We start from the raw sequence: 57,671 nt of genomic DNA, 5'->3' as shown, positions 1-57,671 counted from the left end.
TGAGAAAGGCTTTTATGAATAGACAATAGAATCCTGACTCGTCATGTGATACGAATAATGATAGTTGAAATAATAATGTTATTCTGAATTGAATTTTTCATATTGCTATAAACAAAAAAACCTCCCGTAAAAGGGAGGTTTTTCTAAATTGTATATTTTACTTATTTATATAACACCCCTTCACTACTATCGAATGATAATTGTGATAATAATTGAAGCGATGTTAATGCTGTTTTTCATTTGCTTGATTTGATGCAACAAATATAAAGCAATTTTTTAATCTATAAATATTAATTTTTAAGGTATTAAAACAGCTCTACCTTTTATTTTTCCTTGTCTCATTCTATCATAAACTTCATTGGCTTCATCAAGTTTATGTTTTTCAATTTCGATATGAATTTTCTTTTGTCTTGCCAAACCAACTACTTCCATCAGTTCTGTTCTTGATCCCCAATACGGATTGGTCATGCTTACCCCAAAAGGCAATCCGTTCATACTATATTGGTAATGTCCTCCGCCAAGACCAACGATGGTAAGATCTCCATCGAGGCTTACTACTTTAGTTCCTAAATCTATTGTAGAAGTTGCTCCAACAAAATCTAGAACCACTTTTGCTTTTTTGATTCCGGTAATTTTCTGAATTTGCTCTGCAGCATCAGCGTCTTTAGAATTAATTGTATATGCAGCCCCTAATTCTTTTGCAAAAGCCAATTTATCTTCTGTAACATCGCAGGCAATAATTTCAGCTCCGCTTATTTCTCTTAATATCTGTAATGCAACATGGCCTAATCCTCCAACGCCAATTACTACCACATATTCGTCAGCCATTAATTTTGGAAGCGATCGTTTTATCGCAGAATACGGTGTAAGTGCAGCATCTGTCAATGGAGCTGCAATAACAGGATCTAAATCATATATAGGCACTAAAAGTCTAGAAGATGGCACAAGCATATAGTCGGCCATACCGCCGTCTAAACCTAAACCGCCACCATAAGCTTGTTCAGATTGATGATCGCAATAATTTTCTTTGGACTGCTGGCAAGGTTTGCAATGTCCGCAACCCCAAGGACCGTATACGAGAACTGCGTCTCCTTTTTTATATCCTTCTACATTCTCGCCAATTTCTTCAATCCATCCAGCATTTTCATGTCCCAACGTAAAAACGGTTCCCACCACTGTTCCTTCATCTATAATATGCAGGTCAGAGTGGCAAACACCTGCTCCGCCAATTTTTAACAAAACTTCATCACCTTTAGGAACAGGTCTTTCAATATCATTAACAACGCGGACATCTTTGTGTCCAAAAAAACGTACTGCTTTCATAAAATAAACTTTTAGATTACTACTCTACTAATTTACAACTTGTATTTTTTATAAGGTTTGTCACACAAGTTAAGTTTATCCTAATTTATTGCCAATGACAAGCTTTTTCATAGAATAATGACTGCAATTTGAACATAAAAAAGAGAGCCTAAGCTCTCTTTTACATTTATTTATATTTTGGTCATATTATTTTAATAATATACAGACAATAAAATTTTAGAATTTGTACTTTCTATATATTTTGAAAGTCTACCCAAAAATTCTTGGCTAACCATTGGGCAACCGTGGCTGTTGATGATATAGTATTCTTTTTCGTCAGTTGGAACTTCTTTGTAAGAATGCAATACAATGGCACGTTTCATGGCATTATTATTGGTTTCGTCTAGTCCAGCCAATCTGAAAGCTTTTCCAAATATACCTTTATATGGTTTCTCTACTGAATATCTTCCTAGTGCAGTGCAGTTAGATTCTGGGGCATTACTAAATTGTAAAATGTCGCCTTTTATTCCAGTTTCAGATCCTTTTCCATGTGCAACCAAACCTTGATCAAGGATTTGATTGTTTTCTAGATCGTAAACAAAAAAACGATTTCTTCCTGATTTAATTTTCATATCTACAAGAAAAGCAATTTTGTTACTATACTTGTGATTTGTCGCCGTAAAAGCCTTAATCTCATTTACATGCTCTGTGAGTCTTGCAAATTCGACTTCGTCTAAAATTTCATCCTCATCCCTCATACTTAGTGAGGCAAACGAACTTAAGGAAAAAAGCAGTGCCAATAAAAATACTCTCATATCCGGCAAAATGTTAAGTTAATAGTTATGACTTGGGGTCATTGATAAATTTTCTGTTGCAAAATTATACACAAATCTTATACAATTCCCATATCATAAGTTAAAGATATTATAAATATCTGAAAACAACAACATTATATGTTAATATTCGATTAAAATACCTGATTTAATGTTGAAATGCTACATCTACTGTTAATATTATCCGTTTTTAGCTACGGGCATTTTTTACTTCATCAATAACGCAAAAAAATAATTTCTGCCAAGTGAAATTTCACTTGACAAAAATTATTAGAAACATAAACGCAATTAGTAGTGTAATATTTTATCCGTTGCTTTTTTTTAATTAAGCCATTTTTTTAATGTATCCATAATTAATTTCTGGTCTTCTGCAGAAAAATGTTTGACCCTGGTTGAATGGCTTCCTTTAGGAAGTACCATTTTTAGGGCATCAACATCTGGCTTAGGTGTTGGAGAACAAGAGAACCAAGTATCATAGCCTCCATAAATATAAAGTATTTTATCGCCTTTGTTTTCAACGTATTTGCGCACTTTCTTAATGTATTTTGGATTGTATTTAATCACAACATCTTTTGGAGCAAATCGTTCATTAGAACTGCTTTTTACAATAGTCAGCAAATCAGCAACCGGTTCAAGATCAAAACCGTAATAACCTAATTCGCTTAAATGCTGATAATAAGAAGGCAAATACACAAACGACATTTTATCATTGTAAGTTCCTACTCCAACAATTTTATTCAAATAATCAAAAAGCTCTTTCGCAGAGGCATTTACTGGCGGAATTTCATCGCATTTTCCTCCCCATTGCCAAAACGAAAAAGGAAATTCTAAAACAGCATATTCCAACGCTTCCGCGAAAGGAACTTCTGTAAATTGCATCTTTTTCTCAGTTGAAAAGTCTTTAAAAACCGCTAACACAGCTTCTCTATTTTGTAAAACAGCTCTTTGAAAAGCTGTTATTTTGGCTCTGCATTCTTCCGTTCCCACTGTTCTGGTGTGAGTTATTGTTCTAGGATCTTCGCAGGTATTAATTAGCGGCGCAACATAAGGCATTGCCACATCAACATCATTTGGATATATTGATTTATAAATTAGGGATGTTTCACCTCCTTTGCTTATTCCTGTCGAAATCCATTTTCCTGAATATATTTTTTTCAGTTTAGTAACAATGTTATGATAATCTTCAATCGCCTGATCATTGGTTAAATATTCCCATTGAATAGGATTTGGTCTTGATTTTCCGTAAAAACGATATTCAACAGCAACCTGATTGGCTTGCAATAAACTACTCACTTCGCTCTTAATGTTTTCAGTATTATAACCATGAGTTTCAATTACAGTTGGTCTATCATAACCTAAATGCGACAGATAAATATAATGCTGAAAAGTTCCTTTTTCTGGGTGTTTGTGATCCAGAGGTTCGTCTAAAATTAGTTGATACGATTCCGTGTAATTTTCTAAATTATCAATTCGAGTTATGATGGCTTTTGGGAATAATTCGGTTAGTTTTTGCTGAAGATTTACTGAAGATTCCTGCGCAGAAACGGCAAAAAAGTTCAGGAAAAGAAAGAACAGCGCAATAATAAAGGATTTTCGATTCATTTTTAATCTTGTTATTTTGAGTTTTTAAAAGTAAGTGCAATACAAAGCAAAAACTGATACTATATTACCCTTAAAATGTAATATTTTATCTAGTTTACATTAACATAGGACAAAATAAAAATAATCCTTTAATTTTATTGAAAAATTGAACTTTACTTCAGTTTTACAATTTACACTATATTAAATACTAACTTAAAAAATAAAAAAATGGCAATTGGAGTTGGCGGATCAACTATAGACATCGAATTAGAAAAAATACAAAACATGACACTTGATGTCGTGCCAATCGCACTTCTAGAGTATAAACAGCGTATCAAAAAAGCAGTTTCTTTAATGAAAGAACAAAATTGCAAAGCGCTATATGTAAATGCGGGGACTAATCTGTATTATTTTACAGGAACAAAATGGAATCCGTCTGAGCGTATGGTTGGCGCCATAATTCTTGAAGACGAAACGGTTGAATATATTGTTCCAAAATTTGAAGAAGGAACTTTTAAAACTTTCATGAAAATTGAAGGAAATCTAAATTTCTGGGAAGAACATGAGAGTCCTTCTGAATTATTTGGCAACATTCTAAAAAGTAAAAACATCACTGATGGCAATATTGCGCTAGATGAATCGGCAGCTTTTTTTCTAATTGATGCCATCTCAAAAGCAAATACAAATTTCAGTTTTGTAAACGCTCAACCTATAACTGCGGGTTGTAGAATGCATAAATCGGCTAATGAAATTGCTATTATTCAAAGAGCAAAAGATATTACAATGACGGTTCAAAAAGCTGCCGCAAGTATTTTATATCCAGGCATTTCTGTAAGTACAGTTGTCGATTTTATCCATAGAGCGCACATTAAGGCTGGTATTGCATCCGGTTCTTATTTCTGTATTGTTCTTTTCGGAGAAGATTCACAATATCCGCACGGAGTTACTGCTCCTCAAAATTTAGTTGATAATGATGTCGTTTTAATTGATACCGGATGCCGTTTAGAAGGTTATTTGTCTGATATTACAAGAACTTACGTATACGGAACTCCAAGCGATGAGCACAGAAAAATATGGAACCTTGAAAAAGCAACTCAAAAAGCAGCTTTCGATGCCGCACAAATTGGAGCAACATGCGGTTCTGTAGATGATGCTGCTCGTAAAGTTTTAGCAGAAGCGGGTTTAAGTGGAGATTACGAAATTCCAGGATTGCCACACCGAGTGGGTCATGGAACAGGTTTAGATATTCATGAATATCCTTATTTAGTAAGAGGCAATCAAACCATTTTAAAAGAAGGAATGGTAGTTAGTAATGAGCCTATGATTTGTATGCCAGGACAATTTGGAATTCGTCATGAAGACCATTTTTATATGACGGCTGAAGGTCCTAAATGGTTTACTGAACCAATGCAGAGTATTGATAATCCGTTTGGATTATAGATTAAAAACATTTTTTATTTAATAAGTACAAAGAGCTGTCTATTAAGATGGCTCTTTCTTTTGTTAGATATATGTCGCTCCGCTGGAGCTTTTTGACCTTTAATGCTATTTTTTTCTATAAATATTATGCTTCTCCGAAGCTATTGAACATCTGGTGATTCTCTTTGTGTTCCAATGGTTGAAACCATTGGCTATACTTTTCTTCCAACATTTCGTTAAGTATCGCGTCCCTGTGAAAATTTTTAAAGTAAGCTAAGTGATTCGCAGAAGCAAAATATTTATAGAAATGAAAAGCTCCAGCGGAACGACATATTTATAGAAATAAATTTTATAAATCCAGAGAAAGCTCCGTAGGAGTGAAATATTTTACCCCAAAGAATTATAAAAAATAAGGCTGTCCATTTTCGTAGACAGCCCTTTTCATTTTAACTAAATTAACTTATTACTCAACCAATAATTTTTTCTTTTCTACAAACTTTCCATCTGTAGCGACAACAATATAAACTCCTTTATTTAAATGTTTAAGAGAATAAACCGTTGTATTATGTGTCGTATCTACCAAGTGGCCCGTACTATTGTAAATTGACACTTTAACTTTATTGATATCAATGTTTTCAAAAGTAAAGTTTACAACATCTGAAGCTGGGTTCGGATACATTGTGAATGCTTTTGCTGTATTTGTATTTATGCCTGGCAATCCTGCACTTCCAGATTGCAAATCAATTGTATGAGAAGCGCTCCAATCGCTGAAAGCTGTTCCATTTATTGCTCGTACTCTAAATTCATATACAGTTTGAGTTCCTTGCTTCGGAATCCATAAATAATATGTTGTAGAAGTTCCAGCCGATGTCCATCCTGATGAAGTATTTAATTGCACTTCATAAGATGCCGCATCTGTTGATGTTGCCCAAGAAGCATAAAATCCTGATGAGTACACACCTGCATTTCCAAGATTAGCCGGAATTGTCAAAGTTGCTGGATTTGGTGGTACAGAAGTTCCTGCTTGAACAGTGTAATCTTCTATTTCACCATCTCCTAGATTTCCACAAGTTGAAGACGGATTGGCATTATACTTCATCACAACTCTCATTTTAGTAGTTCCTGTAAATGTTGCAGGTGTAAAACTTGTAGTTACAGCAGCGTTTGATGAAATATTATTAATTACTCTTTCAGATGCTTCAAACTGATTGTTTTTATTGTAATCAATCCAAACTCCCCAATATTCTGTATATGCAGAACCACTAAAACCCGGAGTTAAAGTAACGCTTGTATTTGCATTCGGATTCAAAGTAATTACTTTTGAAGTATAATCTGCATAACCGTTTGTTTCTTTTCCAGATGCATTTACAAAACTTCCTACTGCTACAGAACTTATGTATTCGTAACCGTTTGTTCCTTGCGCGCTGCATAATGGAGCTGCAGGAATTGTCACAGTAGCCACATTCGAATAAGCAGAATAATCAGTACCTGATTTTGCTCTAGCTCTATATTTATAAGTAGTATCGGCAGTTAAACCTGTATTGGTATATGTGGCAGCAGTATTAGCTAGTGTAGCAATTTCTGCATAAACATCATCTGAACCTGCTCTTTCGATAATTACATTTGTTGCATTAGTCGCATTATTAGTCCAGTTAAGCACAGCTTGTAAATTAGTCACAGTCGCTGTTAAATTTGTTGGAGCTAATACCGTATTTGTCGTTTGTACTCCTGCTAGAATTGGTTCATTTGGCTTGGTATTATAAGCATAATCTAAAACGGTATACCCTACTCCGCCAGCCTCTACTTTTACATGCATCCATCCGTAGCAAACACGCCCTCTGCTTGTATATTCAAAACCAACATATCCTGTTTTATTATCCCAAGTCGTATAAGTAGCTGTTCTTAAATCCAATTGATTTGGATATGCCCCTGGTGCTGCAAAATTACTAGAAGCTCCGATAGAAGTACCTTGTGTTAAGAATGAAATATTTCTTGTTCCCGCTTCAGAAACCAATCTTTTTCCATACGTTTCCATTTTTAAAGCGGCTGCAGCATATTGCCATGCTCCATACTCCGTATTGTCTCCAATACCCAAATCAAAATACTGCCAAGTCGATGCTGCATTGGCCGTATAATCCGGATTGTTTACATAAAATACTCCATAAGGCGCATCAAATTTCAAATTGATTGTTTTTGTAGCGGTATCCAAAGTCGCTATTCCGTCTGTAATTGCTGCATCTTTAAGCGTAATAGTAACAACAGCATCGTTTGTTGTGTTGTGTGCCGTTGCTTTTCCTGTAAAAGAAAGTACCGTTTTAGAATTGCTTTCAAGAGTTAGAACTGCAGTTAAACCAGCTGGCACACCTGTAATTGTATAGTCGGTTCCTGCTGTAAAAGTACCACTGCTTTTTGTAAATGTGCCATTATTGGTACTCAAAGCAATTGTCGCTGTTGAAGTTATGCTTCCATCATTTACTTCAGCTTCATATAATGTTTCTGGCGATAAAGTTGTAGCCGTTTTATCGGTCATTCCTGTATAGATCGGAGTGTTTGGTTTTGTATTGTATGCATATTCCAAAATTGTATAGCCATCTCCATCAGCGTTTACTTTTACTTTAAACCATCCATAACATGTAAGACCATCCATTAAATAATCAAATCCTACATAACCAGTTTTTCCATCCCAAGCTGTATAACTCGCTGTTCTTAAATCCAACTGATTTGGATATGCACCCGGAGCAGTCATATTACTAGCTGGACCAACGGCTGTGTTTGAATTCAATAAAGAGATATTTCTTGTGCCTGTTTCGCAAACTAGTCTTTTTGCATACGTTTCAATTTTTAAAGCATTAGCAGCATAACGCCAACCTCCAAATGCACGATCGTCTCCTTTTGCAATTTCAAAATATTTCCATGTCAATGCTGACGAAACCGTAACATCTGGCATGTCTACAAAGAAGATTCCGTATGGATCTGAAAATTTAAAATTGAAGTATAAAGAAGTGCAAGATAAATCAGCTGTTCCGCCAGTAAAAGCTGCTGGTAAAAAACTAATTCCACCAGAAGTATTATTGCTTAATGCATGATTTGTTGCTTTTCCCGTTAATGTAACTGTAATTTGATTATTAGAATTTACAGTAAGCACAGGTGTAATTCCAGCTGGGAAAGTATGAGTGAAATGAGTTCCTGCTGTCAATGTTCCAGAAGAAACCGCAAAAGTTTTAGTTCCGTTTATTTTGATTATGGATGAAGTATCAAAAGAACCGTCATTAACAATCGCTTCTTTAAAAGCTACAGCCGAAGCAGTAAGTGTGCTGCCAGTAGCATTGACACCTGTATCGATTAAGTTTTGTGCCTGCCACAGCGATTTTCTTGCAGGGTGTTCTAAGGCAGCAAGCATTCTATCAATCTGACCTTGTGTATACATTTTATAACAGCCTTGTGCTCCATTGTATCCCATGTAATTTTCAAAATTCACTTTATCGCCACTGCAATTGGTTCCTGGAGTACAGCCTAAAGTATGTTTTCCGTCTTCCGCAGGAGTATCAGCAACTTCATCAGTTCCTGTACAACCTCCTTCAAAAGTATGAATCAGATTAAGAAAATGTCCGAATTCGTGAGTAAGCGTTGCTGAGAATTCTTTACTATATGAGTTGTCATACAAATAAGCTCCGTTGAAAACAACACGAGCTGTATTGTTTGCTGTCATGTCTGAACTTGGATACCAAGCCACACCTGAATTATTCGTAGCACCGTCATTATACAAATCATTCTGTATATAAACATTCATATATTTAGTATTGTCCCAAGCGTCGGCAGCAATCTGGTCATCGTAGCCTCCACCGTTTCCGTAACCGTTTTTAGTTGGATGAAATACAACACCTGTCGTACAGCCACCGTTCGGGTCTTTTTTAGCCAGTTTAAATTCTATATTCAGCGTTCCACGGCGTGCTTGAAAAAACGGTTCAACTGTCTGAAAATCGGCATTACGTCCATTAAAATCATCATTAAGCTGAGCCAAGTGGTTGACAATTTTTTCGTAGGTAACCGTTTTTCCACCTTGTACATCACCATAAATATGAAATACTACTGGAATTGTGTAAGTAGTAGCAGCTGTTTTTGCTGTTGAAGATTTGCGCTGGGCCGCAAAATTTTTACTAAAAACATCAAAGTTCTTTTTCTCTTGAAGTGCATGTGGATTATTCCGGTACACTTTTTCGTTTTCTTCGCTTGTCCGACAAGGCAAACCTTGTGCACTAACTTTCAATGAACTGAAAATCAGAAAGCAGATTAGTAATTTTAATTTCATTTGTTTAGGTTTTTTAATTAGTAACAATCAAAATTACCGCACAAGATTCAATCTTTTTGATAGTATTTTACTCAGAAATAATACATAATTATCATATTTTTAACCTTAAAAAAACACATAATGAAAAAATAATCACAATAAAATATAAAAAACAAACCTTACAAAACAAATCATAAACATCAGTCTACCCTTGCAAATACTAGGAAAATAAAAAACCAGCACTTAGAAAGTGCTGGTCTCAAAAAACAAATTAAACTAACTCAAAATTAAAATTTGTCCCAAAAAATCTTCGTTGTCATTAAATCTCCTCCTATTGCTGTTGAAGCTGCTTCATAATTAGCTGCATTCAGCGTTTTGTCAGATGTAGAATAAATGTTTCTAACTGGAACTTTGCCTTCAGCTTCTTGCACCGCTGTTGGAGGTGCTACCAGAATTGGATAATCTAATCTGCGGTATTCTGTCCACGCTTCAAAACCACGATTGTAGTATGCGATCCAAAGCTGGTAAGCAATTTTTTGTTTATCTGTTCCTGTTGCTGTTGCAAAAGCCACATCAGGACGAGCTAAGTAAGTTTGGATATTAGCATCAGAAACTCCCCAAAATTTCATGCTTGCTTCTATCCCTTTAGTATAATAAGTTGCAGCATCAGCTCCGACACTAAAACCTCGGCTTGCCGCCTCTGCCAATAAAAAACAAGTTTCAGTATAATCGAATATTACTCCAGGATTTGTTTTCTGTCTTAATCTTGCACCGGTATTTGAATAGTCGGCATAATTAACCTGTTTTGCATAAGGAGCTCCTTTATATTGGCCATTTACCTTTGAATTTGGATTGAAGAAAAAATCGCGTCTCGGATCTTCTTTTCCATTTAATTCATTTACAAAAAATTCAGCAATATTAATCTGGCTTTCGTTTACCAAACTGTCATACAACGGATTCATGTCTGTTATTGAAGAAAAATACTGAAACAGTGCTGTATCAGCCTCTTTACTCATAACACCTGAATTAAAAGCACTTTCTACCATTGCTTTTGCCTTTAAAGCATCAACATCAGCAAGATGTAATCCCATTTTTAGTTTTACACTATTGGCTAATGTTTTCCATTTTGCCACATTTCCGTGAAAAATCAAATCGGCATTTCCAAAACTTCCATTTTCATCATTCAGAGCCGCAATGGCAGCATCCAAACGAAAAGCCAAATCAAAATAGATTGTTTTTGCATCGTCATATTTTGGAAGCGGAAATTTTTTAATATCTAATGCTTCAGAATACGCAACATTTCCAAATAAATCGACTAGAGTTTGATAAGCCATTACAATCTGCACCTCTAAAATAGCAAGCTGATTTTTCTTAATGCCTTCTTCAATTGGCCCTAATACTTTTGTATTTTGAATTTGTTTTTGTGCATTTACTAAATCTTGAAGCACGTCACGATATAACAGTACAGCATGCGAGCTCCCTAAATTTCTTTTCGCCTGATTATAATTTGCTTCATCCGTATAGGTAGATGTAGACCAATGCTGCGCATAGGCTCTAAAATTATTTGAATTTACCGAAGCATTAGTTAAAAAGTAGGCATAATTTACCTGTGCACTAGTCATCAATGCACTTGGCAGAGCAGTTTCATAAGCCTTTTCATTTTTGTTCATGTCATCTAAATTATCACATGAAGCTACTGCACATAAAACGGCTCCTGCAAAAAATATTGTTTTTATAATTCTCATGTCTTTATTTTTTAGAATTGAACTTTCATAGTAAAACTGTACTCTTTTGTTGTTGGCAATACTCCAGTTTGAAAGCCCTGTAAATTACCCGAAGACGCTCCTGCTTCAGGATCTGCATAAGGCAGGTTTTTATGAATGATCCATAAATTGCTTCCGTTTACAGCAAAAACCATATTGCTGATAAAGGTGTTTTCTATAAATCTTTTTGGCAGTTTATAGCTCAAACCTATTTCGCGAAGTTTTACATAAGATGCATCATATACATATTGCTGCTGTGGCATAGAATTGTAAAAATTGTATCCGTTTGTGCCAGTTACACTAGCTGTAACATCATTTGGCGTTCCATCTTGTTTTACACCGTCCAATAATACACCACCGCCTTGAGCAACTGGTTCACGCTGAGGAACTCCATTATGGTTTTTACTTACCGTACTTTCGTAAATTCCTGTCGTATGTCCGTATTGCTGATCTAGAGAATATACATCTCCACCTTTTTTCACATCAATTAAAAAGTTGAAAGAAAGGTTTTTGTACGTTAAAACGTTATTGAAACCGCCAATCCAATCTGGCGCAACATTTCCGATCACAACTCCTGCACTTTGAAGATATCTTCCATTAGAACGAATTACTTTTTCTCCATTTAAATAAGTAAAACCAGAACCAACCAACTGCCCTACTGGCTTCCCTACTTCTGCAACATAATTTACTCCTTGAAATGATCCTAACGAAATCTGACTTGCTCCTCCTAAAGAGATTACTTCATTTTTATTGGTTGACCAGTTCACTGTAGCCTGCCATGAAAAATCTTTAGTTTTTATAGGAGTAGCATTTACTGTTACCTCAAATCCTTTATTCTGAACATCTCCGCCATTTATCCAAGCTCTTGTATATCCTGTTTGTGTAGGCGTTTCAATAGATAGAATCTGGTTCGTTGTGTTTGTTTTATAATATGAAAAATCAACCCCTAACCTATTTTTGAAAAACTTAAGTTCAAGACCTGCTTCAACTCCTTTGGTTAACTCACTTTTTAAATCAGAATTGCTTCTGCTGTTATCTGTAGAAAAACGGATTCCACCTGGCCCAAAATTGGTGTTTTTAGGATAAAGCGTAGAAGTTACTGCAAACGGAGCATCGTTTCCTGTTTCAGCATAATTCAAACGTAGTTTACCAAATGAAAGCCAATCTGCTTTTATATGATTACTAAAAATATAAGTGGCTGTAATTGATGGGTAAGAATAAGTATTATTATCTTTTGGTAATGTAGATGACTGATCTACTCTATAAGTTCCTTCAAGAAAATATGTATCTAAGAAATTAAAACTTGCCATACCATAAACACTATTAGTTCCAAGTGTTTGCTGCATCTCGTCAGGACTGTTAATCGGGTCAATTGAGTTAGTTAAGGCATAAATTCCCGGTACAACCAATCCGCCATTTGTTACTGCGTAGATAGAATTATTAACAGAACGTCTGGTGTTTCCTCCTAACATACCAGTAAAATTGATACCATCAGTGATAGCCGTTTTGAAATTCAATACTAAATCTAAATTGATTTCGCGGAAATTTTTATCATATCTTGAATATTGACCAAGAGCATTTGGTGTTCTTTTAGAACCTACAGCAATACGCTCTTCCTGCAATTGATGGTAAAAATCTACTGCACCGCGCCCCATAATATCAAACCAATTGTTAACTTCTGTTTTTACCACAACATTACCGAAGAAGCGATCTCTTTTTAACGAGTTGTAGTTGTTATAACGTTGAAAGTATGGGTTATCATGAAACTGAACTGCTAAATTATCTGGCGAACCAACATTCCAAGTCGTATTTTTCCCTGTCAATTCGTAAGCCTCTTTTAAATCTCGAAAATCAGCATTAGTCGTGTACCATTGTCTTACACTGCTTAAATAGTTATTTCCTCCATCTCCATATCCCGTTTCATTCATTCCAACAGCATCAGATGTCAAATAATTAGCTGAAGTTGAAATTCTTGTTTTAGGTGCAACTTTATAACTTCCAGAAAAATTAAAATTGTCTTTTCTGTTGTTGCTATTAGGAAGAATTCCCTGTTGTTGATTGTAATTCGTATAACCAAATCTAAAGTCTCCCTGATCATTTGCTGCCGAGAAAGCGATACTATTGATATATGTTAAACTGTTCTGATAAAAACTATTTGGATTGTTTTTTACGGCTACATAAGGCGTTGCTTTTCCATAAGTTGGCAATTCTGGATAAAACGAATTCCAGTTGTAAACCAGCAATGAAGGATCAAATTTTGGTCCCCATGCCGCATCATCGGTAGCTGTGTAAGGATGAACTCCACTGCCTAAATCAACTGTCCCATAAAAATCGCCATAACCTCCTCCGTATTGGTTTTGATATTCTGGCAAAGTTTTCTTGTCTACAACACCAACGTTAACTCCCGAACTAAAATCGAATCCTAATCCGCCTTTTGTTTTGCTTCCTTTTTTAAGTGTTACAATGATAACACCGTTTGATGCTCTAGAACCATATAATGCGGTTGCTGCAGCACCTTTTAAAACGTTCATCGTTTCTATATCATCAGGGTTAATGTCAGAAGCAGCATTTCCGTAATCGTAACCACCTACATTTCCTCCCGATTTTTGATCTGCCGAATTAGTATTATCATTATTTAATACAATTCCATCAACAACCCATAAAGCCTGATTGTTTCCAGTTAAAGAAGTTGTACCACGAATTACAACATTGGTAGAACCGCCAATATTATTATTTCTTCTGATTTCGACTCCGGCAATTTTTCCGGAAATATTATTAGAAACGTTACCTGTATTTATTTTAGTTAGCTGATCTCCATTTATTTCTTGTGTGGCATAACCAAGAGATTTTTTCTCTCTTTTAAGTCCTAATGCCGTAACTACGATTTCTTGCAATTGTGTAGATCCTGCGCTCATTTTTACGTTTACGCTATTACCACGTGCTGGAACTTCTTTAGTTTGCATTCCAATAAAGCTAAACACAAGTACCGCATTTGCATCAGCTTTTATTGAATATTTCCCATCAAAATCAGTCTGAGAACCTGTTTGAGTTCCTTTTACCAGTACTCCAACACCTGGCAATGGAACCCCATTCTCATCTGAAACAATTCCTGACACCACCCGATCTTGGGCAAAGGTCAGTTTAGTCAACAGTACAAAAAAGAGTACTGCAATTTTTCTAACATTAATCTTGAATTTCATAAAATGGTTTTATAATTAATGTGGCAAATATTTTGCTTTTTAGATAATTTTTCTGATAATATATTACCGAAAAACCTGCTTATATTACCCTATAAATATCAATTTCGCAATTACACATTTACTATATTACCTTTTTGGAAAGATTTCAAAATCAAACATTTAAATCATTTCAAAACTAAACAAGTCAAAAAAAAAGGAGAATTTCATCAAGTTGAAATTCTCCTTTCTTTTTATATTATATTACTTTTTTTATTTTGCTCCTGGCGGGCAATTTTTTTCTGTATATCTCACAAATGTATCCATTAAATGTTGTGAGGTTCCTTCACCTTCATCAATGCTATGCGAACGGTTTGGATAAATCATTAAATCGAACATTTTATCGTACTTCACCAATTCATTGATTAGAACTTCTGCATTTTTATAGTGCACGTTATCATCGCCAGTACCATGAATATAAAGCAAATTTCCTTTTAAGTTCTTAGCATGAGTTACTGGAGAAGCCTTAATATAGGTTGCTTCATTTTCATCTGGCAATCCCATATAACGTTCTGTGTAGATATTGTCATAAAAATGCTGATCTGTCACGGCTGCAATTGCAATTCCCGTTTTATAGATTTCTGGGTATTGAAACATTAAATTTAAAGTTACAGCACCTCCGCCGCTCCAACCGTGAATTGCTACGCGATCGGCATCAATAAAATTCCATTTTAGAACTTCTTTAGCCGCCATTGCCTGATCGTGCGTGTTGATAATTCCGATATTTTTATAAATTGATTTTCTCCACTGTGTTCCTTTCATTGCAGGAGTTCCTCTGTTATCCATAGCAATTCCGATGTATCCTTTTGGGATTAGAGCAGCGATAAATTCATTAAAATAAGGTCTGTCATTGGCAACCGTAGCCATTGGTTCTCCATACACATAAAAGAAAACCGGATATTTTTTTGAAGCATCAAAATCTAATGGTTTTGCCATGATTCCGTCAATGTCAATACCATCAACTGTTTTAACTTTAAATTTTTCTAACGAATAATCTCTATGAGGGGCTGCAAAAACATCTGCTTCTTTTGGATAAATCTTTTGATGTCCCGACAAAGCGATCAATCTCTGATTATAATCTCTCGAAATGCTGGCGTTGGTATGTTGTGCGTAAGCTGCATCTGTAGAAAAGATATATCGGTTTGAACCTTCAAAAATAGCAGGCGTTACTCTTTTTGTCTTTTTAGAACCTAAATTGGTTTCATACAAATAACGCTGTGTTGCATCTTCTGGACTTGCAGTAAAATATATTGTTTTTGTTTTTTCGTTATATGCTTTATAATAAGCGTCAAAATTAGTTTTGGTTATTAATTCTTTTGATTTTCCATCCAAACTTATTTTATAGATATGCATCCATCCGTCGGCATCAGAACTCCATAAAAAGGATTTTCCATTATCCACAAATTGACAAGGAAAAGTATCATATAGTCCCGATGAAATGTCAAAAACATCTATCCAAGAATTTGACTCTTCTTTATAAATAACCCTAGCAGAACCCGATTTTGCATTGCAATCGTACATAGTTACCTGATTCTGGTTCCGGTTTAACTGAATCACCATAACAGACTCGTTACTAATCCATTTCATTCGAACCAAATAATTATTATCTGGCTCTCCCGGAATGTTTAGCCAATTGGTTTGCAAAGAATCAATATTTACAATTCCGATTTTAACCGAAGATGGTTTTTCTCCTGCTTTTGGATATTCTACAGGAATAATTGTCGGATACAACGAATCGGTATTATTAATCATATAATGAAATTTGGTAGACGTTGCATCTACTCTCCAAAAAGCAATGCTTTTTCCATCAGGGCTCCATCTGAATCCATCACGCGCAGCTAGTTCTTCTTCATAAACCCAATCAAAAGTCCCGTTGATGATTTTATCTGTACCATCTGTTGTTACTGGTGTAATTTTTCCAGAATTAAGATTTTCAACATAAATATTGTGTTTTGAAACATAGGCAACATTTTCATTATCGCTAGAAAATTTAGCAAACATTAAGGATGAAGCATCCAAGTTTTTGCCTAATTGTTTTCCTTTTCCTGTAGCTAAATCAAAATACCAATAATCGCCTCTGGTATTGTCTCTCCATACTTTTTTAGAATTTGTATAGACTAATACTTTTGTTTTTGAATCGTTCCAAACCAATTGTTCAATTTCTCCACTAAATCCAGATGCCGCTAATTGTGCTTTTGATAAAATAGTATTTTGTTTATCTAGCTTATCGACATCATAAATGACTACATTATTGTCTTGATTCACCCAAAAAGAATGAGAATTTGGCAACCAGTTTAGATTGTTAATATCAATCTTCTGTGCAAAAACAGAGGTGCATATAAACAGAAGAAACAACAAATACTTTTTCATCTTACTTTTTATTTTTAATTAAATTTTCAATTTCGGCAATTTCAATAGGCATGGCCTCACTTAGATTGATATTTCCGTCTTCTGTTATCAAATAATCATTCTCCAAGCGACATCCTATTCCTTCTTCTCTAATATAAATTCCAGGTTCGCACGTAAGCACCATTCCTTTTTCAAAAGGTCTTGAATACAAACCAACATCGTGAACATCTAATCCTAAATGATGCGCAGTTCCATGCATGAAATATTTCTTGTAAACAGGTTTTTCTGGATCTTGATATTTAATCTGTTCCTCTGTAATAAGCCCTAACTTTACTAATTCAGCTTCAATTAATTTAGCCATTTGAAGTTCATAATCTTTCGATAAAACTCCAGGTTTTAGCAATTTAGAACCTTCTTTCAAACAATACAAAACAGATTCGTAAACCTCTTTTTGTCTCGGACTAAAAGTTCCGTTAACCGGAATACATCTTGTTGTATCAGAGTTATAATTGGCATAGCAGCTTCCAAAATCAAGAAGAACCATTTCATTTTCTTCACAAATATCATCGTTGGTATTATAATGAAGTGAACAAGCGTTTCCGCCAGATGCTACAATTGACCTAAAGGCTTGTCTTGTTCCTCCGTTTTTTACGGTGGTGTAAAGTAATTCAGCTTCTAATTCGTATTCTTTTATATTCGGACGAATTGCGTGTAAAACTCTATGAAAACCTTCAACACTTATTGCAGTTGCTTTTTTAATTAAATCAACTTCCTCGTTCGATTTAATTGGACGTAATTCGCGCGTTATTTTTGCAACACGCTCGTATTGATGCAATGGATATTTTTCTTTGCACCATTTTATCATTCGGTCTTGTCTAGTTTCAATTTCGGCAGTTACTCTTTTAATATGTTCATTGTGACCTAAATAGATACTATCAGCTTCAAAAGCAAAAAGCTGTAAAGTCTTTTCAAATTCGTGAAGCCATTTGATATTCTGGATCCCGGAAATAGCAGTTGCTTGTTCTTTAGTCAAAAAATTACCATCCCAAAGAAGTGTATGTTCATTTGCTTCTTTTACAAAAAGTATCGCTCTATTTTCTTCTTTAAAAGCATCTGGATAAAGCACCAAAATGGTTTCATCCTGATCAATTCCAGATAAATAAAACAAATCATTGTTTTGCGCAAATCCCATAACATCATCTGCATTATTTGGCATTACGTCGTTTGAAGTCAGAATAGCCAAACTATTCGACTGCATTTTTTGGGCAAATCTTTTTCGGTTTTCTGCAAACAAAGAAACCGGAATCTGGTTGTATCTCATATTTTATATTTGGAATCTGTCAATAGCTACAGAAGTCGGTTTACCAGAAATAATCTCTGTTATAATTTTTCCTGTTGCCGGTGCGAGACTTAATCCCATCATGGCATGTCCTGTTGCTAAGGTCAAATTTACAACTTTTTTGTCTCTGGCAATAATAGGCATTCCTGATGGCGTGCATGGTCTAAACCCAAACCAAGTATCTTCAGTTTTTGGCATTTCTACTTCCATATCAGGATAGAAATCATTAATGCTGTTTATAATTCCCTGAAGCCTGTTTGCATTTATTTTATTGTCTTTGGCGTGTGTTATTTCCATAGTTCCTCCAAATCTAATATCATTTGCCATTGGAGTTACGGCCACTTTTCCTTCACATAAAATAGATGGAATGCTTGGTTTTTCTGATTTATCTTTTAATGTAAAACTATATCCTTTTCCTGGCAAAATAGAAATTGAGATATTTAATTTTTTAGCCAAAAAAGGACTCCAAGATCCTGATGCCAAAACCACTTCGTCAGTTCTAAAAAGCCCTTTATCGGTAACAATTTTTTCAATTTTATTTCCTTCTAGAACAAAATCTTTAACGCTGGTTTGCGAATGAATTTCGACTTTTAAACGAGATAATTCTTCTTTAATAAAAGCCATAAATTTTTGCGGATACAAATGGGCATCGCTTTTATAATGAACTCCTCCAATTACATTTGTATTGGTTCCTTTTTCTAAAAGTGCCACTTCAGATTTTGACAGATAATCTACTTCAAGTCCTAGACGTTCTGCTTCTTTTCCTTCGTGATGCATTTCTTCTCCTACTTTATCACTTTTATAAAGCATTAAAAGTCCTTTTTCTTCATAAAAGAAAGAATTATTTTCTTTGGCAAAATCCTGATATAATTCTTTACTTAATAAAGAAAGATCTCGTAAAGCAGGCATTGCATTTTCTACATGACGTAAATTGGCATGTTTGTAAAACTGCATTCCCCAGTTTATTAAATCTTTACTTAAACGCGGTTTTACATAAAACGGACTACGGCTGTCAAACATCCATTTTATTCCTTGGGCAATCATACCAGGCTGTGCCAGCGGAATTATGTGCGATGGTACAATCATACCTGCATTTCCGTACGAACAGCCATTGTTCATATCAGATTCATCAAATACGCTCACCTCGTAACCTTCCTTTGCAAGATAATAGGCAGAACATAAACCAATAATTCCACCGCCAATAACAGCAACTTTTTTCATAAATTTTATTTCGTTAAGAGTTCTTTGAACTACTAATTATATTTTAAATCTGTTGAATTAGATTATATGTTTCATTACGTTAAAAATCAATTGACTTGGTCTTTACTTAGCAATTGTTTTTTTCTATTTTTAAACATAGCCCGTGGTTTCAACCACGGGTACGTTGTCAAAAAACAATCTATATGAACCCATGGTTGAAACCACAGGCTATATCTGAATATTATTATTTAATTCTCAGCTCCAATCTGAATGCAAAAATCTCTTGATTTAACGACGGTGATAATTAAAATTGTAAAAGATGGTTTTAGCTTCAACAACAACCACGTTAATTTGGCTAAAGCCCATCCTATTTACAATTTCTAAATCCCTTAGTTAAAACTAGGGACTATTCAAAAAAACAATAATTTAATTTAACCAACAGCTTAATTATATTATAAACTGATTTTTAAATAACCTGAAATCCAAATGCATATGGATCGTCGCTTTCATCAATTATAATATTATTATATCCGTATACTTTTGCCCACCCTTGAATACTTGGAACAATCGCTGGAATATCTCCAATAGAAGTTTCTTCTACCACTTTTCCAATAAACTTACTTCCAATATAACTTTCGTGAATGAACTCTTCTCCTTTTTTTAATTTTCCTTTAGCGTGCAATTGCGCCATTCTAGCAGATGTTCCTGTTCCGCATGGTGAACGGTCAATTGCTTTGTCGCCATAAAAAACAGCATTTCTGCCTGATGATGTTGGATCAATAGGCGCTCCTGTCCATAACATATGTGATACATCTCGAATTGTATCATTCTCTGGATGGATGAAATAATTTGGATATTTTTCATTAATCTTTTTGCGCACTTCCTGACTATACTGAACAATTTTGCTTGCTGTAAAATCTTGCACGCCAGAAAAATTCTTTTGCGGATCTACAATGGCATAGTAATTTCCTCCGTAAGCCACATCAAAAACAATTTCGCCCAATTCTGGACAATCAATAGTAAGCCCTTCTGCTGCTAGATATGATTTTACGTTGGTCAGACGTACCCAATCTACCTTTTTGCCAGTTTGCTGATATTCGATATGCACTAAACCTGCAGGAGCTTCCATTTTGATAATTCCAGGAACTTTTGGAGTAACCAAACCTTCTTCGACAGCAATTGTAATAGTTCCAATTGTACCGTGTCCGCACATTGGCAGACAGCCAGAAGTTTCTATAAACAGAATACCAAAATCATTATCAGGATTAGTTGGCGGATACAAAATGCTTCCGCTCATCATATCATGCCCTCTTGGTTCAAACATTAATCCTTTACGAATCCAGTCATATTCTTTTAAGAAATGCTGCCGTTTTTCACTCATCGAATTGCCTTGTAGATTTGGTCCGCCACCGGCAACAACCCTAACTGGATTCCCGCACGTATGAGCATCTACGCAAAAAAAAGTTTTCTTTACCATTTTATATTTGAGATAGTGTTAGTTTATTATTTACGGTACGAACAATTTGCAGCGGATTCTCGTTTTGTAATTCAGCTGGCAGCAAATGATCTGGCCAATTCTGAAAACTTACTGGGCGTACCCATCTATACACTGCATCTATACCAACTGCTGTGTAACGCGAATCTGAAGATGCAGGATAAGGTCCGCCGTGAAGCATTGAAGCGCAAACTTCTACTCCTGTTGGAACACCATTATAGATCAAACGGCCTACTCGATTCTGCAAAGCATCAATTATTCCTTTATGGGTATCAATTTCGTTTTCTTCACTTATAATTGTTCCTGTTAGCTGTCCTTCCAACTTAGAAATTACTTCTATTAATTCAGATTCATTTTCACATTCAATTAAAATTGAAAAAGGTCCAAAAACTTCATTATGTAATACTGTATTTTTAAAAAATTCTTTTCCATCAACTTTTAAGACTGTTGAAGCACCGTGATTTGGTATTGACTCGCCTTTAAATTGAGCTATTCTTGAAACTCCATTCTGCTCTTCTATTTTTGCAATTCCGTTATTAAAATCAGCATAAATAGAAGGATGAAGCATACAGCCTGGCTGAATTTTTTCGATTGCCTGATCTAGGTTTTCTGCAAATTCATTTAATTCTTCTCCTTTTAAAGCCAGCAATAAACCTGGATTAGTACAAAATTGTCCTGCTCCCAAAGTGATAGAACTTGCATAAGTTGTTGCCCATTTTTGGCTATTTTTTTTCAAAGCATTAGGCAATAATACTACTGGATTAATGCTTCCCATTTCGGCAAATACTGGAATTGGTTCTGGACGCTGTGCTGCTAAATCGCACAAAGCACGTCCGCCTTTAATGCTTCCTGTAAAACCTACTCCTTTTACTAATGGATGTTTTACCAAACTTGTCCCAAGTGTTCTTCCATCACCAATAAGATTAGAAAAAACACCTTCTGGCATATTGGTTTTCTGAGCTGCTTTTATAATCGCAGAAGCAACCATCTCACCCGTTCCAATATGCATAGAATGGCTTTTTACAATAACTGGACAACCTGCAGCCAAAGCTGAAGCTGTATCTCCTCCGCTTGTAGAGAATGCAAAAGGAAAATTACTTGATCCAAAAACCACAATTGGCCCTAAAGGTGTTAACATTTTGCGTAAGTCTTCTTTTGGTGCAGGCTGTCTATCAGTTATTGCAGTATCTATTGTTGCTTGTATCCAGCTTCCTTCTGTAAGCATATCGGCAAAAGCTTTTAACTGGCCGATTGTTCTTCCGCGTTCTCCTTCTGCCCTTCCTCTCGGATAACCCGATTCGGTACAATATTGAACTAAAAGATCATCTCCTAATGCTAAAATTTCATCAGCTATAGCGTTCAAAAATTTAGCTTTTTCTACACCTGAATAGTTTTTATAACTCGCAAATGCTTGATTGGCTAGCGCAACCGCTTCTTCAATTTCATCTTGAGTTGCCTCTGTAAAAACCCATGGATTTTCTATGTTTAATATTGGATTAAACGTTTTTAGTATTTTTGAACCGCCTGCTTTTAGCTGGCTTCCTATATAATTTTTTCCTGTAATCATGTTTTTATCTTATAAATGAATTAAGTGCCATTTTAGTTTTCAGGCGCGGTTTTAGTCTCAAGTTTCAGTCGCAGCCCCAGTAAACACAGTATCCGAAAACCCTGACTGTAAATGGAAACTGAAAAACTGAGACTGCGACTGAAAGCTGAGAAACGAGACTGAAAACTAAAAAAGCAAAGCCAATCTTTTAAATATGCTGTTATAAATTTTTATAGTCTGGCAAAGTTGGTCTTGTACGTAATCCTTCAGCAATAATTGCTAATACTCTTTCTCTTTCTGCTCCTTGCAATGGCAATCTCGGCGCACGAACATATTCTGAACCAATTCCTGTTGCAACCTCTGCTAGTTTAATATTCTGAACTAAAAATGCATTAATATCCAATTCTAATAAAGGCAAGAACCATCTGTAGATCTTCAAAGCTTCATCAAATCTTCCTGCTTTTGCTAATTTGTAAATTGCCACTGTTTCTTCAGGGAAAGCGCAAACTAATCCAGAAACCCATCCATCAGAGCCCATAAATAAACTTTCTAATGCTAATGTGTCAACTCCAGATAATATTTTTAAACGATCTCCAAAACGGTTGATCATTCTAGTAACGTTAGAGATATCTCTAGTAGATTCTTTTACTGCTTGAATGTTATCATATTTTAATAATTCTTCAAACATGTCTAGCGTAACTTCAATTTTATAGTCAACTGGATTGTTGTATACCATAATAGGAAGAGAAGTGTTTTTTGCCACTTCACTATAGAAAGTTACTGTTTCAAAATCAGATGCTTTATAACGCATTGGAGGAAGCATCATTAATCCTTTTGCTCCATCTTGTTCAGCTTTATTGGCAGCTAAAATTGCATTTTTTGTAGACTGCTCTGCAATATTCATAATTACAGGCACTTTATTTTCTGTTAGCGAAACTGTATGTTTTACTAATTCTCTTTTTTCTTCTTCTAAAAGTGTGCTGGCTTCACCTAAAGTGCCTCCTAAAATAATTCCTGAAACTCCAGCATTTAATTGTGCCTTCATATTAACTTCAAACATATTGAAGTCTAATTTGTCATCTGCAGTAAATTTTGTAGTTACCGCTGGCATAACGCCATTCCATTGAATACTCATATTTTTAATTTTTTATTAAGGCCAAAATTATCTAGAAACAATAGAGCGCACCCTTTAAAAATTACCACAAAATGATACTATATTACCCTCTATAGTGGTAAATTTTAAAAAACTGAACATTATAGCATCATTTTTTTATTCAAATGCAATATATTTGATTATAACTAACTAACCACTATATGAAAGTTTTCCCATTTAAAATTCCAAAATCTGGAGAAGATCCCCTTATATATCAAGAAGATATCGAAGTATCATTCTATGATAAACTGCATCAGCATGAAGAAATACAAATTAGTTTTATAGAAAAAGGAGAAGGAGCCGTTTTTGCTGGAGACACTATTTCGCAATATCGTGAGGGTGATATACTGGTAATTGGAAGCAATCTACCGCATGTTTTTAGAAGCGATGTTCAGGAAAATGTAATTTCTGTAATGCGCACTTTATTCTTTACTTTCAACTCGTTCGGAAAAGACTTTTTCGAATTGCCTACTTTTAGAAACATTCATCCAATTCTAGAAAGCAGTAAAAACGGATTCATAATTCATAACGCGCCAAAAAAAGTAGTCAAATATTTTAAGAAACTAAAAAAAGCCGACAGTTATACGCGTTTTATATTATTTCTGGATATTTTAAAATGGCTTTCTACATCAGAAACTACTCCGCTTTCTAATTATTTATATCAAAAGAAAATAACGGATAACGAAGGAAAAAGAATGCAGATTGTGTTTGAATATGTCATGACCAATTTCCATAAAAATATTACGCTTGATGAAATTGCTTCGATTGCTAGTATGACAAAAAATGCTTTCTGCCGGTATTTTAAAGTTCGGACCAACAAGTCTTTTTTTCAATTTTTAATTGAAGTGCGAATTGAGAGAGCGGCAAAGTTATTATCTAATAATGAAGAACTCTCTGTTTTGGAAATTGCCGAATTATGCGGCTTTAATAATATTTCCAATTTTAATCGAAAGTTTAAGGAATTAAAACAGCTTTCGCCTTTGCAATATAGAAAACTGAATTTGTAATTCATGAGCACAAATGTTTTAAGCTCCCGATAGCTATCGGGATTAAAACATAAAAAAATCTCCAAAATCTGCTAAATCTGCTAGAGAAAAATGCTCACAAAGACGCAAAGTCGCCATTTTTTTTAGCCACAGATTATTAAGATTAAAAGGATTTTAAAATCTGTGAAAGAAGAAAACATTCGTAGAGACGCACTAGCATTGCGTATAATTTATTGTGGATATGCGGTGCGTCTCTACAGATATACATTGGGTTAAAAACAAATCAGCTGTTTGATCTCATTATTTTAAACGCGATCAAACAGCTGATTTATTTCAGAAAAAATGTTTTCTAATTCTTCTATAATGCTGTTATTTCCAGCACAACACTCGATTCTACTTTCGAAGAAGAAACTCTTAAACCTACATTCATTAAATAATCTCCTGTAAAAGATTCGCCAGATTCTTCAAGCGTTTTCTTTGCTTCAGGCATTAAATTGATTTCTTCAACTTTATACTTTTTATTGGCGTCCAAACCTTGAAAACGAACCAAATTATATTGCGGATCATAAAGCGGATGAAGTGTATAAGAAAATAAAACAGCTTTATTTTTTGATTCGTCAACATACATTAATACAGCTCGGCTGTCTTCGTAAGGAGAAACAATTCTGTATATATCGCCATGCCAGATTACAGAACTTAATCTTTTATAGTTAGCTACTGCATCCTGAGTATATTTTAATTCTTTTTCTTTCAGTTCTTTTATATTAATATCAAAACCTAATTTACCCATCATGGCAACGTCTGTTTTGAATTTAATAGACTGATTTCCCCATGATGTTACGTGATTGCAAATCGAAAAAGCTGGAAAAAACTGCGAGAATCCCCACTGAATAAATACTCTATTGTAAGGATCTGTATTGTCACTTGCCCAAAATTCTGTGAAATATTTTAAGAAAGCATAATCTGTTCTTCCTCCGCCGCCAGCGCAAAGCATCATTGGCAAATGCGGATATTTTGTTTTAATTCTTTCTAAAACTTTATATAAACCTCTGGTATATTCAATAAACAAATGCGATTGCTGATTTTTTAAATAAGTAGAATATGCGTTGGTCATCATACGATTACAGTCCCATTTAAAAAAGGCTACGCCTCCATTTGTCTGCATAATATCATCAACTGTTTTAAAGACAAAATCCTGCACTTTAGGATTCGATAAATCCAAAACCAGTTGCGTGCGATAGTAGCTTTCTGCTCTATTTGGCAATTTTAAAACCCAATCTGGATGTTTTTCATACAATTCACTTTTCGGATTTACCATTTCTGGCTCAATCCAGATTCCGAATTTAACTCCTGTTTTTTCTGCTTGCTGCATTAGAAAACCTAAACCATTTGGCAGTTTTGTTTTCGTTGCTTCCCAATCTCCTAAACCAGATTTGTCTCCGCTTCTCGGATATTTATTTCCAAACCATCCGTCGTCTAATAAAAACATATCAACACCCAATGTTTTAGAGTCTTCAAACATATCGGTCAATTTCTTTTCGTCGAAATTAAAAAAAGTAGTTTCCCAATTATTCAATAAAGTTAAACGAGGTTTATCACCATCTTTTACGCCATAGTTTTTTGCCCAAGAATGCAAATTTCTGCTCGCTTGTCCTTTTCCTTTGTTCGAAAAAGTATAAATAAAAGATGGCGTTGTAAATACTTCTCCTGGCTGAAGACTATACTCTGAAGCAAACGGATTAATTCCAGAACTGATTCTCAGTGATTTTTTATTGTCAAGTTCAAAAGTAAACTTAAAATTTCCCGACCAGGCAATAGTTCCTGCTACAAGCTCTCCAGTGTTCTCTTTTGCTTTGTCATTCAATGCCAAAAAGAAGACTGGCGTCTGGTACATATTGGTTCTTACACCTAATTTAGAATCGATTACTTTGGCACCGCTTGTCAATTCGCTTTCTTGCATTCTAACTTCTTTTGCCCAATCGCCATGAAATTGAGTCAGCCAATATTTATCCGCATCAAAATGCAGCATAGACGAAGCATAGTTGTACAACGTTATTGGTTTCTTTTCGCCATGCACAATCTCTGTCCATTGTTCAATTACATTTTCTTTGTAAAAAGATTTATAATGAAGTGTAACTTCTACTGGATAAACTGGATCCTTCATTTTTATGGCAGTTTCAGTTGTGTTACCATCTATTTTTGTTGTTTGATGGCTTACGTACACTAGCTCCAAAGCAGGATTTCCATCATTATGAGTCATTCTGATAGCCGATTCAAACAAATTATCTGTCCCGTAAGTTGGATAAGCCTGATGTCTTAAATTAAGCAATGGATTTCCGTCGTTTATAACAAATGTTCTTTCTGTTTCTTTAGAAAGCGTATTGTAAGCCGCAGCTTCGAGTTTTGTCCCTAAATACGATTGATAAAGCAATCCGTTTTTTGCCACTTTTAAGATTAGTGCCGTATTCTGGGTTTCAATCGCAATGGGATCATTTTGTGCATTAGCCTTCCAAAAGAAAGAAGTCAGAACTAATAGGAATAGTACTTTTTTCATAAAATTTTAATTAACAATAGTGAATGTTCTTTTATTGAAGATTCTAAAAGAAGTCAAAACAAATCATTTTCAGATCGTATTGTAGTTCTTTTTTTGAAACTTCTTGCCTCACATTTATTAATAAAATCACGAGAAAAAATTCATTTAATTACACCAATAGTGGAACGTAACTGGTGTAATTCATAAGAAAAATGGCTTTGAGCTCTAATTAAGACCATTTTTTATTATGAAGAAATGAAGTCCAAAAATAGCAAAAAATAATTAAATCCAATTTTTTGCCTTATTATTTTCTTTTTTTCACGACGAAGAGATTCCTTTCAAAAATAGACTTTTGACAAAAATTTTATCATTTTTTATTGATTCTGATATTTTATTACCTAAAAATCTTCCTGAATAATAAAATTCGAATAAACATAAACAAGTTTACTCTTACATATTAGCTCAAAAATACTGACTGGTATGGTTAATGAAAGAAAAGCATTCAAAAAATCAAAAATTATTCAGCAAAAAAAATTCTGATACTATATTATCCACTTTTAAAAATCAAAATGCATGGTTTTGAAATTTGAACTTCTAATATATTTCAAAAAAAAGGGCTTTTGGAATAAAATTTAAATGTAAGAGGCTTCAAAAAACAAGAAAAACCCTATATAATATCTCAAATCTTCCAAATTTGAGTTTTATGCATATATTATCCAGTTTATTTTAGATATTCTTTTAAATGAAACTCATTTTTTAAACATATCATAAAAAACTGGTAGGTACTGGTATGTGTTGGTTTAGAAACATTTATACATTTGGATTTCACATTTATCTCTTTTTTCATAAACAATGTGCAGGAGCTCAAGGCATTTTGTTTCTCCAAATGAAAAAGAAAAAACGGACCACGAGAGAATAAATTACTAACTAACAAAAACCATTAAGAAACATGACCAAACAAAAACCAACAAAAGATTGGCTTTCTTCTGAGACATGGAAGATCACCAAACTAACATCGGGAGCATTACTGGCACTTACTTTACAAACTTCTTTTGCCGCTGAGTCAAAAGAAGCAAGATTCTCTACTAAAGTGAGTAATGATCTAACTTTAACAAAAGCTGAAAACGCATCATTATTTGTAGAAAAACTGGTAAAAGGAAAAGTAACTGGCTCACAAGGAGAACCGCTTCCTGGTGTAAATATTCTTGTAAAAGGAACAAAAATTACAGCTACAACTGACTTTGACGGTAATTTTACTATCGAAGTTCCAGATTCTAACAGCATTCTTGTGTTTTCTTACACTGGATTTTTAACCAAAGAAGTTCCTGCAGATCAAGCAACAAGCATTCAGCTTGAAGAGCAGAATCAAACTCTAAACGAAGTTGTTGTCGTTGGGTACGGAACGCAGAAAAAAGCTTCTACAACGGGAGCAATTGCATCGATTAAAGGAGGCGTTCTGACTCAAAATGCATCTGCAAACGTTTCTAACGGAATCGCTGGACGTATGTCTGGAGTAATTGCTAATAACCGTTCGGGAAGGCCTGGTGATGACAGTTCAAGTCTTTTAATTAGAGGATTCAACTCTTTTGGAGGAGGAACAAGTCCGCTTGTAGTTGTGGATGGTATTCCAGACCGTGACCTGAACAGGATTAATCCTGACGATATTGAATCTGTAACGGTTTTGAAAGATGCTTCGGCTGCTATTTACGGAGTTCGTTCTGCAAATGGAGTTATTCTGGTAACGACTAAAAGAGGAAAAGTAGGTGCACCAACTATCAAAGTTGACGGATCTTACGGTGTTCAGCAGTTAACTAGAATGAGCGAAAGAGTTAATTCGTGGGAATACATGACGTATTACAACGAACTTAATGCTCATAAAGGAACAACACTTCCGTATACTCAGGCTGAAATTGACAAATACAAAGCAGGAACCGATCCAAATTATACCAGCACAGACTGGATGAAGCAGGTTTACAGAAAAGATGCTCCACAGGCCAACCTTTCGCTTTCTGTAAATGGTGGTAATGAGCAAGTAAAATATTTCTTTTCTGGACAATATTTAAATCAGGAAAGTAACCTTAGATACAGTGACGAGAGATACAGACAGTTCAATTTGAGATCAAATATTGATGTTAATATCACTTCGAACTTTAAAGTAAACTTAGATATTGCTACTCGTAAAGAAGACAGAAACTACCCAGCAGTAAGTATTGGAAGTATCATGCACGAAACGGTTAGTATGTATCCTTTTATTCCTGCATATTGGAAAAACGGATCTCCATCATCGGGTATCACAAATGGTAGAAATCCAATTTTAATGTCTTCTCCATCGGCAGGTTACGATCATGTGATAAACTTAATTGTAAATCCTAAAATCGGTTTTGAGTTAAAATTACCAAGAATAACTGAAGGATTATCTCTTAGCGGATATGCAGCATTTGATTATAATGTGCGTAGTGAAAAGAAATTCACAAAACCTTGGGATGCTTATTCTTATGACAAAACAAACGATAGTTATAACAACGTAAAAAACAGCACTAGCATAACAAGCGTAATGCAAGAAGAGCGAATTGCGAATCAAAATACGTATTTCGCAAAACTTGCCTACGATCGTAAATTCGACAAACACTCTGTAAATGCTTTTGTTGGATACGAGCAAACTACAATGGACAAAACTCAAACGTATGCTTATAGAAGAGATTTATTGAGTGATCAATTGGATCAGATTTTTACTGGAAGTACTAAAGGACAAAATGCTACGGGTGGCGCATATCAAGACGGACGCGAGAGTTTCCTTGGAAGAGCAGCTTACAATTATGATGATAAATATTTTGCAGAAGTTACTGCTCGTTATAACGGATCATTCAATTTCCCTTCTTCAACTCGTTGGGGTATGTTCCCTTCGATAAGCGCAGGTTGGAAAATATCTGAAGAGCCTTTCTTCAAAAACAATATTAAAGGATTTGATTTATTAAAAATAAGAGCTTCTTGGGGAAGAATGGGTAACGACGATTTGAGAGAAACTATTAACGGAGTTGACTACCTTAACCAATATCTTTTCTTAACAAGATATCAACTAACAACAGATCAGCAGCTTTACAGCTACTTTGGATCAGATTATACGTTAAACAACAGTATCTATCTTTCTTCTACTCCTAACCCAAATATCACTTGGGAAATACAAGATTCTAAAAACATCGGTTTTGATTTTGGATTCTTCGGAAATAAATTAACGGCAACTTTTGACTATTTCAGCAATAAAAGATCTGACATCTTAGCGGCAAGAAATGCTTCTGTGCCATTGTACACAGGATTATCTCTTCCAAAAGAAAATATCGGAAAAACGGTAAACAGAGGTACTGATTGGTCTATTAATTATGCTGATCGTATCAATAGCTTTAAATATAGTGTTGGCTTTAATTTCACTTATGCACAAAGTGAAGTATTGTTTCGCGATGAAGCAGCAAACATTCCTGCTTGGCAAAAATCAACTGGAAGAGCTATCGATTCTTGGTTAGTTTACCAAACAAACGGAATTTACCGTACTCAAGCAGAAGTTGACAATTCACCACATTTTGAAGGAGCAAAACCGGGTGATCTTTGGGTAAAAGATACTGATGGTGACGGAAGCATCACTTCTAATGATAAAGTGAGAATTCCTGAATCTGCAACGCCAAAAATTGCTTACGGTATTCCGATTAGAGCTGAATACAAAGGTTTTTCTGTAGACATGCTTTGGACAGGTCAGGCAAAAGCTAGACAAATGATTCTTCCGCAAGCTCAGGGAGCGATCGTAGCGCCACCAAGATGGTTGTACGAAGATAGATATACAGCAGAAAATCCAAATTCTAAATACCCTGTTGCATTCAATGATTCTGATCCTAGAAATAATATCGACGCAGACTTTTGGTTAAAAGATGCTTCATTCTTCAGATTAAAATCTTTAGAGGTTTCTTACACATTACCTGAAAAAATGCTGTCTAGATTCCGAATACTAAATACGAGGTTTTATGCTGGAGGAACCAATTTGTTCTCTATTGACCACATGAAACAATACAATTTAGATCCTGAAACAAACAACAGAACAGGTGTAATTTATCCACAAACCCGTATTTACAGAATCGGTGTAAGCATTGAATTATAACAAGGTAAAAGATCAAGACATGAAAAATTATAAAATCAATAAACTAATAAACATAAAAAAGAAAGCTGTTATTGCGGCTGCTCTTTTTATCAGCCTTTCGGCGGTGACATCCTGTAGTGAAGATCCTTTAGATAAAGCTCCTTTGGATTCTTATACAGATGAAAATGTATGGAATGACTTAAAACTTACAGAAGCTTTCGCTAATAATCTTTACACAGTATTGCCAAGCACTCAGCACAACTGGAACGATAGAACAAACAGAAGCTGGATATTATCTACTGCCTGTGACGAAGCCTTCAATAATTTTAACGATTATGATGTGTGGAATCTAAATTCAGGAGCGCTTACTCCAGACAACGCAGGAGATTTCAATACTTGGAAACCTACTTATGCTACAATTCAAAATTGCAATATCTTTTTGTCCCGAATTGATAACGTTCCTGGAGATGAAGCTTGGAGAAACAGATTAAAAGGTGAAGTCCTTTTCTTAAGAGCGTATGCATACTTTAAATTAATTAGTGATTATGGAGGAGTTCCTCTTGTTACTAAACCTTTTGAACTAAACAGTAATTTTAAAGTGGATCGTAGTTCGTATGATCAATGTGTTGATTTCGTTGTTGGAGAATTAGACAAAGCTGCAGAATTGCTTCCTTTAACAGCTAAAGATTTAGGAAGAGTAACAAAAGGTGCTGCACTTGCCATAAAATCTAGAGCCTTACTGTATGCCGCAAGTCCGCAATGGAATCCTTCTAACGATTTGGCAAAATGGAAAAAAGCATCAGACGCTGCAAAAGCAGTTATGGACTTAAATATGTATTCTCTTTACGACAAAAAGTATGAAGATCTTTTTACTACAAACAATTCAGAAATTATATTTTCCCGTTTGTCTAGTAAAGATCCGCAATGGAGTGCTTTTAATGGTGTAGAAATGTTTAATTCGCCAAGCGGTTTCCACGGATGGGCAAATTTTGCTCCAAGCCAAAGCCATATTGATGCATACGGAACAGCTGACGGAAAAGACATTACAGATCCAACGTCTGGTTACGATCCTCAGAAACCTTATGTAAACAGAGATCCTCGTTTTTATAAAAATATTGTTTATGATGGACGCGCTTACGGAAAACCTGAATTCTTTCAAGATCGTTATGATGCAGGAAGTTCAAATAAAGCCGAATTCTACGAAGGAGGTTTAGATTCTCCTCAAGGTTGGGATACTTGGAACGCTAGTAAAACGCGCTATACTTTCCGCAAATATTGCGATACAACATACAATTACAATAATGAAACGCAAACTAATAAAGCTTGGATTATTTCTCGTTTAGGAGAAATCTACCTGAACTATGCTGAATCAGAATTTAAATTAGGACATGAAGGAACTGCCATTCAATATCTTAATTTATTGAGACAACGCGCAGGAATTACAAATCCTTTGACAGGTTTAACTGGAACAGCTTTAGAAAACAAAATCCGTAACGAAAGACAAGTTGAATTATGTCTTGAAGGTTTCCGTTACTACGATGTGCGTCGTTGGAAAATAGCAGAAGAAACTGAAAATAAACCTTTAATGGGAGTAATTATTACCAAAAACAATGATGGTTCTAAAACTTACACCTATTCTAAAGTTCAGGAAAGGATTTTCAAACCACAACATTATCTGCTTCCTATTCCTAGGGATGAGATTAATAGAACAGGTTTACCCCAGAACCCAGGTTATAATTAACTATAACCGATTAAGCAAACCCATCTAGGGGGATGGGTTTGCTTTTAATTGTATTCAGACCAAAATCCAAATCGAAAATAGCTTTATGAAAAATCATTTTTTAGTTTTACTGGCCAATTGCTGTTTCTTTTTGAATGCCTTTAGTCAAGAAACCGTTACTTTTAAATCTTCTGATGCTACACTTCAACTGGCTTTTGAGCGTGCCAAAAGTATGGCATTGAGCTATAAAGGAGATTCTAATGATCCTGTTGGGCCATGGTATGAAGCGGCTCTGCCTTCGCGATCTGCATTTTGCATGCGCGATGTGTCGCATCAGAGCATTGGCGCAGAAATCCTTGGACTAAGTAAGGAAAATAAAAATATGCTTTCGTTATTTGCTAAAAACATTTCAGAAAGTAAAGACTGGTGCTCGTATTGGGAAATCAACAAATACGGAAAACCAGCTCCTGAGGATTACAGAAACGACAAAGAATTTTGGTACAACCTGAACAGTAATTTTGATGTCATATTTGCTTGCTGGAGATTATATTTATGGACCGGCGATGAAGGTTATATAAAAAATCCTGAGTTTGAGAATTTCTTCGAAAAATCATCAACAGCCTATATAGAACGTTGGTCTTTGGAAGTTGATTCGTTATTAACTAGACCCGAATTTGTAAACTCTCCTTCTCCATTCAACATCAAAGACGATTTTCATAAATGTCGCGGACTGGCTTCTTATTCTGAAGGCATTCCGGGTTTAAAAATGGGAGTTGATCTGGTTGCAGCAATTTACAGAGGATTATTTACCTACTCTTCTATTTTAAAAGAAAAAGGACAATTTGAAAAAGCAGCATTCTTCGAAAAAAAAGCAATACAATACCAAAAACAGATCGAACATATCTGGTGGGATCAAAACGCTTCTGCTTATAATGTAATTTATACCGCTGACGGAAAATTCAGTAAAGATACGGGCGAACTATTTTTATTATGGTTTGATGCTTTGACAAATACAGACAGAACCGAAAAAACAATTAAGAACATTCTTTCATCAAAAAGCAATGTAGAAAACGCCTCTTATCTTCCTTTTTTATTATATAAATATGGTTACGAAGATAAAGCATACGAATACATTTTACACTTAACAGCCCCTGAAACCAAAAGAAGAGAATATCCAGAAGTTTCATATGGCGTAATCGAAGGCATCATACACGGTTACATGGGAATAGAGCCAGATGCATCAAAAAAAACAATAACAACAGTAAATCGAGGAAAAAAAGATAGCATTTCTGAGGTCGACAATTTACCAGTGTTACAGACAACATTAGCTGTCCAACACAAAAACCAAACAACAACACTACACAACAAAGGCGAAAAATTTATAGAATGGAAAGCTATGTTTACTGGAAATTACAATTCTATTTTTATAAATGATAAAAAAGCTGCCGTAATTCATGAAAAGGACAACAAGGGAAATCCCTACACTGCTATTACAATTCGTGTGAATCCTGGACAGAAAATTACGGCGGCCACTCGCTAAAACAACTCGTTCAATGTACTACTAATACAATGGACACAATTAAAAAATTAAAACACTATGAAGATATCTTCTAGAAAAAAACTTAAACCTCTTTTATTTGTCCTTATTGCTTTATGCTTTATGGCAAATACAGCATTTTCGCAGGAAGACCAACGTTGGCAAATTAATGCCGACGGCTCGATTTCTTGGCAAATAAACAATACGATTCCGCATGACGATCACATAGAAATGAGCGGTAAAAGAATCTCGTGTGTTCTAAGATATGGCATCGCGGCTGATGGTTCATTTCATGCTACACGCAGTTTAGTCTGGCCAATGCTTAGAACCATTCCGAATAATACGCATGCGAGTTTAACGCGTCAGTTTGCTCAGGATGCTTTTGATCTTGTGACAGTAAATTATAAGCCAATTCCAGCAGAAAAAACAGTTTCATTGACATTAAACGGAACATTATTCGTTAAAAGCAAGACAGACAAACTTGAACTTACGAGACAGTTTTTTCCTTCTACAGCTTTATCCGTTTATAATGAAATCTATACTATTAAAAACAGTTCTGATAAAAACTGCATCGTAGAGATTCCAAAATCGAACGCGGTTTATGCTACAGATCCAGCAAAAGGAACTGAAGGCAGTTATAGTATTCATGCAGATCTTATTAATAACGGAAGTTTTAATCTGAAGCCAAATGAAACGGTTAGTTTTTCTGTTATTTATTCAGGCGTTAAAGCAAACGAAACAGTTCCTGCAGTAAATGCTGAAGAAGAAAAAACGAAACGCCTAGAATTTATCAGTGAAATCTGGAGCAAATTGATTCTGGAAACACCAGATCAGGTTTTGAATACCGAATTTGCTTTCGCGAAAATCAGAGCGGCAGAAAGTATTTTTGAAACTAAAGGTGGACCAATGCACGGTCCAGGCGGAGAATCGTATTACGCTGCTATTTGGGCAAATGATCAGGCGGAATATATTGGACCATTTTTTCCGTATCTAGGTTACGAATATGGAAATAAAGCTTCATTAAATGCCTATCTTCAGTTTGCAAAATTCATGAACAAAGAATACAAACCTATTCCGAGTTCTATTGTTGCCGAAGGAACAGATATTTGGGCAGGTGCAGGAGACCGCGGAGATGGTGCTATGATTGCTTATGGAGCTGCACGTTACGCGCTTTCGAGAGGAAATACAGATGAAGCAAAACAATTATGGCCATTAATTGAATGGTGTTTAGAATATTGCCACCGAAAAATAAATGCTGATGGCGTAGTGGCTTCTGATTCTGATGAACTAGAAGGACGTCTTCCTGCCGGAAAAGCCAATCTTAATACTTCTTCTTTGTATTATGATGCTTTAAATTCTGCTGTTTATCTAGGTAAGGTTTTAGGAAAAAACGAAGCACAACTGAAAGCCTATAAAGCCGAAGCTGAAAAATTGAGAACAGCTATAGAAAAGTATTTTGGAGCTAAAGTTGACGGTTTTGAAACCTACAAATACTATAAAGAAAATGATATCTTAAGAGCTTGGATCTGTACGCCACTTACAATGGGCATTTATGATAGAAAAGACGGAACTATAGATGCATTATTTTCTTCTAGATTATGGACTAAAGATGGTTTGGCAAGCGTTGCTGGAGATAAAATATTCTGGGATCGTTCTACTTTGTATGCTTTAAGAGGAGTTCTTGCTGCTGGCGAAACAGACAAGGCGCTAGATTTCTTGCATTATTATTCTAACCGACGTTTACTGGGAGATCACGTGCCATACCCTGTAGAAGCTTATCCAGAAGGCGATCAGCGTCATCTTTCGGCTGAAAGCGGTTTGTATTGCAGAATTTTTACAGAAGGATTATTTGGTATTCGTCCGACAGGTTTACACGGTTTCGATTTTACGCCAAGACTTCCTAAATCTTGGTCAACTATGAAACTGAAGCAAATTCATGCTTTTGAGCGCGATTTTGATATTACAGTTGAGAGAGCCGGCAAAAATCTAAAGTTAAAAATAAATGATGGAAAAAAGCTAGCTATCAGTAAAGTTATTAAAGATGGCAGCACAATAAATATTAAGTTATAATTTTTTTTTTGAATTATTGTTTTTGAAACAAACCTCCAAGATATTTTGGAGGTTTGTTTTTTTATTTCAAAGCCTTAAACAATATTTCTACCGGATGCAATGCTTTTCTTCCTGTTCCATCAGCAATTTGATGTCTACAACTCGTTCCTGATGCAGAAATTAAAGTAACCGTTTCTTCTTTTCTAATTGTTGGAAATAATACCAATTCTCCAATTTTCATTGAAATATCATAATGCTCTTTTTCATAACCAAAAGATCCTGCCATTCCGCAGCAACCGCTTGGAATATTTAACACAGTGTAATTCTTTGGAAGAGAAAGTATTTTTTTAAGCGGAACCAAAGAAGATAAACTTTTCTGAAAACAATGTCCATGCATACGAACTCTTTCTGTTTGCTCTGTAAAGCTATCCGATGTAATTCGTCCTGCATCCAATTCTTGAGCTAGAAATTCTTCAATCAAAAAAGTTTTAGTTGCTGCTTTCTTTGCTTTTTCTTTTAAATCTCCACGGCACAAATCAGGATATTCGTCACGAAATGAAAGTATTGCTGAAGGTTCAATTCCGATCAAAATACCATCATTTGGAATTGCTTTTTCGAAATCTTTGATATTCTGTTCTGCAATTTCTCGGGCTTCTTTCAGCATTCCTTTTGAGAGATAGGTTCTTCCGCTAATTCCAATTTTAGGAACTAAAACTTTATAACCTAATCTATTTAAAAGTTTGACAGCTGTCTGCCCTATTTCGACATCATAATAGTTCAGAAACTCATCATTATACAAATACACATTACCGTTTCTAAAATTGCCATTTTGGTTATAGTTTTTTATCCATTTTGCAAAAGTAATTTTATGCATTAAAGGCAACTGTCTTTCTACCGCAAAACCCGTACTTTTTTTAATCCAATTTCCGAGAATTCCTTTAGTTGACAAATTATAGAGCCACGGAACTGAAGCAAACAATTGGTTCACCTTTGGCGTATTTCCGATCAATTTAGATCTAAACTTTACACCATTTTTATCATGATATTGCTGTAATGTTTCTGCTTTCAGTTTTGCCATATCCACATTCGAAGGACATTCCGACTTACAGCCTTTACAGCTTAAACATAAATCCAAGACTTCCAACAGATTCTCATCATCAAATCGATTTGTTTTTGTAGAATTTGTAATGGTTTCTCTTAACATATTGGCACGCGCTCGAGTTGTATGCTTTTCGTCTCGCGTCGCCATATAACTTGGACACATGGTACCACCGCTTTTCTCTGTTTTTCTGCAATCGCCAGATCCGTTGCACATTTCTGCCGCGCGAAGGATTCCGTTGTGTTCCGAAAAATCAAAATACGTTTCAGGCATCGGCGTATCTTGTCCTGCCGTGTAACGCAAACTCGTATCCATAGGAGGCGTGTTCACAATTTTCCTAGGATTAAAAACACCCCAAGGATCCCAAACCTTTTTCACCTGGACAAATAACTGATATATTTCATCTCCCAACATTAGCGGAATAAACTCTCCTCTAAGCCTTCCATCTCCATGTTCTCCACTCAACGAACCTTTGTACTTTTTTACCAAATGCGCAATATCAGTCGCAATGGTTCTGAAAAGTGCCGTCCCTTCATGAGTTTTTAAATCTATAATAGGGCGTAAATGCAATTCACCTGTGGCAGCATGCGCGTAATGCACACAGTTTAGATTTCTCTCTTTTAGAATGGCATTAAAATCTTCTATAAAATCAGGCAAATCATTAACATCAACAGCTGTATCTTCAATTACAGCAACTGCTTTAGCATCTCCCGGAATATTCGATAAAAGGCCTAATCCTGCTTTTCTTAATGCCCATACTTTATTGGTATCTTCGCCGTAAACAATTGGGAAATGATACCCCAGATTTTTAGAACGCATCAAAGCTTCCATTTCTCTCGCAATACGGTCTATTTCTTCTTGAGAATCTCTCAAAAATTCGACTGCTAAAATAGCTTGAGGATCGCCTTTTACAAAAAAACGATTCTTGCTTTGTTCTATATTTTCTTTAGTGCATTCCAGAATATAATGGTCAATTAATTCTACACTATCTGGCTTAAAATGCAATGCTTCAATATTAGCTTTTAAAGATTCGTGAATGCTTTCAAAATGCACGCAAACCAAAGCAGAATAAGGTTTTAAAGCATCAACCAGATTTAGTTTTATTGCTGTAGAAAAAAACAGTGTTCCTTCAGAGCCTGCAATCAGTTTACAGAAGTTAAACTTTTCATCAGCATCAGTAAACGGACTGCTATCCGCTAATAAATCTAAAGCATAACCAGTATTTCTTCTTGGAATAGATTTCTTAGGGAAATTGGCTTCAAATAAGCTTCGATTAGCCTCAGATGATAATATTTCTTTAGCTTGAACATAAATGGCCTGTTCCAGTGGACTCACTACATTAATTCCGTTGCATTTATCTTCAAATTCGGCATTGGTCAACGAACCAAAAACAACTTCATTTCCATCTGCCAAAAAACCTTTTATTTCGAGTACATGCTCTCGAGTTGATCCATAAACCACAGATCTTGCCCCACAAGCATTATTTCCCACCATTCCACCAATCATACAGCGATTGCTGGTGGAAGTTTCAGGTCCAAAAAAAAGTTTATATGGTTTTAAATGAAGATTCAATTCATCACGAATAACTCCTGGTTCTACCCAAGCTGACTTTTCTTGCTGATTTACCGAAATAATTTTGGTAAATTCTTGCGAAATATCAACCACAATTCCGTTTCCAACGACCTGTCCAGCCAGTGAAGTTCCAGCTGCACGAGGAATGACACTGCTATTGTTTTCTTTTGCAAAAGCAATAATTTTCTGGATATCTTCTTTAGTTTTCGGAATAGCTACAGCCAGAGGCATTTCTTTGTAAGCGCTTGCATCTGTTGCATAAAGCAGACGCATGGTATGATCGTAAAATAATTTTCCTTTTAATTGCTTTTCTAAGTTGGCAAGTTTATTATCATTCATTTTTTTACTTTATTGTATACAAATCCACTTCTATCAAAAATGATAAAAGAGAAAAGCTGGCTAATTTCGGTTTGCTTAAATCGTTGTGTAGAACTAATGAAATCTTCCGCCTTTTTGCAGCGGAAGCCTTTTTATTTTAAAGAAAGCTTTTATAATTCGCTTAATGCAATGTCTAATAACTCAACCATTTCATCAGCATTTTGTTTATTAAACGGCATTGGCGGTTTTATTTTTAGAACATTATGCAAAGGTCCGTCTGTGCTCAATAAATACCCTTTTGCTTTCAGTTTTTCAACTACAATATCTATTTCAGGAATGGCTGGTTCCATAGTTATTCTATCTTTTACCATTTCTGCTCCAATAAATAATCCGTGTCCTCGAACATCACTGATAATAGGATATTTAGCCATTAAACCTTTTAGTCCGTCCATCAAATAATTACCCGTTTCCAAAGCATGCTGCTGCATTTCTTCCTGTTGAATAACCTCTAAAACGGCTAAACCTGTAGCCATAGAAACAGGATTACCGCCAAAAGTATTGAAGTATTCCAAGCCATTATTAAAAGCTTCTGCAATCTCCTCGGTTACAATTACAGCTGCAAGCGGATGTCCGTTTCCAATTGGTTTTCCTAAGACAACAATATCAGGAACAACATTTTGCAATTCGAATCCCCAGAAATGATCGCCAATTCTTCCAAAACCAACCTGAACTTCATCTGCAATGCAAACTCCTCCTGCTGCCCGAACGTAGTCGTAAACTGTTTTTAAATAATTTTCCGGCAATGGAATCTGACCTCCAACTCCCAATAAAGTTTCACAGATAAAAACTGCTGGCGCTTTATCTTCTTTTTTTAAGTTTTCGATAATTCGCTGTACATCTTCAGCATATTTTTCTCCTGCTTCTGCATCTCCATATTTATAAGGACCACGATACAAATCTGGATTAATCGCTTTATGAATCCACGGCATTTGGCCAGAACCTCCCTTGCTGTCAAATTTATACGGACTCATTTCCATTGCTACGGTCGAAGTTCCGTGATACGCATGATCGAGTACGATAATATCTTTTTGTTTGGTAAAATGACGGCTCATACGAATAGCTAAATCATTTGCCTCACTTCCAGAATTTACAAAATAACAAACGCTTAATTTTTCTGGTAAAGTTGATGTCAGTTTTTGTGCATAATCGGTTATGGCATCATTTAAATATCTGGTATTCGTATTTAAAGTCGCTATTTGATGCAGCATTTTTCTAACTACAACGGGATGACAATGCCCTACGTGCGATGGATTATTTACACAATCAACAAAAGTTCTTCCTTTGTCATCATACAAATATTGCAAAGCTCCTTTTACGATTTTAAGTTTGTCTTTGTAGCCAATGCTTAAATTTCGTCCTATTTTCTTTTTTCTAACTTCCAGAAGTTCAGAATAATCGTCATTGTTGATTAATCCGTCAAAACCGCATGCTTTTCTAAACGCGTCCTGCGCTTTAATTGGGTTTATTTTTATCCATTTATAAAGCAAATCCCAAGCTGGTTTTTCGGTCACAAAATGATGTTCGTTGTCACTATCCAATGATGCATTATAAGCCGATTGTGTTACACTAATGCAAAGTCTTCCTGCAATGAGATAATACAATAGATCTAATTCCTGTTCTGTAAGTGCATACGAATTATGGTAGCCTTCAACAATTTTTGCTGCTACAGCCAGAGGATCTTCTTCATCAAGCATCGCATACACACAAGCAATCGCTAGATTGTTGATTAAAGCCGTATACACCATGTCGCCAAAATCAATCAAACCACTAATGCGATTATCTTTTACTAAAACATTATAATCGTTGGCGTCATTATGAATATAGGCATGTCTCAGTTTGTGCAATTGTGGCACTACTTCTGTATCAAACTGCAATAAAAAATAGCCAGCAATACGTCTTCTTTCGTGATTTAGAATATACTTTAAATTATCTCCTGCTTCACTGGCACGGCTAATATCCCAAGTATAATTGCGATGCATTGCTGGATGAGAAAAATCAGCCAAAGCGTTATCCATTTTTCCTAGGAAAGAACCTAAATTGTACTGCAGTTCGCTGTTTTTATTCTTTTGGTCTACCCAAAAAGTACCTTCCAAAAAGTTTAAAATTCTAATATGATAGGTTTGAGAATCTGTCTTAACTTCTGTCAATCCTTCTTCTTTTTTATTTAGAAAGAAATGCTGAAAACAATCTGAAATAGCACTATTGCCAAGATGCCTTAAGATAGAAGCCTGCGCCTTCAAAAATGGAAACGAGTGGCTCTCATTTGATACTTTAAGAATGTACTTTTCATTTTTATCATCGGATAAAAGAAAATTCAATTCATCATATCCATTTAATGCTTTTACGGTTACGTTTAATCCGTAATGTTCTTTTACTAAGTCCTGAATAACTGCTTCTGAAAAAATCATTGCTATTCTTTTAAGTTATTTATTCTTTTTCTTTTAGCCACTAATTACACTAATTTGCACTAATTTTTTTGCTTTCCTGCAAGGTCTTTTTCAGACCTTGTAGGTATTTTAAAGGATTCTACGATATTCTCGCGTCATACTTAAATACCTACAAGGTTTTGAAAATCTTGCAGAAGAGCTATATAATTATTTCCAAATTACAGCCTGTGCTGGTTCTAATGGATTTTTTCCCACTAATATTTTACTTCCAGCAGGAATTGGCAGATTTATAGTTTCATTGGTATAATTTACACCCACATAAAAACCATCTCGCCATTCTAGATAAACCCCTTTTGGCAAATCTTCAATAGCAACTTTTGCACGTTCGTATACGGTTCTTACTACTTGTCTTTCCAGATTTCCATCTTTACTTTCTGCTCCAATATAGGTAACGGTTCCTTTTCCAAGTTTTCTAGTAATCGCAGCTGCTTTACCTTTGTAAAACTGATCGGCATAAGAAGCTAAAACTTCTGTTCCTTGTTTCGGATTTAAAACATCTGCCCAAACGTTCCACTTATAAGTATTGTTTCCAGCAGTTATAGTTCCGTTCACATCTTCAACAAGCATATCAAAAAACTCAATATCTGCACCAATTAAAGGTACAATTGGTCCGCTCCAGTTGGTTTCAAAGAAATGACCGTTTTTATCTTTCTGTCCTGTACGGCATGAAAGAATTAAATTTCCGCCATTTTCAACATATTTCGTCCATTTGTCTACCAGTTTTTGATCAATTAATTGATACGCTGGTGCAACAATAAATGGATAAGCTGAAAAATCGCTTTCTTCGGTAATAAAATCCATTGGCGCACCAGTCGATTTTATTGCTGAAGTATACGTATTTCTATGTCTCCAAGTACTCCAGAATTCGGTCTGTTTTTGGTTTTCTAAATCCCACAGATTTTCGTGGCTCCATAAAAATCCCGTTTTTCTTTTTGCAATTTCCTGCGGAATTAGTGCTTCTGGATTATATTCTTTGCGAAGCAATTTCATGTCTTCAATTGACTGGACAAACTCTTTTCCTCCTGTTGTCAAAGTCACGCCGTCTGTTCCTACAATTCCGTCATGGTACATTTCGCTGCTTCCAAGCGGATGTCTATATCTATATGTACAAGTAAATGAACAGCCTCCACCAAAAGCTTGTGAAATCCACATGTGGACTGTTCCTGGCAATAACTGCGGATTAATGCTTGCCCAGTTTACTTGTCCAGGCTGCATTTCCATTACTCCCGTAACACCATTTATAGATCTGTAATAATCATTGGCTTCTGAAATTTTATTAGGATGCCCCATTCTGAAATTTTGTCCGCCTAAATTATTTCTGCCACTTACTGGGTACATCGTATAGGTTGCAAAATCCATTTTATCTGTTTTTCTTGGATCAGCACCGTAAACTACATTAGTATAATTTGTAGTAATCCATTGTTTTGGATCAATGTATTTTCGAAGTACTTCAGCCTGCAAATTCAAATACTCAGCTTGAGAATCTGCTGTGTATCTTTTGAAATCTAAAATAGCATGCGGACTTAGTTTGTCTTCAAAATAAATCTCTGCATTTGGAATCGCAATCTGTTCAAAATTATTGTATCTGATGCTCCAGAAACTGGCTACCCACTCCGCATTTAATTTTTCGATTGTTCCGTATTTTGCTTTAAGCCATTTCTGAAATCCTTTTTGTGCCGATGGACTAAAATCGTCTGGCGCTCCTGGTTCGTTATCAACCTGCCAGCCAATAACGTTTTTATTATTGCCGTATCTTTTTCCAAGTTCAGTAACAATTTTAGCAACAAATTCTCTGTATTTTTCATTAGAAACAGATTGGTTTGCTCTGTTACCGTGTTCTCTTCTTCGTCCGCTTGCATCTACCAAATAGATTTCAGGATATTTTTCTCCCATCCATGCTGGCGGGGTTGGCGTTGGCGTGCACATGATTACTTTCAAACCTTGTTTTTCGGCAATTGCCAATGCATCGTCCAGCCATTTAAAATCGTATTTTCCTTCTTCTGGTTCCATAAATGTCCACGCAAACTCAGCAAAGTGCGTAAACTCAAAACCTAGTTTTTTAATATTTTTTAAATCGCGTTCCCACTGTTCTCTTGGCCATTGCTCGGGATAATAATATACTCCGATCTGCATTAAATCAGGCCTTGAGAAAAATCGTTGCGGATCTTTATTTTCTGTAGTTGCGCTTTTTTTATTTTGAGCAAAAACAGGTGTTGAATGGCTGCCTGCAATAAACAATCCCGCCAATACTAATTTTGTTACAGATATATTGTGGTTAAACATAGTTAGTTGTTCTTGTATTCGTTATTAAATTGAATAGTTAAATTCAAATTATTCATCTTCTAAAAGCAGCATTAAATAATGTGAAGCCGACCAGCTGAAATTAAAAGCTTCTAATCCTTTTCCCGTTACAGGCTGATAGTTTTCTCTTATGGTAGTCCCTTTGTCTAAAGCACCTTCAGCATTATGCATCAGTTTATGTGCTAGTTCATTTGCTTCTTTTTTGTAACCGTATTTTTCCAATCCGTTAATACCAAAATAACTTTGATCAAGCCAAATAGGTCCTCTCCAATATCCGCCTTCTGGTTTAAACTTTGGGTGATTGGCAGCCAATGTTGGCAAAGGCACAAAAGTGTTTAGACTAGCTGGATCAATCATATTATTTTTTGCTGATTTAGCTTGTTCTGCAGTAGCAACTTCTGCCCAAATAGGACAATAACCTTCGCATCCCATTGCTTTTATCAATGTTTTGCCGTCAATTGTCGTGTCATAAAACCAGCCTGTTGTTTCATCCCAAAATTGCTTCTGAATTTTCAGTTTTAATACTTCGCTTTCATCCTTCCATTTTTTAGCTTCTTCAGTTAATTTTAAAACTGTTGCCATTTTGCTGAGATAATTTTTCTCAGCAAATAAAAATGAATTTAAATCAACACTTTCCTGATCTAACGAATACGCTTTTTCACCATTTTTCAATATTTTGCTATCATCAAAACGAACAGCATTGTCCATTCCGCTTTCCCATTTTGCAGCGATTACAGTTCCATCTGTTGAACCAAATTCACATAAACCATCTTGATCATGATCGCGTTCTTTGTACCACCAGTTATGATATAATGTAAGCTTTGGGTAAAACTCTTTTATGAAATCAGCATCTTTCGTTTTTTCATAAATCTTCCAGATTGCCCAAGCTGCAAGAGGCGCTTTTGTATTTCTATAATTGTTTTCTTCAAGAAGATTATTTCTATAGATACAATCAGGGATAAAACCATTTGGATCCTGATAATCAAACAAAGCACGCATTTGATTTTTGGCCAATTCAGTATCATAATTCGCTACTGCAACAGCATGCTTCCAGCTGTCCCAAGCCCAAAAACCGTGAAACCATTCGTAATTATAACTCGGGAAAAGACCTCCGTGTTTTAATCCTTCTGCTGCAATTCTTGTATTGTTTTGTAAAGTCAATACCAATTTTGCTGCAAAATCTGAATAAATCTGATCTTTGTAAATATTTTTCTTTTTGGCAATAAGGTCTGCCAACAGTTTTTCTTTTTCTTTTTGTGTGTTGTTTAACAGTGTAGTAAATACCGTTTTTTGTATCGTTTCATTTTCTGTTTTCCAAGAATACTGCGGAAAAATGAAGCTTTGTGAAACTACAATTTCTTTAGTTTCATTTGGTTTTAAAACCAATTTTTCTGTCTGTGATTTGAATCCTTGTTTCGTAATTTCAATCTCAGGATTTGATTTTAAAAACTGAATATATCCTACTGCAGTGCTTTTTGCAGAAACAATTTTTAAAGTGTTTTTTTCATTAGACAATTGTAAATCATCTAAAAAAAGAGACGCATTATAAGAAGGGAAAATAGTGATTGATTTTGTGCTTTTGTTTGTAATGTTTGTTTTTTGCAAAGCCGAATGGCCTGATAAAAACACCAATTGCTGTTTTACTTCTAATTTGTCATTTTTAAATTGTTGTTCTAAATGGCTGTTGAAACTGTTTTGCGTAACCATTGAACTTTTCCAGTCGATGATATTTTGCTTGTTCTCGTCTTTTAATTCTAGTGAAACAAATGATGGACTTAACCATACTCCATTTTGTTCTGTCATTAAAAATGGTCCTGAAAATCCTGCCTGAACATTTGAACCCTCTAAAAATCCAAATCCAAACCAAGCACCTTTATCTGAGAATGCTAATGGTTTTCTGTCTGTTGCGTTTGCTGGATTTCCTTTATAATTAATGCTATTTTTAGCAGATTCTAAATTTGGAAAGCTTTTTTGAGACCAACCTGATTGTATTAGAAAGAGGAATGAAAGAATAAAAAATATTTTCTTTTTGCTCATGTCGTGTCAGTTTTGTGTTGTGTTATTATATAGCTAGAGGTCAGCTCATTTCACTGAGAAGACCAATATCTTTAGATAAAAAGAATAGCCAAGAAATATAGGCTATTCTTTTCAAATATTTAAATCATTTTGAGAATTAATTCGTTTGTAATTCTGTCAATGGAATTGGGTAAAAGTTGTTTTTTGCTACATCAAATCCTGTACGTCCAACAGCATCAAGAGCTTCTTTTGTTTTGCCCCAACGGCGTAAATCGTAAAAACGGAAATTTTCAAGAGGGAATTCTAAAATTCTTTCGTGCTCGATTTGCGCTTTTACCTGAGCTACAGTTGTTCCAGTCATTGCTGGCATATCGGCTCTAGCGCGAACTTTGTTGATGTAGGGAATTGCTTCACCTGGACGTCCTAATTCATTTAGAGCTTCAGCCTGCATCAATAATACATTTGAGTAACGCATTAAAGGAATGTTAATTGCTGTAAATTCCTGATCCATTTTTTCTTGCGTGCTTGGAATAAATTTACGGTACACTGGTTTGTCTGTATCTCCAAATTTATCATCGTATGTTGTTCCTAATACTAATGGATTATTAGTATCATTAAAATATGGATCTTTGAAGAAAATCGTGCTGTATAAACGTGAATCGTAGTTTCCGGTAGTCGCAATTTTTCCTTCTTTTTTGAATTCATTTACAAGCATTGCACTTGGAAGAATTTCGTCCCATCCGCCAAGCTCAGCCGCTGCCATCCAGTAGTGAAGTGCATTTCGGTAGAACGCTCCGTTTGCTGTAGTTTCTGAAAACTGAAGTTCAAAAATCGATTCTTTAGTGTTTTTGGTTGTTCCGTCGAACATAGACACGTAATCTTTAACAAGCTCATATCCTTGCACTTTGCTAAATGCAGTAAGCGCTTCATTAAGGAAAGCTTGTTTTTGAGATGCTTCTTCATAAGACCTTGTCAAATAAGCAAATCCTAAATAACTGTTTGCTGCACCGCTTGTTGCGCGTCCTGTTTTATCTGCAGATTGTTTTGCAGGCAAAATAGCTGCTACAGCTTTAAATTCGCTCGTAATAAAATCCCAAGCTTCTGCACGACTTGACAATGGAATATTTAAATCACTTTCTTTAGTAACATATTTATTTCTGATATAAATTTTATCCCAGTTTAGAATCAATTTCATGTGATAATAGGCACGTAAAAAACGAGCTTCTGCTTCAATTTGTTTACGGTCTTCATCGCTTATTTTTGATGCAGGAACCTGTGGCAATTTATCTATAACCTGATTGGCATTACTAATTCCTCTGTAGTTAATCTTCCAATAGCTGGTAAACTGGCTGTTTCCGTTTGTATAGGTAAAAGTCGAAAGTTCTACCCAGTTTTGGTAGTTCAATGCATCGCTTCCTAATTCGTTTATGTCTTCGCGATACGCTTCAACCGGCCATTTTACTTCGGCGAAAGCCCATTCATCAACAGCGCATTCTAATTGCGAATAAGTTGACGCTAAAGCAGATTCCGCATCAGCTTTATTTCTCCAGAAATTATCTGATGTAAGTTCATCTGGAGATTGTTTATCCAAGTAGTCATCACAGCTTGCAAAAGTGAATAAACCTATAGCGGATACTATTAAAAATATCTTTTTCATGATAATGTCTTATTAAATAGAATTAAAATATATACTGAACTCCAGAAACAAATGATCTTGTAAATGGATAAACAAAACGGTCAACACCTGTGTTAACTACCGAACTACGTGAGAATTCTGGATCAATTCCTGAATAATTGGTGATAGTAAACAAGTTTTCGGCACTTACATAAAATCTAAGTTTGTCGATTTTTGCTTTACCTAACATTTTGCTTGGTATAGTATATCCTAATTGCAATTGGCGCATTCTGATAAAATCTCCGCTTTCAAGAAAACGATCTGATTCGCGGCTGTTTCCGTTAGGATCCTGCAATACGGCACGCGGAATATTACTATGATTTTCTGGTGTCCAAGAATTTAATGTAGAAGCCAACATATTTGTTCCAGCATTCATAGACTCATAAAAATATCTGTTTCCGTTATATAATTTATTGCCCCATCCGCTTCCTATCAATGCTGAAAAGTCAAATCCTTTATAACTAGCACCTAAACTAAGGTTTACTTCTAGTTTTGGCAATCCTGTCCCAGAATACGCTTTATCATTTTCGTCTATAACACCGTCTCCGTTCAAATCTTTAAAACGAATATCTCCAGGCTGTGCATTTGGCTGTAATAAAACACCGTTTTTACTGTGCGCTGCTACTTCTGCTACTGACTGGAAAATACCATCTGTTTGATACAAATAGAATCCGCTGATTGGACTTCCTACACGCGCCTGTGTTGGAAAGTGCTCGGCTCCGTATTTTAATCCTTCACCATAAATAGTTTGACCGTCATTAGCCAATTCTTCTACTTTATTTTTAAGCGTCGTAAGATTTAATCCTGCATTGTACTTAAATTCATTTACTTGATCGCGGTAATTTACTTCAAACTCAAATCCTCTATTGCTAATTTTACCTACGTTAAGAACGGGATCATCAATTCCAGCAGATGGAGCTAGTTTTTTTGTAATCAACAAGTTGTCTGTTACATTGTAGTAGTAATTCATAGATCCGCTAATTTTTCCATTCAAAAGCGTATAATCTAAACCGATATTTTTAGAATCTGTAGTTTCCCATTGCAGATTTCTATTTTCTAATGCTGTTGCAATACTTCCTGGCCAAGGATTGCTTCCTATACCCTGAACATAACCGTTTCCTAAAGAATTGCCTGTTTTGATTAATGTATTTGCAGAATAATATCCTAAAGCTGCTTCGTTACCCAATTGTCCCCAGCTTGCACGCAATTTTAAAGTAGAAAGGATCATATCTTTTGGGAAGAAATCTTCTTGTTCAATTTTCCATCCTAAAGCAATAGACGGGAAAGTTCCCCAACGGCTATCTTCTCCAAATTTAGAAGAACCATCTTTTCTAACTGTTACCTGAAGTAAGTAACGATCATTGTATGAATAGTTTAACCTGCTAAAGAACGATACTCTGTTATATTCAAATTTTGAACCATCAGCAGAATAGGTTCCTCCTCTTCCCGCACCAATTGTTTCAAAACCAGGATCAAGAAATCCTGATGGACGATCAATAGAAACTAGCTGCCCATTTTCTACAGTATAATCTGTTGTTTTTCCTTCAACACTTACTTGATTCCAATTTGATGCCTGACTGTTAAAGGTATTACCCAACATTAAACCAAAAACATGTTTTCCGAAAGTTTTATCTATAGTGATAATATTATCTAAAATCTGTTCATTCCAAGTCGTTCTTAACTCTGTATGCATTGGATAAAGATGCACTTCTTTTGGATTTGCAATATATGGGGGAAAATGTGCAGTCTGTTGGTTGTTTTTTACACGGTAAGAATAAGCCAGTTTGTATTTTAACCAAGGCGCAATGTTTGCTGTCGCCGAAATATTTGCCGTTATGTCCTGTCCGATATCATTGCTTTTCTTGAAATGCTCTTCTGCAACTGGATTTGTTCCTGCAGGCAAACCATTTTTATTTGCTAGTCCGAAACCGTATTCCTCTGTATCGTCATAAACAGGAACCAAAGGAGCCATGGTATATACTTCTTTTAACTGGAAATTTGGCAATGCATTTTGCGTTCCCATGTAAGCCATTTTTCCATCGATATCAAAAATTGATTTTTTGAAACTAACTCTGGCACTACCTGTTTGCTGTGCAAATTCGTTGTCAATTACGATACCTTTTTGCTTTACGTAATTTCCGTACAATGCAAATTTAAAATCACCTTGTCTTCCTTGAATACCTAAGCCATAGTTTTGTGTAAGTCCTGAACGGAAAACTTCGTCCTGCCAATCTGTATTTACATCAGATGGTGCTGTAATATAAGCTGGAAGTGGTTTTGGTGAAGTTGCATATTTATTGTATTCATCGTACATTCTTTTGTTAACAGTTTTATAGCCATCAGCATCTAGCATATCTAATGTTTTTGCTGGATTTGTAATGCTTAAAAAAGAACTAAAATCTACTTTTACGCCTTCTTTTTGTCCATTTTTAGTCGTTACGATAATTACACCATTAGCAGCGACAGATCCGTAAATTGCAGCTGCAGCGCCATCCTTAAGAACCTCTATAGATTCTATATTGGTTGGATTTACAGTGTTAATAGAACCTTGAAAACCGTCAATGATATAAAGTGGTTCTGTTGCGCCAAAGGTATTTACTCCACGGATTTTTACGCTTACAGAAGCTCCAGCAACACCGCCGCTTTTTTGTACATTGACCCCAGCAACCAAGCCCTGAAGCGCTTCAGCTGGACTAGTTGTAGCACGAGTTTCGATGCTTTCTTTCTTGACAGTAGAAATAGCTCCCGTAACATTACTTTTCTTTTGAGTACCATAACCAATAATGACTACCTCATTCAGCTTATTGGTTTCTTCCTGCATAGTTACATTAAGTTCTGCTCGATTGTTTATCTCTTGATTAATTGAGGTAAATCCCATATATGAAAAAACAATAACGGGATTCGCTAATGTCGAAGGATACACTAAAGTATAATTTCCATCAATGTCTGTTGCCGCATTGTATTTAGAATCTTTGATTGAAATACTTACGCCTGGCAGCGTATTATTTTTATCATCTGTAACTTTTCCTGAAACAGTTTTTTGGGCTTGTGCAAAGCTTATGTTTGGCAGCCACAAACATAACAGCAGAGGAATAAAGTAAATTACCCTAATTAGTTTTTTGTTCATCTTGGTAATGGTTTAAGTTAGTAATTTTTTTAGGTTTTTAATTTTTAGTTTTTGTATTGCATGTGTATACATCTTGCTTGATAATGCCGTAAAAACATTATCAAACAAAATGCAGTATTCTCGTTGATATTTTTTGTTAAGCTTTAGCTGGCTCTAAAGCGTTTACAAGTCAAATTTTATTCCTTGAGCTAAAGGCAAACTTGTAGTATAGTTGATTGTATTGGTTTGTCTTCTCATGTAAATTTTCCAGGCATCAGATCCAGATTCCCGGCCACCACCAGTTTCTTTTTCACCGCCAAAGGCACCTCCAATTTCAGCTCCAGAGGTTCCTATATTTACATTTGCAATACCACAATCAGAACCTGTAACAGACAGGAATAATTCGGCTTCTCTTAAATTATTTGTCATAATTGCAGAAGAAAGTCCTTGCATTACACCATTTTGCATCTCAATTGCCGCTTCAACAGTTCCTGAATATTTTATTAAGTATAATACAGGAGCAAAAGTTTCGTGCTGTACAATTTCAAAAGAATTATCAGCCTCTGCAATTGCTGGTTTTACATAGCATCCACTTTCATATCCATCACCAGAAAGTACTCCGCCATCAACCAAAATTTTGCCACCTTGCTCTACAACTTTTTTCAAAGCATCATTATACAATTCAACTGCCTGCTTATCAATAAGAGGTCCTACATGATTTTTTTCGTCTAAAGGATTCCCGATGCGCAATTGTCCATAAGCAGAAATCAGAGCTTCTTTAACTTTTTCATAAATGCTTTCATGAATGATTAAACGGCGTGTAGAAGTACATCTTTGTCCTGCTGTACCAACAGCGCCAAAAACAGCACCAATAACGGTCATCTTAATATCTGCATCTGGCGTTACAATAATGGCATTGTTACCTCCCAATTCCAGTAACGATTTTCCAAAACGTCCTGCAACTACCTGCGCTACAATTTTACCCATTCGCGTAGAACCAGTAGCCGAGATTAGCGGAATACGTTTATCATTGGTTAGCAATTCACCAATTTTATAATCTCCTGTAATTAAGCACGAAATTCCTTCAGGCAAATTGTTTTCTTTTATAACCTCTGCCATAATATTTTGACAAGCAACTGCACAAAGAGGTGTTTTTTCTGAAGGTTTCCAAACGCAAACATCGCCGCAAATCCACGCTAGAGCGGTATTCCAAGCCCAAACAGCCACTGGAAAGTTAAATGCCGAAATAATTCCGACAACTCCTAGAGAATGGTACTGCTCATACATTCTGTGTCCTGGCCTTTCTGAATGCATTGTTAATCCGTGCAGCTGACGTGAAAGTCCGACTGCAAAATCACAGATATCAATCATTTCTTGAACTTCACCATAACCCTCCTGAAGTGATTTTCCCATTTCATAAGAAACCAATTTTCCTAAGGCTTCTTTATTTTTGCGCAATTTTTCTCCAAATTGACGCACGATTTCTCCGCGCTGAGGAGCTGGCATTAATCTAAATTGTTTAAAAGCATCAGTAGCCGATTCCATTACTTTTTCATAATCAGCTGTACTTGATGTTTTAACCTTTCCAATTAATTTTCCATCTACTGGCGAGTAGCTTTCTAAAATTTCCCCATCCGAAAAATTATTAAGCCCTGTCGAAGTTCCATTATTAACTTCTTTTATATTTAATTGCTCTAAAGCTTCTTTTATCCCAAACTGCAATTCTGTATTCGTCATTGTGGCTTTTAAGTTGTTCTTTTATACTAAATGAATATTATAACGTTTTTTGAAGCTTTACATCGGTACTTTCAAATATTTTATCTGCTGATGAAGCCACAAAACCTTGATATAATTCTCCGTTTGACATCGGATAACGCAATGCAAATTCATAATAGCATGACGGCACTTTTAACGTTCCTTCTTCAAAATCAATATCGTATAAATCTGCCAATGTGCTCGATTGTTCCAAAAGCTGTTCTGGAGTTCCTTTAATTTTTCCTCCAGAAGCATTCAGTTCCCATCCGCTAGATTCTAAGAAATTATTCAATTCTTCTAAAGTTTTAAAACCTTTTAAAGCATTGGTATTAATTGTAAAGTGATTGGCTCTAAAACCATAAACATACATCCATGCTGCATATTCAGACTCTTCCAACAATGATTTGTAAACCGCTTGTGAATTTCCGTTCCAAACAGATCCGCTTAAAATCAATTCTGGATTATTAAACGCATTCTGATCACAGCTGTCTAGCAAATTCTCCACTGTTGTCTGTAAATCTGCAGAACATTTTTCTAATTCCAATTCAGAAATAAAAATTCTTGGCGCGTCTTTGTCAGTTGCGTGCTCATAATGTTTTGCATAAAGCTTTTTAGTCTCAAAATGATACTCTCCTTTTGCTTCATAACCAACATTCAGAAATGGTTTTTCTAAAACTTGAATATTCACACGCTTATCATTGAAAGTACGAATCGCGATATGATCATTTTTAATTTCTTCCCCCTTGTTTTCCAGGAGTTCATGAATTTTTAATGCTGACGGAGTAATTTCAACGTATTGCTCCCATAGCTTTGTAAGTAATTGATCTTTATTCATTTTGCAGTTAAGTTAAAATAGTGTTATTATGACACAAATCTATATATATAACTGTTATTATAACAGTATAACAATACGATTATTTACAATTCGACATTTGTTATATTATTTTTTGTAATTTTGACACTTTAAAAACCATTTTTAACAAAAGAATTGTCAAAATAATAGAATCATCAATTAAAAAGCACTTATGGCAAAGGTCAAGAAGAATGAAAATACTGACTATTTAGATCGAGAAATCATACAAAAACTTAGTGAGAATGCGAGAATACCATTTTCTGATCTGGCTAAAGAATTGAATATTTCAAATTCGCTGGTCCATCTTAGAGTTAAAAAATTGCAAGAAGCAGGAGTAATTAATAGTTTTTCTGTAAAATTAAATCCGAAAGAACTTGGTTTTGAAACTATTACCTATACCGGAATTGTTACGAAAGAGGCTCGTTTTTCATACTCGATTGCTGAAAAACTTAAGGAAATACCAGAAGTAATAGAATGCCATTGGGTATCTGGAAAATATGCCTTATTCATAAAAATAGTAGCGGCAAATAATGAAGAACTCCGTAAAATTTTATACGAACAAGTGCATCAGATTGAAGGCGTAGGAAGCACCGATTCTTTTTTCTCTTTTGGTTCTGCTTTTGAGAAAAATCTTCCAGTTTAAAATATTTGATATTCTAACCGGTCTACCCAAAATATAAAAAGTGGTACATTTTGATGATACAGTAAAATGATACATTTGACCAAAAATCATTAAAGCATATCAAAATAAATGAACACTCAAATTAGACACGACTGGAAAAAAGAAGAAATTCAAGCTATCTACGATCAGCCACTTTTAGAATTGGTTTATCAAGCGGCAACCGTACATAGAGAATGGCATAAACCTTCAGAAATACAGGTTAGCACATTACTTTCTATAAAAACAGGCGGTTGTCCAGAAGATTGTTCATATTGCGGACAAGCAGCACGTTATCATACGGATATCAAAGTTCAAGCACTTCTTCCCACAGAAAAAGTATTAGAACATGCGCAAAAAGCAAAAGATGGCGGTTCTTCTCGTTTTTGTATGGCAGCCGCTTGGCGCGAAGTTCGAGATAATAAAGATTTTGATCGTGTTATAGAAATGGTAAAAGGTGTAAACGATCTTGGTTTGGAAGTTTGCTGCACGCTCGGAATGCTTACCGAAGAACAAGCAGTACGTCTTCAAGAAGCAGGTTTGTATGCTTACAACCATAATCTGGATACATCTGAAAGTTATTATGATGAAATAATCAGCACGCGTAAATTTGACCAACGTCTTGACACTATCAATAACGTAAGAAAAGCAGGAATCACAGTTTGCTCAGGCGGAATCATTGGTCTTGGAGAATCTAATGCTGATAGAGTTTCTATGTTATTAACTTTGGCAACCATGCCTGTTCACCCGGAATCTGTTCCTGTAAATGCTTTGGCAAGAGTAAAAGGAACGCCTTTAGAAAATAATCCGAAAGTGCCTATTTGGGATATGGTTCGAATGATAGCTACAGCGCGTATTGTTATGCCAGCATCTATTGTTCGTTTAAGTGCTGGGCGTATCGAAATGACCGAAGAAGAGCAAGCTTGGTGTTTTATGGCTGGTGCCAATTCTATTTTTACAGGTGAACGCGAAACTTTATTGGTAACGCCAAATCCAGGACTTTCAGAAGATATGCAGATGTTTCAAAATCTTGGGCTTAAGCCTTTGGTAAAAGAAAATAAAAGTGCTTGTTCGATAGTCTAAAACAAATTTTTATCACCCTTTATAGCCCGTAAAACTGCACAATCTCGAAAACTTTCAGGATAGTGCAGTTTTTTTTGTGAAAAACTTTTCTTTGCTGCGCAAATGTCATTGTCGCAGCTTTTCAGTTGAACTCTCCGGAGAGCGGAGGGAGCGTTGTACGTTTCCCTTATTTTTCCTTTTTGAATTTTAAAATCTGTTTTTTTTCAAGTACAACTAATGAATCACTTGTTAGCTTTAAAATTTTCCATTGAAAATTAGATACATCATCATCATTAAAAAAATCAATTACATTATCGTTCATTTCATACTCAAAAAACAATTGCTTATTATTAGGATAAAAATTCATTTTCATTGCCTTACCGCTAATATTCAGTTTAAGAATTAAGTCATTTTCCTTTGTAACCCAGTTACCACAAACAGAATTTATATTTGTTTTACTAACAGGGCTATCCGTTATTGAATTGTTTTTTTGGGAGTAAGCAAAGACCACAATAAAAATAATATAAATCAGGATAACCATTAGCATTTGAAAGAGGGATTTATTTTTTAAGAACCATGTAAGACCAAAAGTTAAAAGTACACCTATAATACTAGAAAAAAGACTTGCTAAAGTTGAAGAAGATTGGAGAACATATTCTTTAAAAAAGAAAAATGTTAATACAAATATAAACACTGCAAATCCAATCGTTTTACAAAATTCTTTTTTTAATTTTTGTTTCATTATTTTTTACTTTTTGTTCTTTTATTTCATCCCCCCCTGCCCCGCAAAATGTTCTTAATTAGCGCAGCGCAATCCCGAAAGCTTTCAGGACTGACTTTGCACCACATTAGTTTCTTTTAAGGCGTAAATATCTAAAAGTTTTTTCTTTTAAAACAAAATCCAATACAAGTTAAAGACATTTATTGATTTTTAAGTCTCTTCTCATTTCAAATCTTTATCTCTAATTTTACAAATCAAAGAAAATCAGAAAAACCAATGCTAAAAAAAGCCCTTCAACCCTTAATAGATAATTCCACAGTTATTTTAATTATGGGAACTATGGCGGGCGAACAGTCTATTGCGAAGCAGCAATACTATGCGAACAAAGGCAATCTTTTCTGGAAAATTCTATTTGCTATTTTTGAGGAAGAATTCAGTGCTTCTTATGAAGATCGAAAAGCGTTAGTGGCTAAATACAACATTGGTCTTTGGAATGTTCTTAAAAGCTGCAAAAGAGAAGGAAGCAGTGACGCCAAAATAACAGAAGAAACCCTTAACGATTTTGAAAGTCTGCACAAACAGTTTCCGAATATCAAATATGTTTTTTTTGAAAGCAAAGCTGCCGCAAAATACTTTCATAAACATACTGTACCGCAAGAAGGAATTACTTATACAATCCTGCCTTCCACTAGCGGACTAAATGCGGGTTTGACCAAAACTGAAAAAATGGAACAATGGAAAGCTGTATCGCAAGTTAGGCTTTCAAAAGATGAAGATTAATTTTCAGGCAATATTTGAGGAATTACCTATTTCGCATGATATAGAACAGAATTTCTTCTTCTAATTCTCTTGACAGATTTTCGAATTTCATTCTGCGTCGGAAATTTTTTTCGCTTCTATCCTTATAAAGTTCCGTTTTAGCCGTACTTGCACAGTAAGCATCGCACATTACTTTAAATTTTTGATCTAGTATATACAATTCTTTCATTGAATCGAAGTATGCTGCAAATTTAACATTGTACAATTCGTCAGGAATAGCGGCCATAGGTTTGGTGTATTTAAATTAATACTTTATTTTACCTTATAAGTTCATTACATACTCAATTGAAATCAGCTCTTCTGCTGCGTAAGAAAAACTGCATTGAAATAATTTTTAAAATTATAATGAAAAACCTTAATCCTTCTTTCTGAACCCCTGGAAATGGTTTCAGATTATAATCTGAAACCAGAAATAGTAAAATGAACCTTGAACCGTTAAAATGAAACAATGAAAAATCAGGTGTTTTTCACATCATACACGTAAATCTGCACCTCATCGTCACTAGCTAGAATTCTACGATCAGCGGCGCATTGCTGTCCGATATCTGACTTAAAAGATTCCATCATCGTTTCTAAAGAATCGAAATATAAATTGGCCACAAGATATACATCTGAATGTCCAGTTGTTGATCTTACTGCTCCATTGCTTATTTCATATTTTATTAATCCTGGAAGTTTCTTCGCTAACGGAATATGAACTTCGTGATAATGTTTTTCGAACGAGCTGATGTCTTTTGGCGTTTTGTAGATTACTGTC

Annotated in this window: 33 protein-coding genes (1 of these 33 only partly in view); 9 read left to right on the top strand and 24 right to left on the bottom strand. The window is 35.2% G+C overall.

Features of this window, described 5'->3' with window-relative positions:
- Positions 1-297 precede the first annotated feature (297 nt).
- From DMB71_RS06555 to DMB71_RS06545, 3 genes are all read right to left on the bottom strand, one after another.
- Positions 298-1,323: an NAD(P)-dependent alcohol dehydrogenase gene (locus DMB71_RS06555; RefSeq protein ID WP_111364693.1), complete on the bottom strand. Its 1,026-nt coding sequence runs from the start codon at positions 1,321-1,323 to the stop codon at positions 298-300.
- Between the two features lie 191 nt (positions 1,324-1,514).
- Positions 1,515-2,117 (bottom strand): murein L,D-transpeptidase catalytic domain-containing protein, encoded by a 603-nt coding sequence (locus tag DMB71_RS06550; protein ID WP_239452940.1) that lies wholly within the window; start codon positions 2,115-2,117, stop codon positions 1,515-1,517.
- A gap of 339 nt (positions 2,118-2,456) precedes the next feature.
- Positions 2,457-3,737 (bottom strand): S28 family serine protease, encoded by a 1,281-nt coding sequence (locus tag DMB71_RS06545; RefSeq protein ID WP_111364690.1) that lies wholly within the window; start codon positions 3,735-3,737, stop codon positions 2,457-2,459.
- A gap of 207 nt (positions 3,738-3,944) precedes the next feature.
- On the opposite strand from DMB71_RS06545, the gene DMB71_RS06540 reads away from it, so the two are divergent.
- Complete coding sequence (locus tag DMB71_RS06540) at positions 3,945-5,156, top strand: M24 family metallopeptidase (protein ID WP_111364688.1); 1,212 nt, start codon at positions 3,945-3,947, stop codon at positions 5,154-5,156.
- A gap of 442 nt (positions 5,157-5,598) precedes the next feature.
- Here DMB71_RS06540 and DMB71_RS06535 read toward each other — a convergent pair whose 3' ends face one another.
- From DMB71_RS06535 to DMB71_RS06495, 9 genes are all read right to left on the bottom strand, one after another.
- Positions 5,599-9,444 carry a M43 family zinc metalloprotease gene (locus tag DMB71_RS06535; protein ID WP_111364687.1) on the bottom strand — a complete coding sequence of 1,282 codons (3,846 nt, stop codon included), beginning with the start codon at positions 9,442-9,444 and terminating at the stop codon, positions 5,599-5,601.
- Positions 9,445-9,710: 266 nt separating this feature from the next.
- A complete protein-coding gene (locus DMB71_RS06530) occupies positions 9,711-11,168 on the bottom strand; it encodes a SusD/RagB family nutrient-binding outer membrane lipoprotein (RefSeq protein WP_111364685.1) in 1,458 nt (485 codons plus the stop codon).
- A gap of 11 nt (positions 11,169-11,179) precedes the next feature.
- Positions 11,180-14,386 (bottom strand): SusC/RagA family TonB-linked outer membrane protein, encoded by a 3,207-nt coding sequence (locus DMB71_RS06525; protein WP_111364684.1) that lies wholly within the window; start codon positions 14,384-14,386, stop codon positions 11,180-11,182.
- Positions 14,387-14,635: 249 nt separating this feature from the next.
- Positions 14,636-16,792 carry a S9 family peptidase gene (locus DMB71_RS06520; RefSeq protein ID WP_111364682.1) on the bottom strand — a complete coding sequence of 719 codons (2,157 nt, stop codon included), beginning with the start codon at positions 16,790-16,792 and terminating at the stop codon, positions 14,636-14,638.
- Between the two features lies 1 nt (position 16,793).
- Complete coding sequence (locus tag DMB71_RS06515) at positions 16,794-18,092, bottom strand: aminopeptidase P family protein (protein ID WP_111364681.1); 1,299 nt, start codon at positions 18,090-18,092, stop codon at positions 16,794-16,796.
- A 3-nt stretch (positions 18,093-18,095) separates the two neighbouring features.
- Positions 18,096-19,331, bottom strand: a complete 1,236-nt coding sequence (locus tag DMB71_RS06510) for an NAD(P)/FAD-dependent oxidoreductase (protein WP_111364679.1) — start codon at positions 19,329-19,331, stop codon at positions 18,096-18,098.
- Between the two features lie 445 nt (positions 19,332-19,776).
- Positions 19,777-20,787, bottom strand: a complete 1,011-nt coding sequence (locus tag DMB71_RS06505) for a 4-hydroxyproline epimerase (RefSeq protein ID WP_111364677.1) — start codon at positions 20,785-20,787, stop codon at positions 19,777-19,779.
- A 1-nt stretch (position 20,788) separates the two neighbouring features.
- A complete protein-coding gene (locus DMB71_RS06500) occupies positions 20,789-22,372 on the bottom strand; it encodes an aldehyde dehydrogenase (NADP(+)) (protein WP_111364676.1) in 1,584 nt (527 codons plus the stop codon).
- A gap of 199 nt (positions 22,373-22,571) precedes the next feature.
- Positions 22,572-23,486, bottom strand: coding sequence for a dihydrodipicolinate synthase family protein (locus tag DMB71_RS06495; protein WP_111364674.1), 915 nt, complete (start codon positions 23,484-23,486; stop codon positions 22,572-22,574).
- A gap of 179 nt (positions 23,487-23,665) precedes the next feature.
- Between DMB71_RS06495 and DMB71_RS06490 the strand changes: the two genes are divergently transcribed.
- Positions 23,666-24,511, top strand: a complete 846-nt coding sequence (locus DMB71_RS06490; RefSeq protein WP_111364673.1) for an AraC family transcriptional regulator — start codon at positions 23,666-23,668, stop codon at positions 24,509-24,511.
- 337 nt (positions 24,512-24,848) lie between these two features.
- Here the strand turns inward: DMB71_RS06490 and DMB71_RS06485 are convergent, their stop codons facing one another.
- Positions 24,849-27,044, bottom strand: a complete 2,196-nt coding sequence (locus tag DMB71_RS06485; RefSeq protein ID WP_111364671.1) for an alpha-galactosidase — start codon at positions 27,042-27,044, stop codon at positions 24,849-24,851.
- Positions 27,045-27,972: 928 nt separating this feature from the next.
- On the opposite strand from DMB71_RS06485, the gene DMB71_RS06480 reads away from it, so the two are divergent.
- The 4 genes from DMB71_RS06480 to DMB71_RS06465 all read left to right on the top strand — a co-directional run bounded on the left by DMB71_RS06480 (position 27,973) and on the right by DMB71_RS06465 (position 36,473).
- Entirely contained in the window at positions 27,973-31,167 is a 3,195-nt protein-coding gene (locus DMB71_RS06480) for a SusC/RagA family TonB-linked outer membrane protein (protein ID WP_111364670.1), read from the top strand.
- Between the two features lie 19 nt (positions 31,168-31,186).
- Complete coding sequence (locus tag DMB71_RS06475; RefSeq protein WP_162614789.1) at positions 31,187-32,887, top strand: RagB/SusD family nutrient uptake outer membrane protein; 1,701 nt, start codon at positions 31,187-31,189, stop codon at positions 32,885-32,887.
- Positions 32,888-32,972: 85 nt separating this feature from the next.
- Complete coding sequence (locus DMB71_RS06470) at positions 32,973-34,406, top strand: hypothetical protein (RefSeq protein ID WP_111364667.1); 1,434 nt, start codon at positions 32,973-32,975, stop codon at positions 34,404-34,406.
- Between the two features lie 57 nt (positions 34,407-34,463).
- On the top strand, positions 34,464-36,473 hold the full coding sequence (locus DMB71_RS06465; protein ID WP_204251768.1) for a hypothetical protein: 2,010 nt from the start codon (positions 34,464-34,466) through the stop codon (positions 36,471-36,473).
- 61 nt (positions 36,474-36,534) lie between these two features.
- Here the strand turns inward: DMB71_RS06465 and DMB71_RS06460 are convergent, their stop codons facing one another.
- From DMB71_RS06460 to DMB71_RS06425, 8 genes are all read right to left on the bottom strand, one after another.
- The gene (locus DMB71_RS06460) at positions 36,535-39,462 is read right to left on the bottom strand and encodes an FAD-binding and (Fe-S)-binding domain-containing protein (RefSeq protein ID WP_111364664.1); all 2,928 of its coding nucleotides are present in this window, start codon (positions 39,460-39,462) and stop codon (positions 36,535-36,537) included.
- A gap of 149 nt (positions 39,463-39,611) precedes the next feature.
- Positions 39,612-41,909, bottom strand: a complete 2,298-nt coding sequence (locus DMB71_RS06455) for an aminotransferase class III-fold pyridoxal phosphate-dependent enzyme (RefSeq protein WP_111364662.1) — start codon at positions 41,907-41,909, stop codon at positions 39,612-39,614.
- Positions 41,910-42,095: 186 nt separating this feature from the next.
- The gene (locus tag DMB71_RS06450; RefSeq protein WP_111364661.1) at positions 42,096-44,231 is read right to left on the bottom strand and encodes a beta-galactosidase; all 2,136 of its coding nucleotides are present in this window, start codon (positions 44,229-44,231) and stop codon (positions 42,096-42,098) included.
- Between the two features lie 48 nt (positions 44,232-44,279).
- Positions 44,280-46,286, bottom strand: a complete 2,007-nt coding sequence (locus tag DMB71_RS06445; protein WP_111364659.1) for an MGH1-like glycoside hydrolase domain-containing protein — start codon at positions 46,284-46,286, stop codon at positions 44,280-44,282.
- Between the two features lie 136 nt (positions 46,287-46,422).
- Positions 46,423-47,922, bottom strand: coding sequence for a RagB/SusD family nutrient uptake outer membrane protein (locus tag DMB71_RS06440; RefSeq protein WP_111364658.1), 1,500 nt, complete (start codon positions 47,920-47,922; stop codon positions 46,423-46,425).
- Between the two features lie 22 nt (positions 47,923-47,944).
- Positions 47,945-51,067, bottom strand: a complete 3,123-nt coding sequence (locus tag DMB71_RS06435; protein WP_239452939.1) for a SusC/RagA family TonB-linked outer membrane protein — start codon at positions 51,065-51,067, stop codon at positions 47,945-47,947.
- 162 nt (positions 51,068-51,229) lie between these two features.
- Positions 51,230-52,783 carry an L-piperidine-6-carboxylate dehydrogenase gene (gene amaB, locus DMB71_RS06430; RefSeq protein ID WP_111364656.1) on the bottom strand — a complete coding sequence of 518 codons (1,554 nt, stop codon included), beginning with the start codon at positions 52,781-52,783 and terminating at the stop codon, positions 51,230-51,232.
- 37 nt (positions 52,784-52,820) lie between these two features.
- Positions 52,821-53,636 carry a DUF1338 domain-containing protein gene (locus DMB71_RS06425; RefSeq protein ID WP_111364655.1) on the bottom strand — a complete coding sequence of 272 codons (816 nt, stop codon included), beginning with the start codon at positions 53,634-53,636 and terminating at the stop codon, positions 52,821-52,823.
- Positions 53,637-53,826: 190 nt separating this feature from the next.
- Between DMB71_RS06425 and DMB71_RS06420 the strand changes: the two genes are divergently transcribed.
- Positions 53,827-54,297 (top strand): Lrp/AsnC family transcriptional regulator, encoded by a 471-nt coding sequence (locus DMB71_RS06420; RefSeq protein ID WP_111364653.1) that lies wholly within the window; start codon positions 53,827-53,829, stop codon positions 54,295-54,297.
- A 108-nt stretch (positions 54,298-54,405) separates the two neighbouring features.
- On the top strand, positions 54,406-55,395 hold the full coding sequence (gene bioB, locus DMB71_RS06415) for a biotin synthase BioB (RefSeq protein WP_111364652.1): 990 nt from the start codon (positions 54,406-54,408) through the stop codon (positions 55,393-55,395).
- A 166-nt stretch (positions 55,396-55,561) separates the two neighbouring features.
- Here bioB and DMB71_RS06410 read toward each other — a convergent pair whose 3' ends face one another.
- Positions 55,562-56,116 (bottom strand): hypothetical protein, encoded by a 555-nt coding sequence (locus DMB71_RS06410; protein ID WP_111364651.1) that lies wholly within the window; start codon positions 56,114-56,116, stop codon positions 55,562-55,564.
- Positions 56,117-56,371: 255 nt separating this feature from the next.
- Between DMB71_RS06410 and DMB71_RS06405 the strand changes: the two genes are divergently transcribed.
- Positions 56,372-56,875: a DNA-deoxyinosine glycosylase gene (locus tag DMB71_RS06405; RefSeq protein ID WP_111364649.1), complete on the top strand. Its 504-nt coding sequence runs from the start codon at positions 56,372-56,374 to the stop codon at positions 56,873-56,875.
- A gap of 22 nt (positions 56,876-56,897) precedes the next feature.
- Here DMB71_RS06405 and DMB71_RS06400 read toward each other — a convergent pair whose 3' ends face one another.
- A complete protein-coding gene (locus DMB71_RS06400; protein ID WP_111364648.1) occupies positions 56,898-57,140 on the bottom strand; it encodes a hypothetical protein in 243 nt (80 codons plus the stop codon).
- Between the two features lie 230 nt (positions 57,141-57,370).
- A protein-coding gene (locus tag DMB71_RS06395; RefSeq protein WP_204251767.1) for an EthD family reductase crosses the window boundary here: on the bottom strand, positions 57,371-57,671 show its 3' portion. Its footprint extends 2 nt past the window's final position; 301 of the gene's 303 nt are visible here — the last part of the coding sequence; its start codon straddles the right edge of the window (only 1 of its three bases is visible, at position 57,671); the stop codon is at positions 57,371-57,373.

The sequence above is a fragment of the Flavobacterium tistrianum genome (assembly GCF_003254545.1).
GTDB classification, from domain to species: domain Bacteria; phylum Bacteroidota; class Bacteroidia; order Flavobacteriales; family Flavobacteriaceae; genus Flavobacterium; species Flavobacterium tistrianum.
Note: the sequence above shows the minus strand (reverse complement) of the source record. Positions and strands in the feature narration are given on the sequence as shown.

Coding starts and splice junctions, on each gene's coding strand:
- DMB71_RS06555 (WP_111364693.1), bottom strand. CDS start 1,323: ATGAAAGCAGTACGTTTTTTTGGACACAAAGATGTCCGCGTTGTTAAT.
- DMB71_RS06550 (WP_239452940.1), bottom strand. CDS start 2,117: ATGAGAGTATTTTTATTGGCACTGCTTTTTTCCTTAAGTTCGTTTGCC.
- DMB71_RS06545 (WP_111364690.1), bottom strand. CDS start 3,737: ATGAATCGAAAATCCTTTATTATTGCGCTGTTCTTTCTTTTCCTGAAC.
- DMB71_RS06540 (WP_111364688.1), top strand. CDS start 3,945: ATGGCAATTGGAGTTGGCGGATCAACTATAGACATCGAATTAGAAAAA.
- DMB71_RS06535 (WP_111364687.1), bottom strand. CDS start 9,444: ATGAAATTAAAATTACTAATCTGCTTTCTGATTTTCAGTTCATTGAAA.
- DMB71_RS06530 (WP_111364685.1), bottom strand. CDS start 11,168: ATGAGAATTATAAAAACAATATTTTTTGCAGGAGCCGTTTTATGTGCA.
- DMB71_RS06525 (WP_111364684.1), bottom strand. CDS start 14,386: ATGAAATTCAAGATTAATGTTAGAAAAATTGCAGTACTCTTTTTTGTA.
- DMB71_RS06520 (WP_111364682.1), bottom strand. CDS start 16,792: ATGAAAAAGTATTTGTTGTTTCTTCTGTTTATATGCACCTCTGTTTTT.
- DMB71_RS06515 (WP_111364681.1), bottom strand. CDS start 18,092: ATGAGATACAACCAGATTCCGGTTTCTTTGTTTGCAGAAAACCGAAAA.
- DMB71_RS06510 (WP_111364679.1), bottom strand. CDS start 19,331: ATGAAAAAAGTTGCTGTTATTGGCGGTGGAATTATTGGTTTATGTTCT.
- DMB71_RS06505 (WP_111364677.1), bottom strand. CDS start 20,787: ATGGTAAAGAAAACTTTTTTTTGCGTAGATGCTCATACGTGCGGGAAT.
- DMB71_RS06500 (WP_111364676.1), bottom strand. CDS start 22,372: ATGATTACAGGAAAAAATTATATAGGAAGCCAGCTAAAAGCAGGCGGT.
- DMB71_RS06495 (WP_111364674.1), bottom strand. CDS start 23,486: ATGAGTATTCAATGGAATGGCGTTATGCCAGCGGTAACTACAAAATTT.
- DMB71_RS06490 (WP_111364673.1), top strand. CDS start 23,666: ATGAAAGTTTTCCCATTTAAAATTCCAAAATCTGGAGAAGATCCCCTT.
- DMB71_RS06485 (WP_111364671.1), bottom strand. CDS start 27,044: ATGAAAAAAGTACTATTCCTATTAGTTCTGACTTCTTTCTTTTGGAAG.
- DMB71_RS06480 (WP_111364670.1), top strand. CDS start 27,973: ATGACCAAACAAAAACCAACAAAAGATTGGCTTTCTTCTGAGACATGG.
- DMB71_RS06475 (WP_162614789.1), top strand. CDS start 31,187: ATGAAAAATTATAAAATCAATAAACTAATAAACATAAAAAAGAAAGCT.
- DMB71_RS06470 (WP_111364667.1), top strand. CDS start 32,973: ATGAAAAATCATTTTTTAGTTTTACTGGCCAATTGCTGTTTCTTTTTG.
- DMB71_RS06465 (WP_204251768.1), top strand. CDS start 34,464: ATGAAGATATCTTCTAGAAAAAAACTTAAACCTCTTTTATTTGTCCTT.
- DMB71_RS06460 (WP_111364664.1), bottom strand. CDS start 39,462: ATGAATGATAATAAACTTGCCAACTTAGAAAAGCAATTAAAAGGAAAA.
- DMB71_RS06455 (WP_111364662.1), bottom strand. CDS start 41,909: ATGATTTTTTCAGAAGCAGTTATTCAGGACTTAGTAAAAGAACATTAC.
- DMB71_RS06450 (WP_111364661.1), bottom strand. CDS start 44,231: ATGTTTAACCACAATATATCTGTAACAAAATTAGTATTGGCGGGATTG.
- DMB71_RS06445 (WP_111364659.1), bottom strand. CDS start 46,286: ATGAGCAAAAAGAAAATATTTTTTATTCTTTCATTCCTCTTTCTAATA.
- DMB71_RS06440 (WP_111364658.1), bottom strand. CDS start 47,922: ATGAAAAAGATATTTTTAATAGTATCCGCTATAGGTTTATTCACTTTT.
- DMB71_RS06435 (WP_239452939.1), bottom strand. CDS start 51,067: ATGAACAAAAAACTAATTAGGGTAATTTACTTTATTCCTCTGCTGTTA.
- amaB (WP_111364656.1), bottom strand. CDS start 52,783: ATGACGAATACAGAATTGCAGTTTGGGATAAAAGAAGCTTTAGAGCAA.
- DMB71_RS06425 (WP_111364655.1), bottom strand. CDS start 53,636: ATGAATAAAGATCAATTACTTACAAAGCTATGGGAGCAATACGTTGAA.
- DMB71_RS06420 (WP_111364653.1), top strand. CDS start 53,827: ATGGCAAAGGTCAAGAAGAATGAAAATACTGACTATTTAGATCGAGAA.
- bioB (WP_111364652.1), top strand. CDS start 54,406: ATGAACACTCAAATTAGACACGACTGGAAAAAAGAAGAAATTCAAGCT.
- DMB71_RS06410 (WP_111364651.1), bottom strand. CDS start 56,116: ATGAAACAAAAATTAAAAAAAGAATTTTGTAAAACGATTGGATTTGCA.
- DMB71_RS06405 (WP_111364649.1), top strand. CDS start 56,372: ATGCTAAAAAAAGCCCTTCAACCCTTAATAGATAATTCCACAGTTATT.
- DMB71_RS06400 (WP_111364648.1), bottom strand. CDS start 57,140: ATGGCCGCTATTCCTGACGAATTGTACAATGTTAAATTTGCAGCATAC.